At 38.6% G+C, this 57,671-nt stretch carries 52 protein-coding genes (2 of these 52 running past the window's edge); 26 read left to right on the forward strand and 26 right to left on the reverse strand.

Features of this window, described 5'->3' with window-relative positions:
- Nucleotides 1-167 carry the 3' portion of a helix-turn-helix domain-containing protein gene (locus RBH95_RS02030; RefSeq protein WP_307901072.1) on the forward strand. It extends 46 nt beyond the left edge of the window, so the window shows 167 of its 213 coding nt (coding positions 47-213); its start codon lies beyond the left edge, outside the window; its stop codon occupies nucleotides 165-167.
- A 169-nt stretch (nucleotides 168-336) separates the two neighbouring features.
- On the opposite strand, the gene RBH95_RS02035 is transcribed toward RBH95_RS02030, so the two are convergent.
- Nucleotides 337-1,005: a DUF6266 family protein gene (locus tag RBH95_RS02035; RefSeq protein WP_307901073.1), complete on the reverse strand. Its 669-nt coding sequence runs from the start codon at nucleotides 1,003-1,005 to the stop codon at nucleotides 337-339.
- A gap of 688 nt (nucleotides 1,006-1,693) precedes the next feature.
- On the opposite strand from RBH95_RS02035, the gene RBH95_RS02040 reads away from it, so the two are divergent.
- The 17 genes from RBH95_RS02040 (at nucleotide 1,694) to RBH95_RS02120 (ending at nucleotide 13,958) form a co-directional block, all read left to right on the forward strand.
- On the forward strand, nucleotides 1,694-2,368 hold the full coding sequence (locus RBH95_RS02040; protein ID WP_307901074.1) for a hypothetical protein: 675 nt from the start codon (nucleotides 1,694-1,696) through the stop codon (nucleotides 2,366-2,368).
- 112 nt (nucleotides 2,369-2,480) lie between these two features.
- Complete coding sequence (locus RBH95_RS02045; protein WP_307901075.1) at nucleotides 2,481-3,122, forward strand: hypothetical protein; 642 nt, start codon at nucleotides 2,481-2,483, stop codon at nucleotides 3,120-3,122.
- Entirely contained in the window at nucleotides 3,119-3,691 is a 573-nt protein-coding gene (locus RBH95_RS02050; protein WP_307901076.1) for a hypothetical protein, read from the forward strand. Before RBH95_RS02045 ends, RBH95_RS02050 begins: the two co-directional genes overlap by 4 nt.
- Nucleotides 3,692-3,887: 196 nt before the next feature.
- On the forward strand, nucleotides 3,888-4,751 hold the full coding sequence (locus RBH95_RS02055; protein ID WP_307901077.1) for a hypothetical protein: 864 nt from the start codon (nucleotides 3,888-3,890) through the stop codon (nucleotides 4,749-4,751).
- A gap of 152 nt (nucleotides 4,752-4,903) precedes the next feature.
- Nucleotides 4,904-5,752 (forward strand): hypothetical protein, encoded by an 849-nt coding sequence (locus tag RBH95_RS02060; protein WP_307901078.1) that lies wholly within the window; start codon nucleotides 4,904-4,906, stop codon nucleotides 5,750-5,752.
- A gap of 87 nt (nucleotides 5,753-5,839) precedes the next feature.
- Nucleotides 5,840-6,424, forward strand: coding sequence for a hypothetical protein (locus RBH95_RS02065; protein ID WP_307901079.1), 585 nt, complete (start codon nucleotides 5,840-5,842; stop codon nucleotides 6,422-6,424).
- A gap of 82 nt (nucleotides 6,425-6,506) precedes the next feature.
- Nucleotides 6,507-6,734: a PLDc N-terminal domain-containing protein gene (locus RBH95_RS02070; protein ID WP_307901080.1), complete on the forward strand. Its 228-nt coding sequence runs from the start codon at nucleotides 6,507-6,509 to the stop codon at nucleotides 6,732-6,734.
- 63 nt (nucleotides 6,735-6,797) lie between these two features.
- Entirely contained in the window at nucleotides 6,798-7,676 is an 879-nt protein-coding gene (locus RBH95_RS02075) for a hypothetical protein (protein WP_307901081.1), read from the forward strand.
- Nucleotides 7,677-7,915: 239 nt separating this feature from the next.
- A complete protein-coding gene (locus RBH95_RS02080) occupies nucleotides 7,916-8,542 on the forward strand; it encodes a hypothetical protein (protein ID WP_307901082.1) in 627 nt (208 codons plus the stop codon).
- Between the two features lie 138 nt (nucleotides 8,543-8,680).
- On the forward strand, nucleotides 8,681-9,226 hold the full coding sequence (locus RBH95_RS02085; protein ID WP_307901083.1) for an NUMOD4 domain-containing protein: 546 nt from the start codon (nucleotides 8,681-8,683) through the stop codon (nucleotides 9,224-9,226).
- Nucleotides 9,227-9,392: 166 nt separating this feature from the next.
- Nucleotides 9,393-9,908, forward strand: coding sequence for a hypothetical protein (locus tag RBH95_RS02090; protein ID WP_307901084.1), 516 nt, complete (start codon nucleotides 9,393-9,395; stop codon nucleotides 9,906-9,908).
- A 150-nt stretch (nucleotides 9,909-10,058) separates the two neighbouring features.
- Entirely contained in the window at nucleotides 10,059-10,505 is a 447-nt protein-coding gene (locus RBH95_RS02095) for a hypothetical protein (RefSeq protein ID WP_307901085.1), read from the forward strand.
- Between the two features lie 110 nt (nucleotides 10,506-10,615).
- Entirely contained in the window at nucleotides 10,616-11,167 is a 552-nt protein-coding gene (locus tag RBH95_RS02100) for a peroxiredoxin (protein ID WP_307901086.1), read from the forward strand.
- Entirely contained in the window at nucleotides 11,145-11,621 is a 477-nt protein-coding gene (locus RBH95_RS02105) for a protein-disulfide reductase DsbD domain-containing protein (RefSeq protein WP_307901087.1), read from the forward strand. Before RBH95_RS02100 ends, RBH95_RS02105 begins: the two co-directional genes overlap by 23 nt.
- 271 nt (nucleotides 11,622-11,892) lie before the next feature.
- Nucleotides 11,893-12,849 carry a c-type cytochrome gene (locus RBH95_RS02110; RefSeq protein ID WP_307901088.1) on the forward strand — a complete coding sequence of 319 codons (957 nt, stop codon included), beginning with the start codon at nucleotides 11,893-11,895 and terminating at the stop codon, nucleotides 12,847-12,849.
- A gap of 2 nt (nucleotides 12,850-12,851) precedes the next feature.
- Nucleotides 12,852-13,529 (forward strand): Tat (twin-arginine translocation) pathway signal sequence containing protein, encoded by a 678-nt coding sequence (locus RBH95_RS02115; RefSeq protein ID WP_307901089.1) that lies wholly within the window; start codon nucleotides 12,852-12,854, stop codon nucleotides 13,527-13,529.
- A gap of 12 nt (nucleotides 13,530-13,541) precedes the next feature.
- Nucleotides 13,542-13,958 carry a DsrE family protein gene (locus tag RBH95_RS02120; RefSeq protein WP_307901090.1) on the forward strand — a complete coding sequence of 139 codons (417 nt, stop codon included), beginning with the start codon at nucleotides 13,542-13,544 and terminating at the stop codon, nucleotides 13,956-13,958.
- A gap of 150 nt (nucleotides 13,959-14,108) precedes the next feature.
- Here RBH95_RS02120 and RBH95_RS02125 read toward each other — a convergent pair whose 3' ends face one another.
- A complete protein-coding gene (locus RBH95_RS02125) occupies nucleotides 14,109-15,074 on the reverse strand; it encodes an NAD-dependent epimerase/dehydratase family protein (protein ID WP_307901091.1) in 966 nt (321 codons plus the stop codon).
- Between the two features lie 155 nt (nucleotides 15,075-15,229).
- Here RBH95_RS02125 and RBH95_RS02130 point away from each other — a divergent pair, with 155 nt between their 5' ends.
- Together RBH95_RS02130 and RBH95_RS02135 are read left to right on the forward strand one after the other, a co-directional pair.
- Complete coding sequence (locus RBH95_RS02130; protein ID WP_307901092.1) at nucleotides 15,230-15,757, forward strand: hypothetical protein; 528 nt, start codon at nucleotides 15,230-15,232, stop codon at nucleotides 15,755-15,757.
- 113 nt (nucleotides 15,758-15,870) lie between these two features.
- On the forward strand, nucleotides 15,871-17,940 hold the full coding sequence (locus tag RBH95_RS02135; RefSeq protein ID WP_307901093.1) for a M13 family metallopeptidase: 2,070 nt from the start codon (nucleotides 15,871-15,873) through the stop codon (nucleotides 17,938-17,940).
- A gap of 338 nt (nucleotides 17,941-18,278) precedes the next feature.
- Here the strand turns inward: RBH95_RS02135 and RBH95_RS02140 are convergent, their stop codons facing one another.
- The 9 genes from RBH95_RS02140 to RBH95_RS02180 all read right to left on the reverse strand — a co-directional run bounded on the left by RBH95_RS02140 (nucleotide 18,279) and on the right by RBH95_RS02180 (nucleotide 36,375).
- Nucleotides 18,279-18,965 (reverse strand): M48 family metallopeptidase, encoded by a 687-nt coding sequence (locus RBH95_RS02140; protein WP_307901094.1) that lies wholly within the window; start codon nucleotides 18,963-18,965, stop codon nucleotides 18,279-18,281.
- 676 nt (nucleotides 18,966-19,641) lie between these two features.
- The gene (locus RBH95_RS02145) at nucleotides 19,642-22,212 is read right to left on the reverse strand and encodes a T9SS type A sorting domain-containing protein (RefSeq protein WP_307901095.1); all 2,571 of its coding nucleotides are present in this window, start codon (nucleotides 22,210-22,212) and stop codon (nucleotides 19,642-19,644) included.
- 368 nt (nucleotides 22,213-22,580) lie between these two features.
- A complete protein-coding gene (locus RBH95_RS02150; protein WP_307901096.1) occupies nucleotides 22,581-23,408 on the reverse strand; it encodes a T9SS type A sorting domain-containing protein in 828 nt (275 codons plus the stop codon).
- Between the two features lie 368 nt (nucleotides 23,409-23,776).
- Nucleotides 23,777-24,604 (reverse strand): T9SS type A sorting domain-containing protein, encoded by an 828-nt coding sequence (locus RBH95_RS02155; RefSeq protein ID WP_307901096.1) that lies wholly within the window; start codon nucleotides 24,602-24,604, stop codon nucleotides 23,777-23,779.
- Between the two features lie 368 nt (nucleotides 24,605-24,972).
- Nucleotides 24,973-27,543: a T9SS type A sorting domain-containing protein gene (locus RBH95_RS02160; protein WP_307901097.1), complete on the reverse strand. Its 2,571-nt coding sequence runs from the start codon at nucleotides 27,541-27,543 to the stop codon at nucleotides 24,973-24,975.
- Nucleotides 27,544-27,870: 327 nt separating this feature from the next.
- Nucleotides 27,871-30,759: a T9SS type A sorting domain-containing protein gene (locus RBH95_RS02165; protein ID WP_307901098.1), complete on the reverse strand. Its 2,889-nt coding sequence runs from the start codon at nucleotides 30,757-30,759 to the stop codon at nucleotides 27,871-27,873.
- A gap of 1,053 nt (nucleotides 30,760-31,812) precedes the next feature.
- Nucleotides 31,813-32,517 carry a response regulator transcription factor gene (locus RBH95_RS02170; protein ID WP_307901099.1) on the reverse strand — a complete coding sequence of 235 codons (705 nt, stop codon included), beginning with the start codon at nucleotides 32,515-32,517 and terminating at the stop codon, nucleotides 31,813-31,815.
- Nucleotides 32,514-33,911, reverse strand: coding sequence for a sensor histidine kinase KdpD (locus tag RBH95_RS02175; RefSeq protein WP_307901100.1), 1,398 nt, complete (start codon nucleotides 33,909-33,911; stop codon nucleotides 32,514-32,516). Before RBH95_RS02175 ends, RBH95_RS02170 begins: the two co-directional genes overlap by 4 nt.
- Before the next feature lie 160 nt (nucleotides 33,912-34,071).
- Entirely contained in the window at nucleotides 34,072-36,375 is a 2,304-nt protein-coding gene (locus RBH95_RS02180; RefSeq protein ID WP_307901101.1) for a M28 family peptidase, read from the reverse strand.
- A 112-nt stretch (nucleotides 36,376-36,487) separates the two neighbouring features.
- Here RBH95_RS02180 and RBH95_RS02185 point away from each other — a divergent pair, with 112 nt between their 5' ends.
- Complete coding sequence (locus RBH95_RS02185; protein ID WP_307901102.1) at nucleotides 36,488-36,955, forward strand: CBS domain-containing protein; 468 nt, start codon at nucleotides 36,488-36,490, stop codon at nucleotides 36,953-36,955.
- A 150-nt stretch (nucleotides 36,956-37,105) separates the two neighbouring features.
- Here the strand turns inward: RBH95_RS02185 and RBH95_RS02190 are convergent, their stop codons facing one another.
- From RBH95_RS02190 to RBH95_RS02205, 4 genes are read right to left on the reverse strand one after another with little or no spacing between them, the layout of a single operon-like run.
- A complete protein-coding gene (locus tag RBH95_RS02190; protein ID WP_307901103.1) occupies nucleotides 37,106-37,414 on the reverse strand; it encodes a hypothetical protein in 309 nt (102 codons plus the stop codon).
- A 46-nt stretch (nucleotides 37,415-37,460) separates the two neighbouring features.
- Nucleotides 37,461-38,156: a hypothetical protein gene (locus tag RBH95_RS02195; protein WP_307901104.1), complete on the reverse strand. Its 696-nt coding sequence runs from the start codon at nucleotides 38,154-38,156 to the stop codon at nucleotides 37,461-37,463.
- 49 nt (nucleotides 38,157-38,205) lie between these two features.
- On the reverse strand, nucleotides 38,206-38,556 hold the full coding sequence (locus RBH95_RS02200) for a hypothetical protein (RefSeq protein WP_307901105.1): 351 nt from the start codon (nucleotides 38,554-38,556) through the stop codon (nucleotides 38,206-38,208).
- Between the two features lie 53 nt (nucleotides 38,557-38,609).
- Entirely contained in the window at nucleotides 38,610-39,254 is a 645-nt protein-coding gene (locus tag RBH95_RS02205) for a spermidine synthase (protein ID WP_307901106.1), read from the reverse strand.
- 194 nt (nucleotides 39,255-39,448) lie between these two features.
- On the opposite strand from RBH95_RS02205, the gene RBH95_RS02210 reads away from it, so the two are divergent.
- Nucleotides 39,449-39,781: a single-stranded DNA-binding protein gene (locus RBH95_RS02210; RefSeq protein ID WP_307901107.1), complete on the forward strand. Its 333-nt coding sequence runs from the start codon at nucleotides 39,449-39,451 to the stop codon at nucleotides 39,779-39,781.
- Nucleotides 39,782-39,813: 32 nt separating this feature from the next.
- Here RBH95_RS02210 and RBH95_RS02215 read toward each other — a convergent pair whose 3' ends face one another.
- From RBH95_RS02215 to RBH95_RS02230, 4 genes are all read right to left on the reverse strand, one after another.
- Entirely contained in the window at nucleotides 39,814-42,207 is a 2,394-nt protein-coding gene (locus RBH95_RS02215) for a hypothetical protein (protein ID WP_307901108.1), read from the reverse strand.
- A 375-nt stretch (nucleotides 42,208-42,582) separates the two neighbouring features.
- Nucleotides 42,583-43,101, reverse strand: a complete 519-nt coding sequence (locus tag RBH95_RS02220) for a ferritin (protein ID WP_307901109.1) — start codon at nucleotides 43,099-43,101, stop codon at nucleotides 42,583-42,585.
- A 57-nt stretch (nucleotides 43,102-43,158) separates the two neighbouring features.
- The gene (locus tag RBH95_RS02225; RefSeq protein WP_307901110.1) at nucleotides 43,159-44,046 is read right to left on the reverse strand and encodes a DMT family transporter; all 888 of its coding nucleotides are present in this window, start codon (nucleotides 44,044-44,046) and stop codon (nucleotides 43,159-43,161) included.
- 85 nt (nucleotides 44,047-44,131) lie between these two features.
- Nucleotides 44,132-46,261, reverse strand: a complete 2,130-nt coding sequence (locus tag RBH95_RS02230) for a Tex family protein (protein ID WP_307901111.1) — start codon at nucleotides 46,259-46,261, stop codon at nucleotides 44,132-44,134.
- Nucleotides 46,262-46,453: 192 nt separating this feature from the next.
- Between RBH95_RS02230 and RBH95_RS02235 the strand changes: the two genes are divergently transcribed.
- Nucleotides 46,454-46,588 (forward strand): hypothetical protein, encoded by a 135-nt coding sequence (locus RBH95_RS02235; protein ID WP_307901112.1) that lies wholly within the window; start codon nucleotides 46,454-46,456, stop codon nucleotides 46,586-46,588.
- The gene (locus RBH95_RS02240) at nucleotides 46,575-49,106 is read left to right on the forward strand and encodes an alkaline phosphatase family protein (protein WP_307901113.1); all 2,532 of its coding nucleotides are present in this window, start codon (nucleotides 46,575-46,577) and stop codon (nucleotides 49,104-49,106) included. Before RBH95_RS02235 ends, RBH95_RS02240 begins: the two co-directional genes overlap by 14 nt.
- 51 nt (nucleotides 49,107-49,157) lie before the next feature.
- On the opposite strand, the gene RBH95_RS02245 is transcribed toward RBH95_RS02240, so the two are convergent.
- The 7 genes from RBH95_RS02245 to metG form a co-directional block, all read right to left on the reverse strand.
- A complete protein-coding gene (locus RBH95_RS02245) occupies nucleotides 49,158-49,958 on the reverse strand; it encodes a T9SS type A sorting domain-containing protein (protein WP_307901114.1) in 801 nt (266 codons plus the stop codon).
- 291 nt (nucleotides 49,959-50,249) lie between these two features.
- On the reverse strand, nucleotides 50,250-50,387 hold the full coding sequence (locus RBH95_RS02250; protein ID WP_307901115.1) for a Tex-like N-terminal domain-containing protein: 138 nt from the start codon (nucleotides 50,385-50,387) through the stop codon (nucleotides 50,250-50,252).
- A gap of 5 nt (nucleotides 50,388-50,392) precedes the next feature.
- Entirely contained in the window at nucleotides 50,393-51,307 is a 915-nt protein-coding gene (locus RBH95_RS02255; protein ID WP_307901116.1) for a DUF6268 family outer membrane beta-barrel protein, read from the reverse strand.
- A gap of 42 nt (nucleotides 51,308-51,349) precedes the next feature.
- Entirely contained in the window at nucleotides 51,350-51,799 is a 450-nt protein-coding gene (locus tag RBH95_RS02260; protein WP_307901117.1) for an META domain-containing protein, read from the reverse strand.
- A gap of 104 nt (nucleotides 51,800-51,903) precedes the next feature.
- Entirely contained in the window at nucleotides 51,904-52,530 is a 627-nt protein-coding gene (locus RBH95_RS02265) for a class I SAM-dependent methyltransferase (RefSeq protein WP_307901118.1), read from the reverse strand.
- 6 nt (nucleotides 52,531-52,536) lie between these two features.
- Nucleotides 52,537-53,997: a hypothetical protein gene (locus RBH95_RS02270; RefSeq protein ID WP_307901119.1), complete on the reverse strand. Its 1,461-nt coding sequence runs from the start codon at nucleotides 53,995-53,997 to the stop codon at nucleotides 52,537-52,539.
- Between the two features lie 42 nt (nucleotides 53,998-54,039).
- Nucleotides 54,040-56,109, reverse strand: coding sequence for a methionine--tRNA ligase (gene metG / locus RBH95_RS02275; protein WP_307901120.1), 2,070 nt, complete (start codon nucleotides 56,107-56,109; stop codon nucleotides 54,040-54,042).
- A 206-nt stretch (nucleotides 56,110-56,315) separates the two neighbouring features.
- Between metG and RBH95_RS02280 the strand changes: the two genes are divergently transcribed.
- A complete protein-coding gene (locus RBH95_RS02280; RefSeq protein ID WP_307901121.1) occupies nucleotides 56,316-56,939 on the forward strand; it encodes a hypothetical protein in 624 nt (207 codons plus the stop codon).
- Between the two features lie 93 nt (nucleotides 56,940-57,032).
- A protein-coding gene (locus RBH95_RS02285) for an LD-carboxypeptidase (RefSeq protein ID WP_307901122.1) crosses the window boundary here: on the forward strand, nucleotides 57,033-57,671 show its 5' portion. It continues 378 nt past the right edge of the window; only the first 639 of its 1,017 coding nucleotides appear in the window; its start codon is at nucleotides 57,033-57,035; its stop codon lies off the right edge, out of view.

A 57,671-nucleotide genomic window follows, 5' to 3' on the forward strand; every position in this document is an offset into this window, starting at 1 on the left:
TGATATTTAACCTGAAACTGGCCCAAAAGGAAGATTGGCTTACCTCTGAAGACGTGATGGCTTTGTTGAACATTAGTTCCAGTACGCTGTACCGCTACCGTAAGGATGGGCGAATCCCTTACATTAAACTGGGGGCGGGTAATATGTTATCCAAAAAGCCTCATTAATAAATACCTGTTACAAAACAGTGTGTTGGCCCTTAAAAAGGGGCCAGCGGCATAGAGCCCTTTGAAATATCTTTTCCCTGAGATATAGTGATGAAAGCCTAAGCCAGCAGCCAAAAACTCAAGTAATTTTGTGCTGCTGGACTTGGCATGTCCATAGGTAACCTGTCGCCTATAAAATGGTAAGGTTGCCCAAGTAACTACTGGTGGCCGCTTCCTGTTGGTTGTCCGTAACAAAACTAGCCCAAATATACACTTCAAAACCTGCAAAGTAGGGCGGCAGGTTAAGGGTAACCCCGGCATCTTGGCGTTGTGCTATCTGCTCAAAAGTTTGGAAAAACTGGGCATCTGGGGCATAGATGACCACCAGGCACTGGTCGGTGCCGCTGGCATTGCCCTGTCCGCTGTTGTCTTCCCAACTAAGGGTGAGTTCTTGGTTGGCCAAGGCCTGTACTTGTGGGCTGTCCATGCCGCGCAGGTCGCCTTTGCTAATGAGTACCTTTAGGTAATCCATTTGGTAGGCCTCGCCCACCAGTTCTACCGCTTCCCTTAGGTGGTAGGACACGGCCAGGTTAAACGGACTTTTGTCGCCCTGGCGCTTCCCAAAATAATTGGATAGAAACCCTTGAATGGGTGAGAGGAACCTCATGACCAGTCCAAACTTTTCGCGCTGTTCCAATTGTGCGTTGCTGGGTACATAATTGCCCCGAGACGGCAGACTGCGCATAATGTCCTGCCCTCTCCAGCGGACACCTACTACGTTGCCCACTTTTCCTGAAAAGCCTCCTAGGATGCCTTTGTCGAATTTTGCCATAATACTATTGTTTATTTGGTTTAACATACTGCCAATGTAGAAGCTAATTGCTTGTAAAACAAACAGCTGATGGCTTATGACCGTTCGTGACTGTTTATGACGGGTTATGATGGTTTATGACGTCTTGTGACTACTTATGACCGCTTATGACTGTTTATGACTACTTATGACGCTTTATGATGCCTTATGACCGCTCAATCCAAAATTTAGGGGGTTTTGTTCGAGGATGGTTCGAGGTTTCTTCGAGAATGGCTCGGGGCTATTTGGGCAGGAGGTACCCCGGCACGAACAACGGTGGGACGATGGTGGGGTTTGGGTGGTTGCTGGGCCGTACTGCGGTAGTGGGAGAGGACTGTTGTTTGGGAGCTATGGGTACATCCCCCTTTATCCCCCTTCGAAGGGGGAATTAAATGAGTTCTTTGAGTACTGTCCCCTTGAGGTTATCGAGGGGAAAACACTGTTTTGCCCGAAGATACCGCACGCAGTGCTACAGGATATTTTAGTGTCCCCTTGAGGGGACTACAGGGGTATTATATAGTTTCTTTTGCCTATAAAGAGCGTTTGTAGTGCTTTTATAAGGTTTTAACAAAAAGCTTATGATTTCTGTATTTTGTAGGGGGAATCTGTTATATTTGAGAAAATGTATTGAGTTGAAGGATCCCTTTCGGTGATTATTTGAATATGCATACGGTTTTATTAAAAGTTTAGCAACAATATGAAAGACAAGCTTCCTTTACTAAAGATTTTTCTTTTAACCATAGTTCTTCTTCTGTTATCCTTTGTCTGTGTTTATCTTTTTACAGAGCCAGTGTTTTGGGATAGGCTCAATTTAACAAGTACTTCTAGTATTGGAGATACAATAGGAGGTATAACAGCTCCTTTATTAGGGATAATCAGTGTAATATTTCTTTATTTAACTCTGAATCGACAAATTGATAGTATTAATGATCAAAAACTAAAGAATGAAAGTGATATAATTTTCATGTTGTTAAATCAGTTAGAAGTAGAATATAATCAAATTTACATGAATAATACCTCTAAGGATATTACTACAAAGCTTTATGGCCATGAAGCTCTGACCAAATATGCTAATTCAATTTTTAAGTATTATAATACAGCGGAGGAAAGGAAATTCAGTACATATTATATAGCTGATAGTATCTTACTCGTTATTCGTTCTTTTAAATTGATTGAAGAAAGGATTAAAATGTCAAATTTAAATGACGAACTAAAATCAATGTTTACTTTAAAATTGGAGACTTTTTATCAATGTAAATTACAGGATTCATTATATAAACTTTGTAATTTATTCGAGAGAGTTGAGCTTTTAAATGATAGTTATACTGAAGAAATAAAGGAGTTTGAAAAAAGGTTTAATAGCGGTAAATAGAAGTTATAATCAACAAACGTAATAAGCTATTGTTTATTAAATAGTGATTTATGGGCGGGATGAGTTTTATAGTGGGCATAAGTAGTCAAAAAGCCATATAAATAATTGGTTAATGAAACGTATTTTAAATATTGTCCTTATAATTTTCATAAGTGGTTATACCAACTTTTTGATGGCACAGAGAAGCGGTGAGCATTTGGTGCCGGCTACAAGCATATTTGATTATGTTGATTATAATGCGGGGGAGCTGCAAATATGCAATTATCTTTTAAAGGGAATGCACGATTTACCACATGTTCGATTCTTAAAAATCCCTTCAAGAGATCCTGAGGAAGTAATTGAATTAAACTATAATCATACTGATGAAATTTGGACATTGACCTATCGTACAAGAGGTATCATCATACATAGGCTTGAAGAGGTTGATGTTGATAGGTTTCCTATGATAGAATACACTAGAGAGTTGCCAAAAGAAATTGCTGATAAGGTTTTTGAAGTCTATGCTTTAATGATTAACAATACAAAATACTATAAGAACCCAAGAACAGGTAAGGATGGTGTTAGCTATTATTTTAGTGTTTTTGATAAGGGTTTGAAAGGGGGTAAAATATGGTCTCCTGACCCGAAATCTCCTGTAGGAAGGTTAATCGAAATCTCCGAAGACCTAGTTGCATACGTTAAAAAAGAAATGACTTATGTAGATGAGTTAAGGAGCAATATTGATGCATTAATCATGGATTTGAATAAAAAATGAAATTTTTTGTAATTATTTTGACTTTGGGTCTTGCATCTTTTCTACAGATGAATCAAGAGCAAACAATTTTGGGTTTTTCTGAAGCCAAGCTTCCTGATTATACTGTTGATAAGGCATTCAAAGGAGGGAAGTGGTATAACTGGGTTGAAAAATACAACCTACATGAACAAAAAATAGAAATAGGGTTGAAGGCTAAGCAACCTCATTCCAACGCTAATAGTTATAACCTTACTGTTTATTCAAGAATTCAAATATCTCAATTTGACTTTGCAACAAAAGATAGGTGTGGTCAAGTAATTGATGCTCTCTTAAATTGTTTTCCATATAACTGTGCAAAACTTACAAAAAATAAGGACCAAGGCATTAAGATTACGCAGTCTATATGGATTCTTACTGAAAAGCACATTTATATTGCACAGACTGCGTGTGAACAAGTTGATGAAAAATGGATAAGATTTAGAAAAGATTTTGTAGAGGCCTTTGCAGATGTTGAAACGGAAATAATCGTAACGGAGTGTGGTAATCTCACATGGATGACAAAAGAAAAAATATTAAGTGGGTCTCAATAATGAGTAACAGGGAGTAAGAAAATTTAGAGGTTTATGGTTTGCTGCCTTAGTTTTGTTAAGACAGAATCCACCCAAACCCTATTATAATTATGTCGCAGATTGTAGAGCGGAGCAGGCCAAGGTATGAGGAGGTTTGTTGGGTTGTTACGGGCTATATAACACAAAATTGAAATACTAACTTAAAACCAACCATACTATGATTTTAAAAAAAATGCTTTTTGTTGCCTTATTAACGGTTTCCGTAACGGGCTTTGGCCAGATTGTCAATACCAATATTGATAACTATAAAACGTTTAAAGAGGGGACAACCTATTTTGTGAAAAGTGAAGACGAATCGCTAAACACTTACATGATTGAGTTTTTAGCAGATTATTGGACAGTTAATCCTTATAAAATAATCGATGCTTCTGAATTGGATGCCACGGTAGGGGAGCATGCTTATTTTGTGAATTTCCTAGAACATCATTATGAGAATAGATCTAGGACCAGTGCTCAGGAGTATACCCTATTACAGCTTACGATGTTTAGGGAATTGACAGAGGCCAAAAAGAAAGGTAAGAAAAGGTACCCTAGGGATGTGCTGGGTACTGTAGAATTAAAGTATGTAGAGCCTAAAGAAAAGTGGGATATAACGCCTGCAGAGTTACGCTATGCCATCCGTTTATTGAATAACCAAATTGACTTTGTGTTTGAAATGAACATTAGTAAGGATTTAAATTTTAAAGATTTCTTGGATGTGGTGAACGAAAAAAAGAAAGCTATTGTAAAAGAGAAAACGTGGTATTTGAATGACGAAGCCCTAAAATCTAAAGTTAATTCGGCTGAAAAAATTAAAAAGCTTTATAGTTATCCATTTGAATTAAAGAGTGAAGAGGAGATAGATGCTGCTGTTTTTAACCAAGAGGCCAATGTTGTTTATGGTAAAATGATTAGGTTGAGGACGTTGTATTTTTACCTGCTTATTGATGCAGAAACCAGTGAACTTTTGTATGGTCGTGTTACCTCGGGGATGTTTCTGGATTTGGTAGGGCCTAAATTCCTTAGAGATGTGAATGAGTAATACTGTAGCCATACGGAATTGCTAATCATTTATGCGTGACGTTAGTTAATAGCTAACATAGCAATAGCCCTATTTGGGAAATAACAGTAACAAACAACCTAAAAAATATACCAATCCATACATAAAGCAATAAAATAGTACACCAATTATTTATGAAACAAACAAAAAGTATTCTTGCCCTAATTTTGCTTAACCTAGGCCTTTTTTCCTGTACAACAGAGGATAGTACAAACACTCTAGACCCTAATCCATCAACGGTTAAATTGGTGAAAACCGAAGAAATTTCGGAAACCAAAAAAATAGACTATCTCTATCAAGATGATGGCCTCCTTGCAGGCATTACGGGTATTTATAACAGTTATGGCTATTCTCAGGGCTTGACCTATGATACAGCAGATAGACTCACACAATGGACTCATCAAGAAACAGGAGCTTCTTCTTATAGTGATACCGCAAACTTTACCTATAATGCCAATGGCCAACTGGTAGGTTATGTTTCCAACAACGAAGATGTTACCTTAAGCTATGAAGGGACTACCGTAACCATGGAGGGGACTATAGAAGGCGATGCCAATGCGCTGCTTGTGCTGGAATTGGACAGCAACGGACGTGTGGTGACACTCACCGAAAGCTACCAGTACACCAACTTTAGCTATGATGCCAATGGGAATATGGTTTCGGCGCAGTCTTTTGATACTTCCAACAACCCTTTAATGGAGTTTACCATTGGGTATGACGATAAAATCAATCCGTTTTACGGGCAATTGGAATCTATTTATCTGGAGCGTTTTGTTGAATTCTTCTGGGAGTTTGAGGGGATTTTTATAAGTGGCTTTGGAGGTTATAACTTTCCGTTTCTGCAAAACAATATTACTTCAGTTACCCAAGTAGGGGGTAACACGGAAACCCGCACCTATACGTATGATGCTTCGGGATATCCTATTCAAGTAAATGAGGGTAATTTGGAGGACAGTTTGCCGTATTCTATTACGTATTATTAAGAGCCGACAAGGTATTTAATTTTAGATTGTATGTTGCTCACTTTGTTTGGCTTAGTTTGAGAGCCATTATTTAAACCTACTGAAAGCATGAAACATATTATTTGGCTATTGTGTTTTGCATTCCTGTTTAACTGTGCAGGGGAAAAGATAATGGTAAGGGAGGCTGCAAAAGGTAATGGTTACATTATTGGAACTTTAACCATTGCTAGTGCTAAACCTAGATTTGATAGCTTTTGGCTAAGTATTAAAAGCGAAGAAAGACAAAAGGGCGTGTTAGGAAGACGCAATAGTATATTAATACATAGAAGTTCTAGGCACTACAAAATGGCAGATAAAAGGGTGTACCTTTTTATAAAAGAACTCCAGGCAGGGCATTATGAATTTTTCAACTTTGGTTTTTCTAATGGCTACGTAAGTTATGATTTAAAGGAGGAGTTTTCCATTCCGTTTACAGTAGAGGAAGGTGCTGTGCAATATATTGGAGATTTTACGTTCTACCCATTTTTTAATGACAAAGGGAATGCATTGGTTATAAGCAATCAGTGGGAAAGAGATCTTGACGCATTTAAAGAGAAGTACCCTAGATTGAATTGGCCTAATGTTAAGGAAGTGACCTTAGAAAAAGGTGAGGTAAATGAAATTATCATTGACTTTATAGAGGATATGAAATAAGGGCTGTTTGTGTGGGATGGCTTTGCTAAGGGTTTGGGTATCTACTTTGGACTATGTGGATGAATGAATTAAATTTAGATATATGATGACTACAATGAATCCTTTTTTGGTAACCGTATTATTGGTGGTCACCTTATTGACCTTTGTTATTACCGTAGTGGCTTTGATAGATGTACTAAAGAGTAAGTTTCATGGCAACGACAAGCTGGTGTGGGTATTGGTGCTCTTGTTTTTGAATGTTGTTGGTGCCATCCTTTATGTTGCCATTGGCAGAAAGCAAAAGGTGAAAGACAACAATGTAAGGCAGTAAGGGAAGTTTGACGACCTAAGAGTATCCAGTAAGTTTTTTATAAGTATCGTAGATGTGTGTGATTTGAAACAAATAAAGTTAGTATTGATGATGTATGTTGGCTTGAGTTCCTTTTTGGGCTTTGGTCAAGAACTGGATTTAAGCGTTTGGAAGAGAGATTCTGTTCCATTGGGGGACTTGTTGCCGTTTCATAAAGGGCAATCGGATAGATTGTTGGAGGCAAACCAATCTAAAGACCACTGGTATTTTGAAATTACACCCGATACGGTACTTGTTAAAAACCATCCGTGTTTTAAAATAAAGGGAGATAGTTTGCCTTTCGTTATCAATGATATAGGGGGCTTGGGAGGCTATAAGTATGTAAAAAAAGTGTCCAACGGGTATCTTATTGGTAGTAATGGAGGAGAGTTTGGTGGTGGCCTTAAGTTTGTAGCTTTAAACAAAGGCTACAGTTACAATATTAAAACTTTAGGTAGTGAAAATGGAGATCGGCCAGTAGGGGCTGTAAACCAAATAGAGAGTGGAGCCCTTTATGGCTATAGGTCCAGAAACATTTACAGCATATTTGAATTCAACGGCAAGTTATATGCCACAGAAGGGATGAGTCACCTTGCTTATGACAAAGGAGCTATCATTGAAATTTTTAATGATAATGACAAGTGGTGCTACAGGCATGTAAGTGAGTTTATTGAAGCGCCTAGGGTAACGTTTAAGTACAAGGACTCACTCTATGTTATTACTGGGCAATACATTTTGAAATTAGACAAGGCCATAAACACGACACAGGTGTTGAGGGCTCCCTTTTATTGGGGGCTTTTATATCCTTCTAGTGCATTTGTAAACAATACAGATATGTATATAGCCATGCGAAAAGGCATTATGGTGATACGGGATTTTGAAACCCATCCAAATTATGAATGGTATGTAGAACCAATGCTTTAGAAGGAAAATAATTATACTGTATATTCCAAGTGTAGAATCCAGATTGCCTTTCATTGTTATAAATATAGTTTTCAGTCAAGCGCTTATTTTGATATTCTATCACTATAAAATCAGAGATATCAAAAAATAATTTGCCCTATTGTTATTTATAAAAGCACTTTAACAATAGCAGGTTTTCGTAGTAAAGTTGCTTAATATTGGTTATCTTTAAATAAGGCATTTAACGCCGCACCCTAACTATGGCAGCTTTAAACACTCTTAAACGGCTGTTGTATCCTGTTACCTTGCTCACCTTGGTAGCCCTTTTAAGTATTGGCTTGAGTATATTGGCCATTTATAAAGGGCTTACCCTAGAGAGTCCCGCTATTATCTATCCTATTGTGGTAGTGCCCATAACGCTGTTCATCCTTTGTTTGTATGTTGTAGACCGTTTTCTTGTACACCAAATGAACTATTTTCTACTCATGTTGGCTGAACTGCTGCTGCTTGGGGGAGGGTACCTATTGTACAGCTATTCTAGCAGTAGTGCCGACATTCATATAGCAACCGATGAGGATTATATTTTTGTGCTGTATGATACCGATGAAAATTCTTTGGACAATTTTAGCAAAAAGGGACTTTTTGGTAAAGAGTGGCTTGTAAGCGGCAATATTGTACATTTAAATCCTTCGCTTATTTCCAGAAACGATATCCGTATTTTACCGCCTGATACTTGGATGAGTATTCATGAAGAGGGTGGAAAATATTTTTATAAAGGCGATTCCATTCCATATATCTATAAGTTAAGAAACAGGCAAGCCAATGAGTATGAGCGTACCCAACAAGTTTACATAGACAGTCTACTTGCTTTGGCATTGCTTAGATAAAGCATTGAAAGGAACCTCAAAACAAACTAGGTGAGGTTGTTTAAAAATGAGCTTGTTTTGTTAAGTGCTTGAAATCTTTTGTGTTAGGTTCGGTAAATTGTTTATATTTAGCGTTCTACATGCTAAGATTAAAAATATATGATAAGTGACTTTTGGAAGGAAGAATGGAAACCTATTGTATTTGATGAAAAAATTGACGACAACGAAAAGTTTAAAATTTCTAATTACGGACGCGTTATAAACTGTAAAGGAGATGAGGAATTTTTAGTTAGGAAGTCTTACATCAATGGGTACCAAAACTTACCGGTTAAACAAAAAAAGAATGGAAAATCTACCAGTCGATATGTGCATAAGTTGGTGGCACAGCACTTCTTGGAACAAAATGACGGTATTTATGTCATTCACCTTAATTATGATAAAACCGATAATAGGGTCTTGAATTTGAAATGGGCTACCAAAAAGGAAAAGGAACAGCACCAGTTTAAAAACCCTATTTATCAAGGGCCTCGCAAACGGACCTATTCAAAACTTAGTGAAGCTAAAGTGAAGCTTCTCAAGCGGAAAATACACGATCCAAATCGCCGAACCCGATTGAAAATGATTGCTAAGCAATTTGGGATTTCGGAAATGCAGTTATACCGTATTAAAAATGGGGAGAACTGGGGTTCTGTGACCGATTATTAAACACTTATTGTTTTGGAATTTGGGCTCTTGTGGCATTTTGCTCCTATAAACCGTTTAAACAGAATGGTTCAAAATTAATGTTGCTGATAGATATTTAACTACCAGTTAATCAGTTGGTTATGTAATTATTTTATCTTTAGGGTTTTAATTATTAAAGTTAATAACCATGGGGAAATTAGATAATTACACAGAAGAGGAGTGGCATGTTGTAGCATCCATTCCGCAGTTGGTTGGGGCTACAATGGCCAGTGCAGGATATAGTGGGCTGGTAGGGTCTGGTAAGGAGTTGTTTGCTACAGTGCGAAGTATGATGGGGGCCAAAGAAACCTATGCCAACAATGCTTTGATTACAGCTATCATTCCAGATCCAGAAGCTGCCAAAGAGGCCATGTCTGAAGCTAGTGACCAACGCAAACAGTTTATCAATAAAATTAAGGAGGCACAAGTTAACTCGAAGGAAGGATTGGCAAAGTTGGTGTTGGACGACTGCCGGAAAGCGGTGTCTATTGTGGAGTCTAAAGAAACGGAGGCTGTTGTAAATGACTATAAAACATGGGTGCTCAATATTGCAGAAACTGTTGCCAATACGGCAAAAGAGGGCGGCTTTTTAGGGTTTGGTGGAGAGCAGTTTAGCGACAATGAACAAAAGTTGTTTGGGGAGTTGAAACAAGTTTTTCAATAAATTAAACTAGTGGCCCTGATTGTTTTTTGAAATGCTGGAGGGATAGGTTGTAAGGAGCGCTTTCTTTTGTAAGAAATTTGGTTTATATTGTTCACGCTTTGTAGTGCCCCAACACTACAAAGCTAAATGTATAACTAATAAAACCTACTTATGAAACAGTTATGTATGTGGATGCTTGCGTTCACTGTCTTTACGAGCGCTGCCCAAGTTTCTTTTAATACGGGAAGTATCCAACTGGATACCGATTTGAATACCATTAATGCACGTGCTAGTGCCGATTTTGGAGCCTTCAAAACAGATATGAAATTGTCTTACAATGTGTCTGAAAAGAGCATTGAGTATATGACGGGCAATTTACAGATGGCCTTTGGAGAAGTATACCTTGCTCTCGAAATAGCAAGAATTACCCGAAAACCTTTAAATGATGTGTTGACCTGTTACCAAACCAATAAAAATAAAGGTTGGGGGTACATTGCAAAGCAAATGGGCATTAAGCCAGGTTCGGCGGAGTTTCATCAACTAAAAAATAGTGCCAATTCCAAAAAGGGGAAAGGGGCTTCTAAAAAGAAATCCAAAGGGAAGAGTAAAAAGCACTGAAATCTTATTGAACGATGGAAGAAAGCCTCTATTGTAGAAGGCTAGATGTTGATTTACAGAGAGTTGTGTAAAATCACTAACTTTGTGTAGCTCCTGTAAATCAAAAGCTTATGAAACCATTGATGATTTGTTTGGGGTTGTTCTTCTTTAGTTTAGGAACGCTCCAAGCCCAACAAGAGGAAGCTTCTTTTGTGGGTACAGTAGCCCCTGATTTTAGTCTTTTGGATTTAAATGGTAACACCGTTAAGTCCAATTCCTTTAGAGGAAGTTTCTTGGTACTCCATATTGCAACAACATGGTGTCCATTTTGTAATGCCGAGGCACCTTATTTGGTAGACTTGGCTAATGATTACGCCAAGAAAAATGTGAAGGTGCTAATAATTGATGTGAAGGAGCCGAGGGCTTTGGTTAAGGAAAAGTTACAGGATCGTTTTGCATTTCCTTTTCCCGTTTTGCTGGATGAGGATGGAGCGGTTGCAGCCAGCTTTGCTCCGGAGGGGGTCCTGCCAGATTTGGCTAGAGATGAGGTCATGTTGGCATCCAACTTGCTCATAGATCCAGAAGGTAACATTCAATTCTTGTCACTTTTGGATTCCAAAAATTTTGACGCCAAATTATTGGCTCTTAAGGCAAGACTTGATGAGCTTCTTTCGAAACAATAATAGCATATTTATCATCTTAATTGGCGTTGTTGGTTTAATGAGGGCTCAGAACCCACCAACCCATTGGGTACAACTACAGGACACCGTATATCAAGTCCAAAAAGGGCGCAACAACATTACGCTCAAGTTTGTGATAGCCCATGGGTACCATATTCAAGCCAATGAAGAAGTTATGGATTGGGTGCTTCCTTCGAAATTACAAATGGATTCTATTAATGGGGTATCAGCTGTGTCCATGTATTTTCCAAAGGCTCATGACTTTTATCTCTTAGGGATTGATGCCCCTTTAAAAGTCTTTTCTAATACTTTAGTGGTAGAACTGGAATTTGAAATTACAGAAACTTACGATTCTTCAATCCTTTGGAATGGGGGACTTAGCTATCAGGCTTGCGACGGCAAACAATGCTTTTATCCAAGGATTTTACCGTTTACATTGCAGCTAGCTTTTTATTAAAATGTAAGAGAAATTGTAAAACAAAGCGCTTTTTTCGTAAATTAGAAGAACATATACCCTCCCTAACGTCTTTTGCCTACTCAAAAAGGTGAAAAAATAGCATCCTCAACTACACGTATTCCTACTTAAGGCCTCATCTGTACCTTTAATTTAACCCATTGTAGTTTTAAGCGTATTCATGGGTAGGTCCTCAGAACATAATCTAGGAAAGTCAAGGAGTAAAAGTCTCCTGGTTTGTAGTCTTGTTATCGCATTAACAATTGCTATTACATTGTTTTTTATTAGGAGTTGTGGGGGGCGTGAAATAGAGCCTTTGGTGTCACCTTCAGGAACCAGTGTTGATGTCTATGCTCAAAACTACGATGCTACTACTTTGGGGAATTCTAATGAGGACAGTATCATCAAGTATGGGTATCAATTGTTCAGTCAAACCCCAAAGTACATTGGTCCTGACAATGGAAATGCCGATATGGTATATCAAGGAAATAGGTTGGCCTGTAAAAATTGTCATCTTAATGCGGGGACCAAGCCCTATTCGGCACCATTAATAGGAATCATTCAGCGTTTTCCTCAGTTTCGTGGGCGTGAAAATAAAATAGGTACCATTCAAGAACGGATCAACGGTTGTTTTGAACGTAGTATGAATGGCCAAATGTTGCCAGAGGACAGTAGGGAAATGTTGGCCTTGGTAAAGTACTTGGAGTGGCTAAGTAGGTTTGCTCCGGAGGATGGTGACATAAAAGGTCAGGGCTTTGTTAAAATTTTCATACCTAATCGTGCAGTCAATTTGGAGCATGGCAAGGAAGTGTTCTCAAAAAACTGTGCTGTTTGTCATACACCAAGTGGCAAAGGGGTAAAAGATCCTAATAGGTATACCTATCTATACCCTCCTTTGTGGGGAGATGACTCCTTTAATCATGGGGCAGGCATGGCACGTGTAATTACGGCGGCCCAATTTATTAAAGCCAATATGCCCTTCGGAACTACTTATGACGCCCCGCTATTAAGCGATGAGGAGGCCTATGATGTGGCTGGTTATATCAACCAACAATTAAGGCCTCAAAAGGCCAATCCAGAAAGAGATTTTCCGGATTTGCTAAAGAAACCAGTATCTACCCCGTATCCTCCTTATGCCGATGAATTTTCTTTGGAACAGCACCAAATGGGCCCTTTTCAGCCCATTATGGAATATTATAAAAACACGTATAACATAACCAAAAACAAATAATTATGAAGACAGCCAACACCAATTCAAGACGGCAATTTTTAGGGGCCTTGGCCCTTGGTGCCACAGCAAGTACCCTTTCGGTACTGACCAATCCTATTTATGCCAACATTCCTATGGACGATACCAAGAAACTTTCAGAGGCCGAGGAGTGGTTTAAAAAGATTAAAGGAACCCATCGTATTGTATATGATGGCTCAAAACCGCATCACGGATTTCCTATTATTTGGAACTGGGCGTTTTATTTGAGTAACAACAGCATGGGCGTATTGGATAAAGAAATGACGGCCGTAACGGTATTGCGTCATGATGCCATTCCTTTGGCAATGGGGGATAGTCTATGGAAGAAGTATCCTTTAGGTGAGATGTTTAAGGTGAATATGAGCGACGGTAAAGCTTACACGCGTAATCCTTATTACGAACCAAAAGAAGGAGATTTTCCAATGGCGCAAATAGAAGGAATCAAACGGATGCAGGAGCGTGGCGCTTTATTTTGTGTTTGCGATCTAGCGATTCAGGTGTATAGTGGAGGAGCCGCCTTAAAGATGGGGATAGATCCCAAGGAAGCCTACCAAGAGTGGGTTAATGCAATTCTTCCGGGAATTCAATTGGTGCCATCTGGTGTATGGGCCTTGGGCCGTGCACAGGAACATGGGTGCGGGTATATTTTTGCTGGAGAATAAAACTAAAAAGTTATGAAAACAGTTATGCAAGTTGTTTGTGTCTTTCTATTATCTACAATGGTAATGCTGGCACAACAGGTCCCTGTAAAAATTGTGTTTGATGTTACTAGTCCAGATACCAAAGTCCATCAGTCTACAGTAAGGCACGTAAAAGCGATGTCACAGGCTTATCCAAACTCTAAGTTTGAGGTGGTCATGTACAGCGGCGCTATGGAAATGGTGTTAAAAGATAAATCGGTTGTGGCTAGTGAATTGGAAACCTTGGTTAAAAAAGACAATGTGGATTTTGTAATTTGCCAAGGAACCATGAAACGTTATAAAGCCAAGGCTTCCGATTTAATTCCTGGGGTGCGTAGTGTGCCAGATGGGATTCTGGAAATTGTAGAGAAACAACAACAGGGTTGGAGCTATATTAAAGAAGGACAATAATTGTCCGTTTAAGGTATTTGTATTGATTAATGAAGAAAACCGCAACAGTGCGGTTTTCTTTTGAGTGCTTAAAATATAGCGCCAATCACATTAAAGTGCGCTCCAATTTTAGGAGGACTTTGATGAAAAGATCATGCAAATAAGAGCAATTTAGTCGGCGCTTTTAGTGCTTAAGGACTTCGCCAAATTGTCCAACATTTCTTTGGTCATTTTTGACATATCGAAAGAATGGGACCAATTCCAGTCCTTTCTAGCAGTTGAATCGTCAATGCTTTTTGGCCAGCTATCGGCAATATCCTGTCTAAAGTCAGGACTGTAGGTAATCTTGAAATCTGGTATGTGTTTTTTGATTTCCTCAGCCAATTGTGCCGGTGTAAAACTTATAGCGGCCACGTTATAGGATGAACGGATGGAAAGCTTTTCGGCATCGGCTTGCATAAGGTCTACCGTAGCGTTAATGGCATCGTCCATAAACATCATTGGTAATTCCGTTTCTTCCGACAGGAAGCATTCATAAGCACTTTCCGATAAGGCTTTATGGTAAATTTCTACGGCGTAGTCTGTAGTACCACCTCCAGGAAGGGTTTTCCAGCTAATAATACCAGGGTAGCGGATGCTTCTCACATCCACACCGTATTTGTTGTGATAGTATTCGCACCAACGTTCTCCAACTTGTTTGGTGATTCCATAAACAGTGGTTGGCTCCATAACCGTATGCTGTGGTGTATTTACTTTTGGTGTAGTAGGTCCAAAAACAGCAATACTAGAAGGCCAAAATACATGCTTGATAAAACCGTCTTTAGCCAAATTTAAAACATGGAATAAAGAGTCCATGTTCAAATCCCAGGCTTTCATTGGGTATTTTTCACCAGTGGCACTAAGCATAGCGGCCATAAGGTAAATAGTGTCGATTTGATATTTTTCTACACAAACTTTAATAGAGCCATAGTCTTGAGCATCTACTATTTCAAATATCCCAGAGTTTACAACATCAAGGTTGTTATAATTGATGTCGCTGGCAATCACATTGTCGTTTCCATAAATGTTTCGAAGTCTCGTGGTTAATTCAGATCCTATTTGCCCACAAGCGCCAATAATTAATATTTTTGATGACATAAACTGTAGATATTTGATTTTTTTGCAAAAGTAATAAGAATATAGGGTACGAAAAACAGAATAATGAAATATATGTGCGGTTTAACATAAGCCATCAGAAGTTTAGATTCGCTATATTTGTGACTTGATTTTAATTACGTTAATAGCAACCATATATGCAAATTGTTAAAATGGTATTGTGGAGCTTTAGTGCTTTAATGGTAGTTTCCTGCGGAGGCGATTCTGAAACGCAAACCGTTATTGTAAACGAGACTAAGGTAGACCCCAACCAAATTACTTCAAAAGATATTGAGGCTCTTGATTTTACCGATTATATGCTGAATCCTGGTTTACGCGACAAAGTAGGGGATTGGGAGAAATTACATGAGTTAAATACCCAAGCCGAATTTTTGAGAAAGGGAGATTTGTCGTTTTTCTCTGGATCAGATTCCATCGTTAAAGCCTTTGTAATGGACTTTAAATCGGAAATTCCTAGTTCGGTAAAAACCAATGTTATCAAGGCAAGGGTAACGGCTTTGGAAACCAAATTACTGAAGTTGAACGGAGCTACCGAGCTGGATAATATCTCGAAGAAAGAATTGCTTCAGGATATTGAGGAGTTTTTGGAGGCTTTGGCCAATCTTAATTTACAAATCAACAAAAAGTTTGAAAAGGATGCTAACAATGTTAGTAGACCAGAGTAAATTTTTTGGAAGACGTAAATTTTAACATATAAAGTTCTGTTAATATGTAACAAATTGAGCATAGTAACTTCTTATATAACTAATTTTAACCCTATTTTTTTAACTATTTATTTATGAATACCAATATGAAACATGCTTTAGCGGTATCTGTATTAAGCTTGGCGGCGTTTACTTCTTGTAAGGAAGAGGCCAAGGTTGCAGAGACTGCAATGGCAGAAGAAAAGGTGCCGGGAATTATCCTTGAAAATATGGATACTTCTGTAAGCCCAAAGAATGACTTTTACAATTATGTAAATGGTAGCTGGATGAAAAACACCCAAATACCAGATGATGAAACACGATGGGGAGGTTTTACACAATTGAGAAAAGATACAAGACAAGATGTACTTGAAATAGTGAATACTTCTAAAGAGTTGGGAACTTATGCTGAAGGAACTGACCAGAAGAAGGCACTTTTAATTTATGAAACTGAATTGGATACTGTAGCGCGTAATGCTGCAGGGATTGCACCAATTCAACCCTTATTGGAGGCTATCAACGGTATCCAATCATTGGAAGACATGCAAACGGTGTATGCTAAAACGACTGGTGTAGCAGCACCTTTCGCAGGCATTGGTGCGGAAGCCGATTTGAACAACAGTTCCATGAACATTGCTTGGGTTGGTCCTGGAGGTTTAGGATTGCAACGTGATTATTATTTAGATCAAGATGCCAAGTCTCAAGAAATCCGTCAAAAATATGTAGCGCACATTGCTAGAATGTTGCAGTTCATCAATTATGATGAGGCATCGGCTAAAACGGCTGCTGACAAGATTTTGGCTATGGAAACGCAATTGGCAGAACCAAGATTGGATAAAGTAGCGAGTAGAGATGTAAGAAACTTTAATAACCCTACAAGCCTTGCTGAGTTGCAAGCCATGACACCTGCTATTGATTGGGCAAAATTCATCAAGGATATGGGAATTGAAAAATCTCTTGATACGCTTAATGTTATGCAGCCAAAATATATGGCGGCATTGCAAAACTTTTTGACGACTACGTCAATTGAAGATATCAAAACCTTAATGACTTGGGAGACTTTAGATGGTTTGGCTGGATATTTAACTACCGAAATTGAAAGAGCTAACTGGGAGTTTTACCAAAAAACATTAAATGGAGCTAAGAAAATGCAACCGGCTGATGAGCGCGCTTTAGGTACTGTAGGTCGTGCTGCTGGTGAAGCTGTTGGGAAATTGTATGTAGATGCCAAATTCCCGCCTGAAGCTAAGGCGAAAGCAGAAGAAATGATCCGTAACGTGATTACGGCATTCCAAAACAGAATTACTGCTTTGGATTGGATGTCTGATGAAACCAAAGAGAAAGCAGTTGAGAAATTAAGCAAAATGACCATTAAGATTGCTTACCCAGATGAGTGGGAAGATTATTCTAAGTTGGCTGTAAAAGAAGGGAACGGCTATTTCCAAAATATGATGGCTGCTTCAGAGTGGTCTAACCAAAAGAATCTTTCTAAAATAGGGGAGCCTGTGGATAAGAAAGAATGGGGGATGTCTCCGCAAACCGTGAATGCTTACTTCAATCCTTTGAACAACGAAATCGTATTTCCAGCAGCTATTTTGCAACCACCTTTCTACAACTTCGATGCTGATGATGCTGTAAACTATGGTGGTATTGGAGCTGTAATTGGTCACGAGATCTCTCACTCTTTTGATGATTCTGGAGCGCGTTTTGATGGTGACGGAAACCTTAAAAATTGGTGGACAGAGCAAGATTTGGAAGAGTTTACGAAGCGTGGTAACCAATTGGCAGAGCAATACAGTGCTATTGAAGTATTGGATAGCGTATACATTAACGGTGCCTTTACTCTTGGTGAGAACATTGGAGATTTAGGTGGTGTATTGGGAGCTTATGATGCCCTTCAATTGGATTTCCAAAAAAATGGTAGACCAGAAAACATTGACGGATTTACGCCAGAGCAGCGTTTCTTTATGTCATGGGCTACTGTTTGGAGAACATTAATGAGAGACGATGCCTTGAGAACTCGTATCAAGACAGATACACACTCTCCAGGTCAAGTGAGAGCTACACAGCCATTGAAAAACATCGATGCGTTTTACGAGGCTTTCGATATTCAAGAAGGAGACCCAATGTATTTGGCTCCAGAAGATCGTGTAAGAATTTGGTAAAACCATTGTCTAACCATATTGCATAAAAAAAGGCGTTGGAATATTCCAGCGCCTTTTTGCTTTGCTAAGCTTTTATTGTAAATGTCCAACATGTCAGTTCTAGTGAAATTCTTGTAAAGGATTTTGTATCCAGAATTAAGGAATGAATCTCCAAGACTTTTCGATACCGTTGTTCTTCATTCCATTTCGAACACTTACTCGAGGTGACTATGGGTTATTTGTCATTCCGACGAAGGAGGGATCTAATAGATTTTTCATTTCGTTTCACTTCCTTCTGAAATCGAAGTTTCGACGCAGTCAATCATAAAATTCAATTCAGCTTATTCTTGTTTTAATACTCAAGGTTTAGCAGGTCTTGACAATAGAGCATCCTTGGCCAATTGAGCCATCTTAAAATTTGGATCTACAGCTAAAGCTCGATTCAATATCGCAAGTGCACTTTCTACATTTTCATCTTTATTTTCGTTGAACACCAAGATGCCCTTGAGGTACAAAAAGCCAGCTTTTAATGACGCTTGGTATGGAGGCTGCGATTCATAATAAGTGCGTTTCATGTCGTCTGTTACATTGGCCAGTCCATATTCTATACTAGTTTTGGCACCTGCAAGATCCTGAATCTGCATTTTTAAATCGGCAATTTCATAGGCCAAATAAGGATTGGGTTCTTTGGCGAATAATACTTCGTAATGTTCCAAGGCGCGTTTTGACTGATTAAGGGCTTTTAGGGCTATGGCTTTCACCTCCGTATTGAGGTTGGAGTCTGTTGCATTTTTATCAATTCCAATCGTATTTAAGGCCTCCCTATAGCGCCCTTCCGATACATAAATATAGGCCAGAGTGTCTTTGCGTGCTTGGGTGGGATTAAGGACGTCTAAGTGTGTAAGCGCGTTAATTACACCTTGCACATCGCCGTGTGTTTTCATTTGGTTATAATAGGCTTCAAAGTGTTTGGTAAGCTCGGCGTTGGTTTGGGCATTAAGGCCAAAACTGGCCAATGCCAACACCATAAGGAATCGTTTTTTCATGGTTAAAAAATTTAGTTTTTAAAACTATGAAAATTCAAAGGATATTCTCTTAAAGAGATGCTAATAATTTAAGGTTGGTATGAGGGGTATATATGAGTTTAAAGGACTGCTCGATACGATTGTTCAGCTTTATCATACCGACCAATCACTCGATGTGGTGGTATGCTATTCGTGTGTGAGTTGCCATTGAAAGTTCTCAACGTCAGTTCGAGTGGGCTGCTTGAAAAGCAGGTTGTATCCAGAATTATTGTGAGTGGTACAATTTCTCTCGATACAATTGACCTGCATTATCATGCAAACAATCACTCGAGGTGACGAACAGGTCGATACAATTGTTCTGCATGTGTATACCGACCAATCATCCACCTGCGGCTGGCAGGCTTGGAGGGACGGTAGGCTATCATTGTTTGGGTTTTAATGGTTGGTAGAAACGTCAGTTCGAGTGAAATTCTTGAAAATAATTTTATATCGAGAACTATTACTAAGTACATAATCTACCGTACTATTGAATACTGACCACAAAAAAAAGGGCAACCTAATAGGCTGCCCTTTTTAAAAAGAGTTTTGTGGGAGTTAATCTACACACCATAAAAATATGGACAGGCTTAAGACTAGATATAATAGAATTAAAAATAGCTGTAACCTGTATTTATAAATGTGTTTGCCCATAGAAGAATTACTCTTTAATGATTTTGATAGTTTTCTCAGCACCGTCAATGTTCACCTTCGCAAAGTAGATACCATTTGGTAAGGCACTCATGTTTACGGTAGACATGGTGTTGTTACTAGCAGTGGCTAATACGTTTTGGCCTACTACATTATAGATAGCAACAGATGAAATCATGTTTGGAGATTCAAACGTCAAAGTGTTTTTAACTGGGTTTGGATAGTATCTAAAGCCTTCAAAATTCACCTCTGCATTACCTAAAGTGGCATCTGGGTAAAGGTAGAATGCGTAGGTGGCTGTTTGTTGCGAATGCACATTTATTAAATACGTGGATCCAGCTTCAAGCTCTATTGCTTTTTCGCCTGTTCCGTTATTGCAATTGGTTAAACCAGATACGTAGTTTGCATCTACAGAAGCACAATCACCAGTGTTATAGATGGTGTAGAACGTATTGTTGCCTACTAAAATGTCAAAGTTAAAGTAGTAAGTTCCGCTGTTTTGAGCAGTGAAGGAATACCATACATCTTCATAATAGCTAGCTGCACAGGTTAATTCTGCAGAGTGGTAAGCATTTGCAGTAGTTGCAGAAACCACATTAAAACTACCCGAGGCATCTGAAGCTTCAATGGCAATCGCGTTGCTACATTCGTCATTGGCAATCGCTTCAGGAAGTTTGTAAGCGCAAAGCTCGAAGGTTTTTCCAACGGTAATGTCGTTGTCCTCACCTTGGGATTGTACCGGAATGTAATAGGTGTTCCCTTCGGTTAAATAGATAGAGAAGTTAGAATTAAAGTCACACTCGTCTGTAAGTTCTGTAAGTTCACCACAGGTACCACCGTAAATATTGATTCTTTGGTTTATGTCCTCATTAGTGTTGGTAAGGGAGATGTAATGGTATCCTGAGGTAGCAGGCGTAAAACTGTACCAAACATCTTTGTAATCGGCATTACATGCATTATTTGTGGAGTGCGTAGCCCCGTAGGTAGCTCCAGAAACAGCGTTGTCACACGTATTGTTTGTGGAAAGGGTTAATGGCAGCGCCGAGGCACATTCGTCATTAACCGGAGCGCAGTAATAGATGGTGGATGGTGAGATAGAACACCCTAAATCACTTGTAATTTCTATAGTTACGGGGGTTCCTGAAGCATAAGGACCAAAAGTTACTTGTCCTAAAGCGTCAAGGTCTTCGTCTTGGTAAGTTCCGCCATCACTTAAAGTTAAGGTAGTGGCGTTACCCATTGAAGTCACATCTACGGTTACCGAAAACTCTTGGTTGTCGCAATCTGCTTCAGTGGTTAAGGAAGCAGCAGGTGTAATACAATCATTGGTGGTAATGTTAAGATTAAATTGGCTATTGTCAGTTGAGGAGACTCCAAAAGAACCAAAAACGAAATAATAAGTGTTACCTCCAGGTAATACCACGTCATTTAGGTTGATATCATTAAATGTGCCATCAGTATTTTCTGAACCAGTAGTGCCAGATGCAATACAGGTATCTGCTACGCCAATACAAGCATCTAAAACAAGAAGGGTTAGTTTTTGGTTTTCCACATTGGTGATAGCAATGTCAAGGGAAGTGTCTTCTGCTACAGAAAGCGCATACACCATATCGGTGCCAGCAATACTGTAACCGGCTTCGTAGCAAGGAACGCTTTCGTAATCATCTGAAAAAGGATTTAAACTTACAGCCGTTTGGTTGAAATTTCCAGTGCCTAGGTCAATTTCAATAGGGTGGCTACAAACATCTCCCAGTAGAGGCGCTTCCTCTGTTGTAAAGGTTTGAATAGTACAGTCGGTAGCCTCACCTGCATTGTTGTATGGGGTAATGGTTACATAATAGGTAGTAGCGTAGTCTAGGGCCTCTTGGAAGGTAAATGACGTTGCGCTTTCTACATCGGTGGTTGCCACTACAGAGTCATCCTCAGCTGATAGACCAACCGCTAGAGTATAACCGCTAGGGCTTCCTGTAGCGTTGTTCCAAGTAAGGGTAGGCATATCAATAGATACATTGCTAGAATCAGAAGTTAAGCTAGCATCACAGTTTGGGACTGTGTTGGATGCCTGAGTAATGTTGAGATTGTCAATTATGTAAAAGAGCAAAAAGTTAGCAGTGACTTGTGTGAATTGCACTTTAAATTGAAAATCACTGCCGCCAGGCACCTCTGAGCTATTGATGGTAAATGACATGGCTTGGCAAGTACCATCGTAGGTATAGTTGGAATCATTTATAGTTTCCAAAATTGTCCAATCGGTTCCATTGCTAGTGTAAGAGTATACCACAGTTCCCCAATTGGCAAGAGGAGCTATTGGTTCAAAGTTTGCTGTATCCACAATTTTATGGTCAAAACTGATAGTGATATCTGTACCTATGGAAGTTTGCGTTGGGGTTGTTAAGGTTTTTGTGGCTAGGCTAGATAAGGACTGAGTTTCACAGGTAGTAAAAGGAAACATACCGCCATTATATTCCCATCCAGAACCGGCCCAAGAAGGTTTAGAGCCATTAAAATCTTCGCTAAGAAAAACTTGCGAGTAGGTTATCAAGCTACAAAATAGCATGAGGAAAAGGGTAACTTTTTTCATTGGTGTTACTTGTTAAAGGTTAAAAAATGTAAAAATGTGTAGTTAGTGGTTTGTGTTACTGTTGTGTTTGTTTAAGTCTTTTATTGATCAAAACTATACCCTCAAAATTATGGGATGTTTTTTAGGGCAGAAGGTTTTAAAAGCTAGGTTAACCTTTAATTAACGTGGTGTTTTTTTTTAGCATTTAGTGACAGTAAAGGGAATTTATACCAATAAAAAAGGGCAACCTAATAGGCTGCCCTTTTTATGAAAGAGTGATTTGGGACTAATTTACATACCATAAAAATATGGAGAGGCTTAAGGCTAGATATAGCATCACTAAAAATAGCTGTAACCTGTATTTATAGATGTGTTTGCCCATAGACTAACTACTCTTTAATGATTTTGATAGTTTTCTCAGTACCGTCAATAGTCACCTTCGCAAAGTAGATACCATTTGGTAAGGCACTCATATTTACGGTAGTCATGGTGTTGTTACCCGCAGTTGCTACTACTTTTTGACCTACTACATTGTAGATGGCTACAGATGAAACCATGTTTGGAGACTCAAACGTCAAGGTGTTTTTAACCGGGTTTGGATAGTATCTAAAGCCTTCAAAATTCACCTCCGCATTGCTTAAAGAATTTGATTGGGAAATGACAAGGTCATCAATAGAGGCATAAACAAAAGTTACAGGAGCTACATTCTCAAGGTTGAAGGAGCCTCTAAATTTGAAATCGGAGCCAATAGGTAAACTAGCAGCGTCAATAGTGTAGGAGGCCGAATGGCATTCCTCATTGTAGGTATAATTGTCATCATTTATGGAACCTATCTCAATCCAGTCGGTGCCATTGGTAGTATATTCAAATACAAAAGTACCCCAGTTTTCTGCTGGCGCTATTTTCACGCCAGTACTCAAGTTCATTGCAACTATTTTATAGTTGAACGTCACGGTAGCATCTGCGGCAGTAGTAGCCTCAGATAAATTTTCAGTGGTAAAGATTTTCGTTGATGCACTAGTACTACCGGTATAAAATGATCGACTACCACAACGGAAGAAACTTGAGTTGTTAAAGGTGCTTGTGGTTTCAAAATCTCCTGTCCATCCGGAAGGTTGAGTTCCTGATTCGTAAGATTCAAAATCTTCGTTAATATCAATTTGGGAGTAGGTAAGCATGCCTGTAAGTAGCATGCAGAAAAGGGTAACTTTTTTCATTGGTGTTACTGGTTAAAGATTAATACATGTGAACTGTGTAGTTAATTTTTGTGTTGCTGTTGTGTTTGTTTCAGTCTTTAATTGAGCAAAACTGTAACCTCAAAATTATGGGATGTTTTTTGTGATATGATTTTTAATGAGTGGGTTAACCTTTAATTAACCTGAGGTTTTTTCTGGCAAATAGGATAGGGGGATGAATAGATTTATTCTCAATAAAAAAGGGCAACCTAATAGGCTGCCCTTTTTATGAAAGAGTGATTTGGGACTAATTTACATACCATAAAAATATGGAGAGGCTTAAGGCTAGATATAGCATCACTAAAAATAGCTGTAACCTGTATTTATAGATGTGTTTGCCCATAGACTAACTACTCTTTAATGATTTTGATAGTTTTCTCAGTACCGTCAATAGTCACCTTCGCAAAGTAGATACCATTTGGTAAGGCACTCATATTTACGGTAGTCATGGTGTTGTTACCCGCAGTTGCTACTACTTTTTGACCTACTACATTGTAGATGGCTACAGATGAAACCATGTTTGGAGACTCAAACGTCAAGGTGTTTTTAACCGGGTTTGGATAGTATCTAAAGCCTTCAAAATTCACCTCCGCATTGCTTAAAGAATTTGATTGGGAAATGACAAGGTCATCAATAGAGGCATAAACAAAAGTTACAGGAGCTACATTCTCAAGGTTGAAGGAGCCTCTAAATTTGAAATCGGAGCCAATAGGTAAACTAGCAGCGTCAATAGTGTAGGAGGCCGAATGGCATTCCTCATTGTAGGTATAATTGTCATCATTTATGGAACCTATCTCAATCCAGTCGGTGCCATTGGTAGTATATTCAAATACAAAAGTACCCCAGTTTTCTGCTGGCGCTATTTTCACGCCAGTACTCAAGTTCATTGCAACTATTTTATAGTTGAACGTCACGGTAGCATCTGCGGCAGTAGTAGCCTCAGATAAATTTTCAGTGGTAAAGATTTTCGTTGATGCACTAGTACTACCGGTATAAAATGATCGACTACCACAACGGAAGAAACTTGAGTTGTTAAAGGTGCTTGTGGTTTCAAAATCTCCTGTCCATCCGGAAGGTTGAGTTCCTGATTCGTAAGATTCAAAATCTTCGTTAATATCAATTTGGGAGTAGGTAAGCATGCCTGTAAGTAGCATGCAGAAAAGGGTAACTTTTTTCATTGGTGTTACTGGTTAAAGATTAATACATGTGAACTGTGTAGTTAATTTTTGTGTTGCTGTTGTGTTTGTTTCAGTCTTTAATTGAGCAAAACTGTAACCTCAAAATTATGGGATGTTTTTTGTGATATGATTTTTAATGAGTGGGTTAACCTTTAATTAACCTGAGGTTTTTTCTGGCAAATAGGATAGGGGGATGAATAGATTTATTCTCAATAAAAAAGGGCAACCTAATAGGCTGCCCTTTTTATGAAAGAGTGATTTGGGACTAATTTACATACCATAAAAATATGGAGAGGCTTAAGGCTAGATATAGCATCACTAAAAATAGCTGTAACCTGTATTTGTAGATTTTTTGTCCCATAGACTAACTACTCTTTAATGATTTTAATGGTTTTCTCTGCGCCGTCAATAGTCACTTTAGCAAAGTAAATACCGTTTGGTAAGGCTCCCATGTTTACGGTAGACATTGTATCGTTATCAGCAGTAGCCAAAACTTTTTGACCAACTACATTGTAGATAGCTACAGATGAAATCATGTTTGGCGATTCAAACGTCAAGGTGTTTTTAACTGGGTTTGGATAGTATCTAAATCCTTCAAAGTTCACTTCTGCAGTGCTTAAGGATGCATCTGGGTAGATGTAGAAATCATAGGTGTATGCTCCTGCTCCATTTACTGCTGCCAAATAGGTAGTTCCAGCTTCTAGTGAAAAGGCCATTTCAGCTGTTCCTCCAAAAGTCCAACATGAACCTATTTCTGGAACAAAGTCATTATAGTCTATATCGGTACAGTCATCTGTATTAAACAGAACAAAATAAGTAGAACTTGTTGAGCCGTTGAAGTTAATGTGATATGTACCCGTGTTTTGTGGTGTAAAACTATACCAAGCAAATCTTTGGTCAGTACCTCCACATCCAATGGATGAATGGAATGCATTTTCCAAAGAACCACTGATTACATTTGTAGAACCATCTGCATCAGATTCTGATACGGCAATAGCGTCAACGCAATCATTGTTTTCGATAACTGGTACTTGGTAAGCGCAAAGATCAAATAGAACTCCTTCTCCTCCAGTTTCATCTGTACCATAAGATTGTACAGCTACAAGGTATTCGGTGTTTGCGGTAAGGGTAGTGGTTAATAGGTATTCATTATCACAACTAACCTCAGTTAAACTTTCACAACTTCCACTGTATAGCGAAAGTTTCATTCCTGTAGTTGAGGTTCCTGTATTGGTTAGAGTAAACTGATAATAGCCAGACTCTGCAGGAGTAAATGTGTACCAAACATCTTTATGGCTTGAAGAACAAGAATTGTTGGTTGAGTTTGTTGCATTGTAAGTGTAACCACTCACTTTATTATCGCATGTACTATCCGTGGATGCCGTTAAAGGAAGCGCTCCGGAGCACTCATTATTTTCTGGAATACAGAAATAGGTAACAGCGTCTGAAATAGCACAACCTAAATCGGAGGTAGTGGTAATGTTTACCTCGCTACCCGTAGCATATGGCCCAAACGTGAGTGTTCCAATTGCGTCAAGTTCTTGCTCATCTACCCCATCACTAACGATTAAGTTTGACGAATTACCAAAGTGAGTGATATCTACTTCTACTGAAAATTCATAATTTTCACAATCTGGAACAGTTGTTAAACTAACTGCTGGTACAATACATTCGTTGGTGGTGATAGATAGGTCAAATGTACTGTTTGGAGAAAGGGTGCTGTTGCTAGCTATCACGATGTAAGTAACAGTATTGGCGTACAATACAATATCCGTCATGTTGATATCAGCATAGTCATTGGAGGTAGAAGATTGTGCGGTTGCAATACAGTATTCAGCCACGTCAACACAGCTGTCCAATACATGTACCGTGGTAGTTCTATTAGCAATGTTTGTCAAACTAATATTAATAGAGGTGTCTTCAAAAGGTGCAATAGCATATACGATATCTCTACCACCAATAGAAGAGGAGCTAGAGTTGCAAGGAGATGTACTATAGTCATCTTGATATTCGTATAAATCAACTGAAGAGGTGTAAGGTGCGGCATCTGTATCCACAACAATAGGGTAGGTACAAACGTCACCCAATAATGGTAGCGGACCGGTTACAAAAGTTTGCTCTGGACAATCTACTGAAGACCCAATGGCATTGTAAGGAGTAATTTTTACATAGTAAGTAGTTTCTCCCTGTAAATTGTTTAAGGAAAGTGAGGTTCCGTTGGTTACATTGGCGTTGTTAGTAACATTATAATTTCCGGAATCATCTCCTACGCTTACATAGTACCCAGTTGGCAGGCCGGTTGCGGCATCCCATGAAATTGTAGCCGCAGGGGCATCAATATTAGTGGTTGAAGTTAAGGTGGCATCACAGTTAGGTACCGTTGTGGCAGGTTGTGTAATGGCAACATTATCAATACCAGCAAGCAGATAGGACGTCCATGGTCCACCGCTTGTGGTTATAGCATTTAAGGTAGCTCTAAATTGAAAGTCGTTACCGTCCGGTACGTTGGCTCCGGCAATTGTAGTGCTAAAATTGGTACATGCCTCTGTGTATGTATAGTTGGAATCATCTATAGTTTCGAGTATTGTCCAAGTGGTTCCGCCATCTGAAGTGTATTCAAATACTAATGAACCCCAATTGGCAACGGGTGCAAAAGGCGAATCATAGTTGGTAACTTTGTAGTCAAAAGTTACCGTAACATCGGTACCATTGGATACAGAAGTTGGAGAGGTGGTAGACCAACTTTGGTTAGCCTCAGTAAGGACTTGTAGTGAATTGTTGTCGCATCCAGCGTTATAGCCGACATTTTCGTTAAAAACGTTCCATCCGTAGGCGTCCGAAGTCCAGTTAGTGCCGGTTTCAAAATCAGTGATAATTTCAATTTGTGAATAAGTAATCAAGCTACAAAGTAGCATAAACAATAAGGTAACTTTTTTCATGTTTTAGGGTTAAAGGTTAAAAAATGTAAATTGTGTAGTTAAGGTTTGTGTTATGTGTGTTTAAAAGCTTTTAATTGTAAGAAACTTCGGCATTAAAATTATATCAGGATTGTTTGGTGTGGAATTTTGCAATGTGTTTTAACCTTAAATTAACCTCAGGTGTATTTTATGAAATAAAAAAGGGCAGCCAATTGGCTGCCCTTTTTTAAAGAGTTATTCGGGACTTATTCTACATACCATACAAATATAGAAAGGCTTAAGGCTAGATATAACACAATTAAAAATAGCTGTAACCTGTATTTATAGATATGCTTGCCCATAGACTAACTACTCTTTAATGATTTTAATGGTTTTCTCTGCGCCGTCAATAGTCACTTTAGCAAAGTAAATACCGTTTGGTAAAGCGCCCATGTTTACGGTAGACATCGTATCGTTATCAGCAGTAGCCAATACTTTTTGACCAACTACATTGTAGATAGCTACAGATGAAATCATGTTTGGCGATTCAAACGTCAAAGTGTTTTTAACTGGGTTTGGATAGTATCTAAAGCCTTCAAAGTTTACATCTGCAGTGCTTAAGGATGCATCTGGGTAGATGTAGAATTCGAAAGTAGCTATTTCGCTGTTACTGTTTGAATGAATATCCAGTAAATAGGTTGTTCCGGCAACAAGCTCTACACTTGAATTTCCATTTACGCTACAGCTTGAGGTTACTCTATTTTCTGTAGATATTGAAGCACAATCTGAAGTGCTGAACATGCTATAGAAAACGTTGCTTCCTGTAAGGATATCGAGATTGATGTGATAGGTGCCTGTATATTGAGGTGTAAAACTGTACCATACATCTTCATAGAATGATGATAAGCCGCTACCACAATTTTCCATTTCAGTTGAAAAATATGCATTTTCATGCGTGCCTGTTATGGTGTTGCTGCCATTTTCATCAGATTCAGTGATTACTTGGGCGTCGCTACACTCGTCATTTGCAACGGCATCTGGCATTTTATAGACACAAATGTTGAAATCGTATCCTAGAACGCCCGGCTGCATAAGAACATATACAGGAATATAGTATTGTGTTCCTGCGGTTAAAAAACGGATAATAGAGTCTGAAGCTGAACAGATTCCTACTGAGGTAAATGCCGTATCACAACTTCCGCTTAGCACTGAAATTTTAGGAGAACTATACTCTGTGTCAAGGGTGAAATTGTAGTAACCATCTTCAGTTGGGGTAAAGGTGTACCATACGTCTTGATAAGAAGTGTTGCAAACATCCTCAGAAGAAAGGGTGGCAGCGTAGGTGTAGCCTGCCACGCTATTATCGCAGGTTTCATCAGTAGAAAGGGTTAGATCAATGGCATCAATACAAGCATCATTGGTTGGGGCGCAGTAATAGGTTATAGTTTCGGTAATGTTACAACCTAAATCTGAAGTCATTGTGTAAGATTGCGTTGAGCCGTTGGTGTATGGTCCAAAAGTAACTGTTCCAATGGCGTCAAGTTCTTGGTCGTCGTTAACACCATCGCTAATAATTAAAGTTGATGCATCTCCAAAGTAAGTGACATCTACCTCGACAGAATATTCTCCATTGTCACAGTCTGGTACAGCTGTAAGAGTTGCTGAAGGGTTGATGCAATCGTTCGCAGTTACGTTAATATCAAACTGGGTATTGTTTTCTGTGGCATCACTAAAGGTGGAAATTACTATATAATATATGTTATTGGCCATTAATACTTGGTCTTCTAAAAGAAGGTCAACGTAAGGTGTAGCATATCCAGTAGCAGCCGAAGCTAAACAACCTTCAGCAACATCTACGCAACTATCTAAAAGATACACATTGGCTCTTTGATTGACAATGTTGGTGATGGCAATATCTACGGAAACATCAGATAATGGTGCGATAGCGTATACTATTTCATTTCCAGCCATTGTTGAACCAGTTCCTGCGTTACAAGGAGCGTCATCGTAGTTGTCCTCATAAGCATCCAAACTCACAGCAGTAGCAGAATAATCTCCTGAATCTATATCAACAACAATCGGATCTTCACAAATTGCTCCTTGTATAGGGGCGTCTCTTGTTACAAAGCTGTAAACAGTACAGTCGGTAGCATTACCAAACTCGTTATAAGGGGTTATTAATACGTAGTAAGTGGTAGAATATGCCAATGTAACAGGTACTTGGAACGAGGTAGTATCACCAGCATCGGTGCTAGCTACTACTGTATAGTCTCCTTCAGTTACGCCCATAGCAATATTGTAGCCAGTAGGGTATCCGGTTGCTGCACTCCACGTAATTGTCGTGTTAATTGGTACTTCCGTAGTGGCAGATGTCATTGCTGCATCACAATTTGGCGCCACAGCATCTACGGTTGTAAATGTTAATTCTGTACAAGATGCCGTACCGATACCATTATAAGGAGAAACTAAAACATAGTAAGTTGTTCCGTATTCCAATCCTGTTAAATCATAGGTTGTTGCGGTTTCTACATCAACATTGTCCACTATGTCATACACACCAGATTGGCTACCAACACTAAGGTTATAACCAGTAGGAAGGCCAGTAGCTTCACTCCAAGTAATGGTAGTGTCAATAAAGACATCTGTAGTTTCCGAGGTTAAGGAGACATCACAGTTTGGTACTTCAGTGGCGCTTTGTAAAATGGAAAGGTCATCAATTGAAGCGAAAAAGTTTCCTGATGAATTATTAACAACGTTAAGGGTTGCTCTAAATTGAAAATCACTGCCTTCTGGTAAGTTGGCACCATCAATAGTATAGGAGGCTGCATGACAGTTGCCATCGTAGGTGTAGTTGTCATCATCAATAGTGCCTATTTCGGTCCAATCGGTTCCGTTGGTAGAATATTCAAAGGTAAATGTTCCCCAATTTGCATCTGGCGCAGCAGGGCCTCCAAAAAAGCCTGTATGTCTAACAATTTTATAATTGAAATTTATGGCAAGATCTGTGCCATTGCCTGTGCCTACCTGATTGGGTGTAGTAAATGATTTGGTTGCAGGGCTGGTGACTAGTGCGTAGTAAGCCACAGAACCGCAGCGGAAATAAGAAGTGTTGAAATTTGATGGGGAGGTTACAAAATCTCCGGTCCAACCAGTAGGGTTTTGATTAGACGAATAGGAGTCAAAATCCTCTACTATTCCAATTTGAGAGTACGTAATCAAGCTACAAAGTAGCATAAACAATAGGGTAACTTTTTTCATGTGTTTAAAAGTTAAAGGTTAATAAACTATAATTGTGTAATTGGTTTCTGAAATTGTATTGCATAACTATTGGGGGTTGAATGATGGTATGTGGCTCTGGGCTATCAACAATGTTGTTGTGGCCGTTGTTCCTTTTGGTTGTTAACGGGAATAGCTGGAGCGGTTAATTGTTCGCCTTGTTTTAGGTGTAGTAACCTGTAGGAGCTAAGCCCTGCTAAAACTAGTAATGTAGGAAAATACAATAGCATTCGCTGTATTTTTGATTATACAATAAGGTATTTTTAAAAATATGGGATATTTTGTGAGATTAATTAAATTAACAAGACATTAACCTTAATTTAACCTTGGGGTATTTTTTGTAAGTATAAATTGACTTATGTAGGATTGTTTGTTTTCGGTATAGGCTTGTGGATTAAGCTTGCGTTGGTAGCTGGAATTCCAGTCCTAAGGCACAAAAAGTTTTAATATTGATGTCCTCATCTTTGTTAAATTATGTGCGTGCTTTACTTATGCGCACAGCCTTACTTTTTCGTGAGAAAAAGTTATTGGTATGCCATAATTTGGTAATGATATTTTTCTTTTTTTCCAATTAATCTTGTAACGAAAGTATATGAGTTGGGCTTCCTTTTTGGTAAGGGTATGCGTGGTAGTGCTACCTTTTTAATTGAAAAATTTTATGGTGAAGGTAGTCGCTGCAAATAAGGGATAGGCTCTGGTGGCTGCATTAATACAGTACAAATTATTGTTGTTGGATACGCTTGATGTCTTCCTTAACTGACAATACAAATTGGCAAGACTTACATGTTTTTCAAACGGGCTATCATTATTTTAGGTTAAATATTTAATGCTGCCTTCTTGATTCTTCGAGTCGTTACATATAAAAAAGGAGTTGCGAGGCCTAACTGAGCTATTTTGGGCTGAGGTAAACCGTTCTTGGGCATTACACGATCAATGCACAGATGTATGGAAATAGTTTTAGGGCCCTTCCTTATTGTACACTGTTCTATTTTAAGCTAAGTACTTTACTCGTAAGTTTTAAGGTTTCTTTGCGTTTTAAGCCTGTGTTGGCAGCTGAAATTCCAGTCCTAAGCCACGAATACTTTTAATATTGATGTCCTCGTCTTCGTTAAAGTATTTACGCACTTTACTTATGTATACATCCATGCTCCTTCCAGAGAAAAAGTCGTTGGTATTCCATATTTTGGTAAGGATGTCTTCGCGGCGTACCAATTTGTTTTTGTTCTTGTAGAGGAAGTAAATGAGTTGGGCTTCCTTTTTGGTTAGGGAATGGGTCGTGGTACTGCTTTTTAAAATGGAGTTTCTATAATCAAAACGGTAGCTACCAATGGAGATAATGTCTTGGTTGCCATATTCGCGCAGTACAAATTGTTGCTGCTCGGTGCGTTTGATGATGTTTTTAAGGCGCAATACAAACTCTTCGGGGTCAAAGGGCTTTACTATGTAATCGTCGGCCCCTAACTTTAAGCCTTTAATTTTGTCTTCTTTGGTTTTACGAGCCGTTAAGTACAAAAAGGGCATTTCGGGGTCTACCTGTGTTATTCTTTTGGCTAAGGTAAAACCATCCATTTTGGGCATCATCACATCCAATACACAGATGTGGAAGGAGTTGGCATTAAACAGCTCGAGAGCTTCTTCGCCATTCTTGGCCCATTCTACGTTAAATTTGTTACTTTGAAGGTACTGTGTTAACATACCTCCAAAATCGTGGTCGTCTTCTGCTAGTAGTATGTTTTTCATTGATTAAAAAGTATTATGGTGAATTCTGTTCCTGATCCTTTGGTACTGGTTACCGAGATGTTTCCGGCATGTGCCTGGATTATCTGGTGGGTGTAAAACAATCCCAATCCCAATCCTTTGTAATTATGGGTGTCTTGTTCGCTCACCCTATAAAATTTGTCGAAAATAAAGCGTAGGTGCTTTTTGCTAATGCCTATACCATTGTCCTTTATTTTGATAATGTGGGTGCGCTCCTTTGTGATATAATCATAGTGTAGGCTTACTTCGGTACCGCCATATTTTACGGCATTCCCCAATAGGTTATTAATAGCGGTACTGATGTAAAATTTATCAGCAGAAATTAGGATGGCGTCTTTTTGTATATCTGTAGTTATGTTGATTTCTTCCTTTAAGCTAAGTTTAAAATCGGCCAAAGTTTCTTCCAAAAACATGGGCATGTTGAAAATTTCCTTAGTGAGTTCGATGTCCTCATAACCCAAACTGGTATTGAGTACTTGATCTATGAGTTTTTGTAACCTTAAATTTTGACGATTGATAACTTCCAGAACACTATTGTTAAAAAGCCCACTGTATTTGGAGGCCTCGTTGTTCAAGTTTTTAATGGCAATGGCCAGGGTAGAGAGTGGTGTTTTAAGTTCGTGGGTGATATTGTTGATGAAATCAGTTTTTATGTCGGCCAGCTTTTTTTGTTTTAATAAGCTATGGATGGAATAATATAAAATACCTGTTACAAATAGAAACAGTAGGCAGGCCAACAACAATATACCAGACATTTGCTTAATTAAATACCCGCTCCACCCTGTTGATTCAGACATGAACAGCTTGGTTTTAAATTCAAGCATGTAGGTGTAGGACTTCCCATTGATATCTGCCACTAGACCTTTGGTAAAGGTGGCGTTGTTGATAAGCTTCTGTTCGCTGTTTTCTGTAGGTTTATAAGGGGTGCCCAGCAATAGCAGGGTACTGTCTTTTTCTTTATAAATCGTTTCGGCATTGCCCAAGGTGTCATGAAGCACAATGGCGATTAGTTTTTTTTGAACCGAAATATCTACAGGTATGGAATATTTTGAAAAGCCTTTATTGACTTCTTCTAGAAAATAGGGATTTAAAGTGGCTGCCTTGTCTTGAAGGTTGGTAATTACCTCTTCTTTAGAAATTTGTTTGGTTTTATAGGCTTGTGCTTGTTTTATAGCATCATTTCGTAATTCCCAAAGTAAATACTCAACAGACTCAGAATTATAAATGTTGGTAAAAATGCTCTGGCTTTCATATTGGGCCGTAGCTCTTTTCAACTGGTAGGTATTACGAATCAAATACCCTTGAATGGCTGTGAGTGCCAATAGGGTACATATCGATCCTGTAATAAGGAGTTTTGTTTTATTAACCAGTTTCATGGTCTTAAAAATATGTTAACAAAATATGAGAGGCATAAATTTGAATCGCGTTAACGTTCCGTTAACATAGGTTATTTCTACGAAAAGTCCGATTTTATTGCTTTTTATTCAGTGATATTTAAAATATCGTGTAAGATTATTTGTATAATTTTGAAAACATTTAATTTAAGATAATGGTCTTTTTGACCATCACGGCATCATTGTTAACAAAAGGTTTCGGAATCATGCCTGCGGGCCTTTTGGGCACTCTAAATAAAGGGTTGTTTAGCAGGTCATAAGATACTTCAACATAATCCAATAGCAATGGCATTTCCTTTGGAACACTTAGCTCAATATCCATAAAATTATTGTCTACAACAGAATAGGCAAATAGTTGTTGCCCTTTGCGCTGCTCCAAGACAAAGTCCTCCTTTAGGGTGTGGTTAAAATCATAACCATTCATTTTGAAGTTTGTAAAATGTTGTGTGGAATCTGCAAACAATACCATTTTTTGAACGCTTCGTTGTGGCGAAATAAATAGTCTTACTTGTCGTTGGTTGCCAATAATAGTGTCCTTTTTAATATCTATATAAGGGAGCGCCAAGGGTTTTATAATGGCATTGTGCGTATAACTTATTTTGGTGCCATATTTACTAGTGCTATTGTATTTGGAAAGCGAATCGTTAGCCGCTGGACTATCAGACAAGTAGGTTTTGGTCCATGGATCCAATAGGGTATCGTAAGTAGCCCAAACAGCCTTGTCCTGATCCATGTCATAAAAGTAAATCAAACTATTTGGTTTTGGCTGTTCTTCATTAAAATTGGAGTTCATATGTGCCGAAATAAAACAGCCTATGGCTACTATAAATAGCAGGTAGGCCCAGCGGTTTTTGTATCGGGAGAATCCAAACACCGACATGCACAATGAAAAGATCAAGGACACCAAAACAGTAGTGGCAACCAATACTTTTAGGCCTAGTCCCACAGGGAACATTTGCACAAATGGAACAAGGATCCATAAGGTTGGAAACAGTAGAAGGGCCATTAATAGGATGTTTGGACGTTTTTGACGCACCAATACGAATAGACTTATCAGGCCAAAAAACACGGGGATGATAAAAAAACTGGCGCCTTTAAGGTAAAAGGCCGCAAGAGTGCAAATTATGAGCCATAAAAAAAGAGGAGGCACTACCAAACTGGCCGTGTTTTCGGGTTTATAGACTTTATTATAAAGCCACATACATATGGCGGTTGCCAACAAGGCGAATGCCAAAATATAGGTGTGACCGTTATAAGGGAAGCCTTGAAGGATTTCATTATACTGAGGGTAGAGTGTTGTAAGCACTCTCCAACCAGCAATGCCTATAAGGCCATTCAATAATAAAGCGGCTATACCAGGAATAAACCCAATGGCCATGTGCTTAGAGTTAAGCATGCGTTTTTTAAGGCCGTAAAAAACCAAGGCCAAAAACAGAACAATGGCTACAATAAGCATGGGGATTATCCAGGCAAAGGGATAACTTACGGTTTTAAATAGTGGGATGTTGAAGTACACATTGTCCTTTTCGCTTTTTAAAGTACTCAAGTTGGCATCTGCAAAATAACGTAATAGGGGCATGAGATAGCTTCCTTGGTGCTCTAAGGATGAGCGATCCAAACGTTCGTAAGTGTCCAGAGCTGTATGATAGTCATAATGGTCGTCGATAAAAGCAAAGTTGAATCCATCGATATTGCCATCTTCCCTAAAGCTGGTTAAATCGGTATCGTTAGGGAGTTTTTTATAGACGCTGTAGGCAAGAGAGTTGGCAACGGGGTATTGTGGGTTGGCTGCTATAAAGCCTTTCAATAATTTTTGGTTGCCTCCGTTGGTTTCTACAAGCATATAACTGGGGCCGCCACTTCCACGCGACTCAAAATTCAATACCAAGCCTACGTCCTTGGCCCAAGGATGTTCGTTTACAAAAAGTTCGGCACCATTGAGTCCTAATTCCTCGGCATCGGATAGCATGATGATAATGTCATTTTTTGGTTTTGTGCCATCATGTAGATAGGCTCTAAGTCCTTCCAAAATGGTTACAACACCAGAGCCGGCGTCACTTGCCCCTAAAGAGGAGTGTGGGTTACTGTCGTAATGGGAGAGTAGCAAGAGGGCTTTGGAATTGTTGGTCCCGGGAATGCGAGCTATAATATTTTTGGGTTTGGTGATGCTTCCCCATTTTTCGTTGTAACTGAAGCCTTCCTGTATTTGAGTTTGCAGACCTAGGTTTTCTAAGGCGCCAACAATGTAGTTTCGGACTTTTGTATGCTCGGGAATGCCAACATAATGGGGGTGTTTCGAAATTTCTTTGAGGTGTCCCAAAGCCCTGTCTGTAGAGAATTCGGTATCGGTAGTTTCCAGACCGGAAATTGTGGTGGGCTTTAGGGCTAGAAAGCTCCAATAAATGGCCACAAGGATAAGTGCTAAGGAGATAATTTTTTTTAGCATGGGAAGAAATGTTAGTTAGTTCATCTTAAATGTAATGAATATTTTGCGAATATTGGCTCTAGGTTAAATGACTTAAATTCAGTAAATTTAGAAGGAATTAAAATTTTAGGTTATGGGCATTAAAAGTTTTCAGGGATCCAGAAAGCAACAAAGCAATACGGTAGAAGAGATCCCATTTAGGGTAAGAGATTACATGAGTACTACATTAATTACGTTTAAACCAGAGCAGTCTGTGGAGGAGGTTATCAAGTCTTTAATTGCCAATCGGATTTCTGGTGGCCCTGTGGTAAATGATAATTATGAATTGGTGGGGATCATTTCGGAAGGGGACTGTTTAAAGCAGATTAGTGATAGTAGATATTATAATATGCCAATGGAGCAAGACAATGTTGAAAAACGAATGATAAAGGAGGTGGAGACCATTGATGGCAATATGAATGTGTTTGATGCCGCCAAGAAGTTTTTAGATTCCAAGATTCGTCGTTTTCCTATAGTACATGAGGGTAAATTGGTAGGTCAAATTAGTCAAAAAGATATTTTAAAAGCAGCTCTTGAGTTGAAAGGGCACAATTGGAAATAAGAAGTATTTAATAAGCACGATTTATTTGTGCGTTTATTAAGCATTCTGCAGCGATAGGTTTTTAAGTGTCGCTGCATTTTTTTTTTGTACTCTTTGGGGCAATCCATGAAGTTCCTTTAATACAGGATCAATTTTCGATTTCTATTTATTTTAGAACGCTAAGGATATAAAGGTTAGGATTAAAAAGAATGGATATCCGATTATCGAAATGTAGTATTGATAATTTTTTTTCTCATCGTTTTTAATACTGAGAATAGTTAGGATGATACCCGTTATAAGAAGTAAATTTCCAAAGATCGATACAATTGCAATATTTTGTTGGAATTTTTCCATATCGTGAAAGCCAACAGCAAAAGTCATTACCCTATAGACGATTACAAGATTTACTACAACTACGTAAAGAAATACTCTAAAAGCCCATTGTCTGTAATTAGTTTCTTTTCTAGGTTCTGGTTTCATTGCTATGTGTTGGTTATTTTTAAATATAAAAGATGATTCGTACAAATTAAGACCGACTTTCCAAAGCTTCAGGCAAATCTGTGATGATCAGTTTTTGCTTGCCTTCATTTTCAAGCGACAATATTTTGGAGTAGGGGAAGCCTTCAATGGGTTCGTTAAAACTTTTCCATTTAGCAACTCCTGATACGGTAATGTGTTCGCCTACTTCTATAATCCCTTCACTGTAGCGTAACTGTTTGTTGAACCCAAAAAAGTTTGTACTATCAATATTATAGCGTTTCAATAAGGCTTCAAATTCAGGAGTTGGGTCGTTAAAGGTTCCGGAATTTGTCTTTTTGTCGGAAACTAAATAGGTGACATAGTTTTTCGAGGTATGGGAAGGTTTGATCATCACCATTTCACCGCGATGATCTACAAAAAACTCATGAAATTGTTCCTCTTTAATCAGGGTTTTCCAATGCGAATGTTTCCCGCTGCTCTTCTCCTGTTCAATAGTAATGCTATAGAACACGCAATCACGTTTACTTAAAGGTGCTTTTAGAGGTTCTTTGGCATGCAAGGCTTTGCCTGAAATTTTTACCAGCTCGTTGTTCCTAATACTGCCCAAGGTTTTGTGCGGTATTTTGGCAAGGGTACGAAGCATGACCTTTTTCGGACTGAAATAGTAAAAGGCCAAGCCAATGATCAAGCCAATGGAAACAACTAAAAGAACAGGAACAAATGATAAGGCTAATGCGGTCATAAAAAAGGGCTTTTAAGTATAGGTAGGAACATCCCGTAAAATGTTACAATTACTGTAGGCGCTTTACCAAGGCATAATAGTCGCCTTCTAGAGGCAGGTAGCCCTGATCGTACACAAAGTAATAAACCTTACCGGTTTTGGTGGTGTAAATACTGGTAATGTAATTGAAGTCGAAGCCTTTTTCAACTAACCGTCCTTTTGAGGCTTTTGATTTTTGTTCAGGGTTGAGAGCTTCTAAAATCCGATAGTTTTTGCGCAGCTTGTTGTTGGTATTTCTAATAATGTTTCTAAGGTCTTTGTTTGCCTTATTGTTGTAACTGTTTCGGCAGGCATCGCTACAGAACTTTTTGTCCACCCTACCACGGATGGTTTCTCCACATTCTGGACACGCTTTTTGCATAATTCAATGGGTTGGTTGCGTATACAATATAGGAAATATTCATTTATAATGAATTATGAGGTTTGGGCAATTAGTAGGGTGTTGGTGCCATTTACCTTTTGATGGATGCTAACGCTAAAGCCAGCAGTTTCCAAAAGTGCTTTAATAGCTTGTAAGCTTTTTGAGGAGGGAACATTCAATGCTGCATTAAAAATAATGGCGCCTTGGTTGGAATGCGATTGTAGGATAGCCTTCCAAAAGGCGGATTCCATAAATTGGGAGGGCATGTGGGCATCGATGTAAAGGTCTACAATAATGAGGTCGAAGCTAGCTGTAGTTTCAAATATAAACTGTTGGGCATCGGCACAAACCATGGTCAGCGTTGGCGAATTGTAATGCTGAAATTCACGTTGGGCAATAGCAATGACCACAGGATCAATATCCACAGCCGTGATGTGCTGTTGAAAATTAAAGTCGTTCCGAAGGGTGTCAATCACACTGCCGCCACCAAGACCCAACAACAAGCAATTGGAAATGGAATCCAGGTTGATATGCTCCAAACCGAACTTTAAAATTTCCTGTAACGAGCCGTACGAATAGTTGGCGTTTTTGGTGTTGAGGTATTTTTTGCCATCATACCAAGTCACTTCCAACTTCCCGCTGTATTGCGAAGGTACTTTTTTGCTTACAGGATAGAGATAACTTAGAAAGCGTTTCATAGAGCTGAAAAAAAGCTGCAAATATAAGAGGTTACGTCAAATAATTATCCGTGTACAAACGACTACAAACGTTTACAAACGACTATAAATGCGTAACTACCGACTAATTTTTGGTAGGTATGTCATCTTTGTCTTGTTGAATGGAACAAATGAAATTCAATGGTATTAACTGTTTAACCTTAAAATTTAAAATTATGAATGCACTTAGAAACAAAGTACAGTTGATTGGAAGATTAGGACAAGATCCTGAAATTGTGAATTTTGAAGATGGCAATAAAATGGCCAAATTCTCCTTGGCTACCGATGATAGCTATAAGGACAAAAGAGGCCAAAAGATAGAGCGCACCTATTGGCACAATGTTATTGTAAGGGGAGGCCTTGTAAAGGTGGTGGAAAACTATATTACAAAAGGGCAGGAAATTGCTCTAGAAGGCAAACTTACCAACCGTATGTGGGAAGACAAGGACGGCAAGCGCCACTATGCTACTGAAATTCTCTGCAGTGAATTATTGATGTTGGGGAAGTAAGCTAATGAAAAAGGCTCCATATGGAGCCTTTTTCATTTTATTGCTATGTCCCTCACTTCCGAAATCAAGCTGCCGTCATTGCAAGTCCCTTCCATAAAAATCTTGAGATCTCCTGCTTGTATATTATCAATTTTAAAGGAAATGTTGCCTTGAGCGTCCACTTTACAATTGGGGAGCCAATTCACCACGCCGTATTCTTGGTAAAATTGGGTTTTATAAAAAGAGTATTTGGGTGTATAGAATTGTGTAGGGCTACTGAAGGTAAGAGGGATGTTGAACGTTTGAAAAGGGCTGCTTTCATTAAAGGAAAACGAAATTTTAGGATCGGTGTAAATTTTAATGACACCCGCTCCAGCGTTAATTCCTTGTCCAAACCCTGATTTGTCAATAAGGATGTAATCAACGATATCCAATCGGTATTGGTATAAGGTATTTAAGTCAAATAGTCTCATGTCGTCCAGATATACCGCTGGGCTGTTATTATTGCTTGAGGCGGCAGAAGGATTAATGATGTTGAGTTGTCCGTTATTTTGATAAACCCTAAACCCTTTGGTCTGTATGTAGGAGGCAAAATCCATGTAGGACTTGCGTAGATTGTCATCAAAAATGTCAATTTTTCCATGTTGTTTTTGGTTTAATTGCTCTTTGCGACTATCCTTTTTTCTGACCGATAGGACAATTTCATTTAATTGTTCCAGACCGCTCCATGAATTGATCATAAATGGCTGTGAGTTGATGGCGTTAAAGGCAACCGTTTTTTTCAAAGGTTCAACTTTTAGGTATTTGTCCAAATTGGGGATTTTGGACGGGGTAAACTGTAAGGAAAGATGGGGTTTGATTCCAGATTTTTTGCGATTGAGTTCCACAAAGCGCAATTGTTCTTTGTCTAGAGGGTACAGTGCGTTTTTTTCAAAAAAAGCATGACTACTGTTAAGTTCAAAGGTTTCAAAACTATTATTGGTAATAGGAAACATAGCAAAGGTATTGGACTTGGATTGGTTGATATGGGCCTTGATGGCAATACCTTGTTCAAAAGGGAAATTAACGGTGGGTGGATTTTGGAAAATGTTTTGCCAGCTGTAACTGCTCCAGCCCTGGGTAAGCAATAGATTGTCCAGTTCAAATTCCTTTTGACGATCGATATCCTGAAAATAATACAGAGCGTTTTCAACAAACCCTTTCACGTAGGGCTGTAAATAGAGGGATGAAACGATATTTTGATGATGTTGGTAGGAGACGGTTTCTTGGGGCAAGACAGAAATACTGAAATTATTAAAGACTTTTGGGTTGACCCCTTCAAAAGGTATTGTTACCAGGGTGGAATCTTCTCCTTTTTCAAAATATGGTGTCTGAGATTCTAAAAATTCAATACCGTTATATTTGAAATAGAGACGTTCCAAAATAGGCGTTCCCGTATTGTCGAAAAGTGTGAGAACATTCATGCCTTTAAAGAGGTCGCTGTGCGGAATAAGACTTAGCAACTCTAAACTATCTTTAAATTGAATGTTGATGGTTTTTATGTCGTGGCCATTATGTATGGCAAGAGTGTAGGGGTTATTTTTAATGGATTTAAAAGTGTTATCGTTGGTATTAAACCGAATAATAATTCTGTCGTTTAATTTGTTTAAGCTCATAGCAATTCCGAGAGCTTCGGCTTTGGGTAGAGGATGCCTTTGAGTGGTCTCTTTAGTGTGCACTTCTACGTTATAAGAGTTTCCCTTTTTAGGTGTAAATGAAAACTTACCAATGCCAAATTGATTGGTTTTAAAGGTGCCCATACTGTAACGGTTACTGTTTAAAAGTTTGACAGTGGCATTGGGAACCCCAAAGCCTAAAGTATCCTTGATGGCTATGCCTACGGTATTGGGAGTGTCTGCAACAAGATGTCCTCCTTCAGGCAATAATTGGATATCTAAGTTTGAGGAAATAGGAGTGGATACGATGGTTTTATTGGCATCGATGATCGATATACCTTGAACATAAAAATTCTGTTCATTAAAATTTTTCATCCAATTGGTATACGCTTGAAAGTTGTAATTGCCAGACGAGAATTGTTCATCCACAAAGAAGCTTCCGTAGCAAACCCCATTTTGCGCCAACAACATTTTGTTTTTTATGATGTTCCCTTGATTGTCAACAATGGCGCAGTATACATTGGTGGTAGCTGTAGCTAGTTGCTTGTTGTTTTTGTTAAATACGTATATGGTAAAGGCTAAGGTTTCTCCTTTAATGAATGTGGACTTATTGAGGTGCCCATACGCAAGCTCTCTAGGTAATTGGGTATAACTAGAAAATGGTTCTGCAATATGTTTTATTTGGGGAGATTCTTGTGAAAATGAAAAAATGAATGCAAGGAGACAAAATAACCGAAGTTGAATGGTAATGAGGTTGGCGATTCTAGCTCTTAATTGCAGATTTTGATGCATTGATACTTTGTTGTGATGATGGTTTCAAGTTATAAATTTTATTAGTGCTAAGACATAAAAAAAGAGATTAGCCTTACACTAATCTCTTTTTGTTTGATTTAAAAGGATTTAAAAAGTGAGCTTATGCCACCTTTTTAAGCAAATCAAAACAAGGGCACTTTTTACAGCGCTTGTTTTCACCTTTCTTATATTTTTTACAACAACTGCTTTTTACCTTATCGGCATTGATAATCCCCGAGTCGTGCAGCTGTTTGATTGCCTCTTTCTTTTTTTGCTTTTTGTCTTTCTTTTTGCCCAAAACCAAATAATAACTATTTCAAAACGAGGGCGAAAATAGTTATTTTAAATAAATCTAAATAAGATTTAATGTTAAAATTACTCAGGTGCTTCCGAAGCAGCAGTACTTACGTTTAGTTGTTGAATGTCGCGATCAAACAAATACAAGCCTCCTTTATCGTTGCCAATCATGTTGATTTTGTCCAAAATAGTTCTTGCTACCGCTTCTTCTTCTATTTGTTCAGAAACATACCATTGCAGGAAGTTGTGTGTGGCATAGTCCTTTTCTTGAAGGGTAATATGCACCAGTTCGTTGATGCTTTCCGATACAAATACTTCATGTTCAAAAAGCTTTTCAAACATTTCCTTGAACGAATTGAACGTCACGTTAGGAGCTTTAAGAGCCGATACTTGCGCATGTCCGCCACGTTCGTTTACAAAACGAACCAATTTTAGCATGTGCATGCGTTCCTCATCGGATTGGTCGTACATAAAATTGGCGACTCCTTCCAGTCCTTTTACCTCTGCCCAGCAGGCCATGGCCAAATAAATTTGCGAGGATTCAGCCTCAATTCTAATTTGATCATTGAGAGCCTTTTCTATAGATTTTGATAACATAATCTTCGTTTTTTACCAAAGTTAGCTATAAAACAGGACAGATTTAAATAATAGGGCTTAGGATTTTTCTTTTTTACGCAATCTAAATAAGCCCAGGGGTTTTGTGTAAAATGTAATTCTAATTCCCAAAAGTAAAACCAAACCGCCTATTATCATTTGTAAGGTGATGGTTTCATTTAGGAAGATCCAAGCTAGGATTGATGCTAAAATGGCCTGTCCCAACAAGCTCACGGAAACCCTGGTGGCACGCATATGTTTGGTGGCATAACTTATGAGCAACCATGCCAATAATTGGCATATCAAGCCCTGTATGACCAAAACAATCCAGCCAAGGTTGGAAAATCCTGTAAAAGGTTCTTTGGCTAGTATGTTTATGAGGCCTAGTGCCACTGTGGAGGCAACCAAACTTATGGTCGTAAAAGTAACTACTTCGGTTTCTCCCAAAACATATTTGCTTACTAGCATGTAGACCGCATACAGCATTCCCGATAGTACGGCGAATAAAAAGGGAATGTCGAATTCTAGATTTCGGAAAAACTGATAACCAACTAAGAGTACCATTCCTATTAAAGCAATCACGGTGCCATACCAAAAGTTCTTTAAAGGTTTGTCTTTTAAGAACAAGAAAGCTCCAATACCTACCCAAACAGGAGATAAATTGGTGAGTAGGGTGGCCTGAGTAGCCGAAGACCCTTGTATGGCAATGTTCCATACACCAACATCCAAACCAAAGATGACTCCACAAAGCCCCGATAACAATACCATTTTCCTTGAGGGGACTTTGATTTGCTTGTTGATAATTACATAGGGAACGATAACTGCCGAGGCAAAGGCCATTCTATAAAACGCAGAGATGAGCCCAGGAGTCAAACTGAGTCGCACCAAAACGGGAAAAATCGAGATGCAAACTATGCCAATAACAAGCGCAATTCTAGGTTTTGTCATCAGTTTCAAAATAAAAGAACGTAAAAGTACTTAATTCTTTGTTATGAAACTGTATTATAGTTATTTACAGGTGAAAAAAACATATTTATTTGTGTAGTTTTAGTTGTATGCGTTTACGTTTAATATCTACCTCCAATACTTTAACAATGACTTGTTGGTGTAGGCTGATGTGCTCGTTGACATCACTTACAAAACCATCGGAAAGATTGGAAATATGAATTAGTCCACTTTCTTTGATGCCTATATCCACAAAAGCACCAAAGTTTGTCACATTGTTGACTATTCCCGGTAGTAACTGACCTTCCTGTAAATCGTTAATGGTTTTGATGTTTTGGTTAAAGGTAAATACTTTGGCCTGTTCCCTAATATCCAATCCCGGTTTTTCTAATTCCTTGACGATGTCCTTTAGGGTTGGAAGTCCTACTGTATCCGTGCAATATTTGTTGAGGTCAATTTTTTTAAGGAGTTCTGAATTTCCTATCAATTCGGAAACAGTTTTGCCTTCATCTTTGGCAATTTGTTTGACAATGCTGTAACTTTCAGGGTGCACTGCGGAATCATCCATTGGGTTTTTGGCACCTTTAATTCGTAAAAAGGCAGCACTTTGTTCAAAAGCTTTACCGCCTAATCTAGGCACTTTTTTAATGTCGGTTCTGGATAGGAATTTGCCGTTTTCCTCTCTATAGGTCACAATGTTTTCTGCCAATTTTGGGCCAATTCCAGACACATAACTCAACAGGGATTTACTGGCGGTGTTGATGTTCACCCCAACAGCATTTACACAACTTTCCACAACCGTGTCCAATTCGTTTTTCAATTTAGTTTGGTCCACATCATGTTGGTATTGCCCAACCCCAATAGATTTTGGGTCAATCTTTACCAATTCGGCCAAAGGATCCTGCAATCGTCTCCCAATGGAAACAGAGCCTCTCACGGTCACATCGTAATTTGGGAATTCCTCTCGGGCAATTTTTGATGCTGAATAAATACTGGCGCCAGCTTCATTCACCACAAATACCTGAATTTCATTTTTAAAATGAATGCGTCTGATAAGGGCTTCGGTTTCTCTTGAAGCAGTTCCGTTTCCAATGGCGATGGCCTCTATCTGATACGCCTCTGCCAAGGAACTAATTTTTTTTATGGCTCCCGTAGTATCATTTTTAGGGGCATGCGGGTAAATGGTTTCGTTGTGCTTTAGAGTTCCTTGCGCATCCAAGCAAACCACTTTACAGCCGGTTCTAAACCCTGGGTCAATGGCCAAGATTCTTTTTTCTCCTAAAGGTGATCCAAGAAGCAATTGTTTAAGGTTCTTGGCAAATACAGAGATGGCCGATGCATCGGCTTTTTCCTTGGCATTTTGAAGGGCTTCGTTGGACAACGATGGCAGTAATAAGCGTTTGTAAGCATCTTTTATGGCCAATTCAATTTGTTCGGAGCAAGCATTGTTGGAGCGAATGATGCGACTTTCAATTTTAGAAAGGGCGCGCTCTTCGTCAATATCAATTTTAAGGCGAATAAAACCTTCGTGTTCTGCACGTAAAATGGCTAAAAGTCTGTGGGAGGGAATTCGGCTCAGCGATTCTTCCCATTCAAAGTAGTCCCTGAATTTTTGAGCGTCATCTTCTTCGGCCTTTGCCTTTACCACCTTAGAGGAAATAAGCGCAAAACGTTCCAATTGGTGACGTATCTGATTTCTGATGTCGACACGTTCATTGATCCATTCGGCAATGATATGGCGTGCCCCTTCCAAAGCGTCTTCGGCTGAGCTAATGTCTCCTTTGGTATATTTAAAAGCGATGGTTTCCAAATCAGAGGCATTTTGGCTCATGATGATTTTTGCCAACGGTTCCAAACCAGCTTTTCTTGCTGCTTCGGCTTTGGTTTTACGTTTTTTCTTATAGGGCAGATACAAATCTTCCAAAGTGGTTAGATCTGCCGCCTTTTCAATGCTGTTTTGCAATTCTGGAGTTAAAACGTCCTGTTCTTCCAAGGCTTTTAAAATGGTTGCCTTTCGTTTTTCCAAAGCCTCAAATTGCTCTTTGTATTTCACAATATCTCCAATTTGCACTTCATCCAAGTTTCCAGTACGCTCTTTTCGGTATCTGGAAATGAAGGGTACGGTGCAGTCTTCTTCCAAAAGTTGGAGTGTATTTTTAACACCAGACTCCGGTAAATTGGTAAATGAAATGATATATGAAATGATGCTTTGGGACATGATATTTAGTTTTGCTGCGAATTTAAGTTAAAACCTAATGTTGCCAAAATAGACAGCTTTTTTAAGTGGTAATTTTAAGGATCATAAACTTCTGTAAAATATAAGTCGATTCTTGTTAAAATTTCGAGGTCTTTGTAATAGGAATGCCTAATTTTATGCGCTCTAATACAATCTTGAGATTAACATAATGCTATGGAAAAAAAGGAAACTATACCGGTAAAGATTACCAAAGGAGGTTCTCTAGGGCTCTTAGCTTTAGGGGATGTAGGTTTGAGAGCTTGGAGAACGGTTAAAAATTCAAAAGAGAATAGTGATGAAAAAAAATAATAAGGTACTGTTAATTGGTTGGGATGCTGCTGATTGGAAGATTATTGGGCCTTTATTGGCAAAAGGACAAATGCCTGCTTTGCAAAAACTAATAAATAGAGGTGTTTATGGCAATATGAGTACTATGAACCCTCCTTATTCTCCTATGCTTTGGTCTACTGTGGCAACAGGGAAAACTCCAGATAAGCATGGTGTCTTGGGGTTTATTGAACTCATGCCAGACTTAAAAGGGGTAAGACCTGTAACTATGGCTTCAAGGAAAACGAGAGCCTTGTGGAATATTTTTCATCATGAGGGGTATAAAAGTAATTTGGTTGGTTGGTGGCCAAGTTATCCTCCAGAACCTATAAATGGTGTAGTCATTTCCGATAAGTTCCAAAAGGCAAATAAAGATATTAGAAAACGGTCGCATGTTCCGGAAGATGCGGTGCATCCAAAATCTTTTTTAAACGAGATAAGAGACTTGAAAATGTTTCCGGATGAGATTACTGAGGAACTCATTTTGCCTTTTGTTCCTAAGGCGCACAAGATTGATTTGGATAAGAGTAAACACTTGATTGGCCTATCTAAAATTCTTTCTGAAAATGTTTCTGTTCATAGTGCAGCAACTTATACCATGGCGAATACCGAATGGGATTTTATGGCCGTGTATTATGACCTCATAGATCATTTTTGCCATGCCTTTATGAAGTTTTATCCACCTAAATTGAAGGCGGTACCTAAGGATTTGTTTGAAATCTATAATGAAGCAATCATTGGAGCCTATAGGTTTCAAGACATGATGTTGGAACGGATGATAAGTTTGGCGGGTGAGGATACAACAATAATTGTAATGTCCGATCATGGATATGAGTCGGGTAACAAACGTATTTTGAAGATGCCCAAATATCAGGCAGCTCCAGCGTTAGAACACAGGCAGTTTGGAATTTTTGTGGCGGCGGGCCCAAATATTAAACGAAACGAAAAAGTGTTTGGTCTGGGATTGATTGATGTAGCCCCAACCATTTTACATATGTATGGTTTGCCTATTGGTAAGGATATGGACGGTAAAGTGGCCATGGATATTTTCAAAGAGCCAACTGAACCTACATACATTGAAAGTTGGGATAAGGTGGAAGGGGACTTTGGCGAAGGTCAGGATAAAACGGATGCTGTTGGATTGTCCGATCAGGATGCTATGGAACAGCTTATTGAGCTTGGGTATATAGAACGTCCCGATGAAACCATGGAAAAGGCGGTACATAAAACGAAATGTGATTTAAAACATAACCTAGCAAGAGTATTTCTAGGGAAAAAGGATTATGCCCAGTCAAAGGCTATTTTATTGGAATTGATTACTGAAAAAGAGCCCGTAGACGTTATTCCTTTTTACATGGATTTGTTAACGATAAGTTTGGCTGAGAAAGACTTTGAAAACGCCGAAATCTATTTGAACAAACTACGGACTTTGGATAAACAGTTTGAAATAAACACTTATTTTTCCGAAGCAAGGATATTGCTGAACAAAGGAAAGGTAGACCAAGCTCTAAAATTGTTAACCGAAGCCAAAAATAGAAAGCCAAATGGCGAGGTATGGTTTCAAATAGGGAAAATCTATCTACAGCTTAACAAGTTTAAAGAGGCCAAGGATGCCTTTGAGCAGGCTTTGGAATTTGAAATTGATAATGCTAAATACCACCAAGCCTTAGCAGTCGTTTTGGTACGTCTTAAAAATTATGAAGAAGCTGCAGAACATGCATTAACCAGTATTGAGTTGGTGAAATATTTTCCAGAAGCCCATTATATTTTGGGAGAAGCTCTAGAGAAAATGGGCGATTTGGAAAATGCCAAAATGGCCTATGGCATGGCTAAAATGTTGAAGCCAAAAACACACCATCGTGCGGAATTTGCCATACAAAATATTGAAGAAGCACTTGAAACGTCACCGGAATTTAAGGATAAAGCTGAGTTTAAGTATAGGGACAACCAAATTGTTGTGGTGTCTGGTTTGCCAAGGTCTGGGACGTCCTTAATGATGCAAATGCTTTCTAATGGAGGTTTGGAAGCTCTTACTGATAATGAACGCAAAGCTGATAATTCAAATCCCAAAGGCTATTTTGAGTACCAGCCTGTCATGTCTTTGCATAAAGATAATTCATGGTTGGATAAAGCGCAGAATAAAGCGGTTAAGGTGGTGGCACCTTTGTTGAAGTATTTAAAACCAAGCTATCGCTATAAAGTGGTGTTTATGGTGCGCGACTTGGGAGAGGTAATTCAGTCTCAACAAAAGATGGTGGGTAAAAATCCAGAGGTGCTTCCAGTGCGTTTATTGGAATCTTATCAAAAACAGTTGGACAATGTGGAAGTATGGAAGGACAAAGAACCTGAAGTGGAAATGGTATATATTAATTACACAGATTTAATACAGGATCCAAATGCCTCTATCGATAAATTGCAGTCCTTTTTAGGGATAGAACTGGACAAGCAGCGTATGCAGGAAGCTATAGATACTTCTTTGTATAGAAATAAGGTAGTTTAAAAAAAAGAGCCTGTTTTTAACAGGCTCTTTTTTTTGTGTTATAGCAATTTGTTATAAGATAACTTTTTTTCTAAGAACACTTTTAGAATCCACATCTTCTAGTTCTAGGATATAAGCTCCAGATGCCATAGTATTGGCATTTATTGAGTAAGATGTTTGATTGGCTATCGTTCCATTAAGCAATGATTGCCCAGTCATTGAAAACAATCTGTAATTGGTGTTTTCTGGTAAGTTGTGTAACGCAATATGCTTGTTTAAGGCTTTTATCTCAATGTTTTGACTTGATAAGTCTCCAACACTTAAGGTTTGTTGCCCTGCCGTAATGGCTTCGTCAGCTATGGAGTTGTAAGCATAATCCTTAACAACAAATGAGCTAGGTATTTGTCCTACATCTAATCTTATCCAACCATAATGAGTAGCGCCATCAATATTAAAACGTACTCCTAGGTAACCATCTGTAATATCACACCAGTTGCCAATAACACAAGATGCAAAATTTAGAGATTGGAAGCTATTATCATTCCAAGACCCTGCATTTGAGATTGCATCGCCCGAATTTAAAGCAAAAGGATAGGCATATCCAAAATATCCTTGACTTCCCATTACTCCGTTACTGGAGTTCATAGGATCAATATAAAGATTGTTGTAAATTCCTGCTAAATCGGCATTTCGTAATTTAAAGTCATTGGTACCATCGTTGTCTATATCCAACATATACTCAGAGTTGGCACTGCCCTCATGGTCAGGCGTGATGTCGGTGTAAATAATTTGGCCGCTAGCGTCGGCAATACCTCCTGCAGCAGCTACCATGGCCGCATACTTAGAAAGGTTCAAAGTAGTTGATTTTTTCATATGAAACATTTTAGATTAGTGAAATAGATATTTCAAGTTTTAGGGAAATTACTACAAAAAAGAATAGGTTGTATACGGCTTAATGTTTTTTTTGGATAAAATCTATTAAATATTATTCAAAAAAAACCTGTTACAATTAAATTATTTATTGTTATTCGGTGATTTAAGTGTGGGTTATGTAAATAAAGCGAATGTATTTTTGTTGTTTATGGAATTTTTTGCTAGGGTGTTTTTTTAGAAGCAAATGCTCATTTTTAATTTAAACAGAGATGAAAAAATTAAAAAGGAGTACTAATTGGCAGGTTTATATTGGTATCTGGAAATGAAGGGTACGGTGCAGTCTTCTTCCAAAAGTTGAAGTGTATTTTTAACTCCAGACTCCGGTAAATTAGTAAATGAAATGATATATGAAATGATGCTTTGGGACATGATATTTAGTTTTGCTGCGAATTTAAGTTAAAACGATAAATAGCCTCAATTTTGAAGAACAAACTTCCTTTCATTTTTGGATTTAATTGGGTGCGTTTGTCATCAATTCTGAAGTCAATCACCTTTAAGCCAATGGTGTCGTCATCGTCAAAAACCGCATGTCTATTACTGGCGTAACCCAATTTGCTTCGTAAAAGTACTTGTTTGTTAAAGGTGTTAAATTCTATATAGCCGGCAAACTCTAGTCGGTTTTGTTCTACGTATCTTCCCATTTGTTCTGGACTATGTAAGTGGTAGCTGCGTTCGATTCCTAAATAATCAACTCCTACTTTAAAATGTGGCAGCGTATAGTTGATATTGGCAGAGAGTGGAATTGCTAAATCAGCTTCAAAAAGCTGGTTGTTGCTGAGGTAGTAAAGCCCCAAAATTGGTGTGGTCGTAACGCCAAAGGCCTCTTGCGAGAGGTAAATTCCGTATCTAAAAAACAGGTTGCTCTTACGTTGGTTATTGAATAGCGCAAGGCCTCCTAGATAAAAATCGTCTGAGGAAATGTTTTGGTAATCCGAAGCAATTTTTGGTAGGGCAATAAAAGTCCCCTGCCATGTTTCGGAAAGTTTGGTGTTAATGCCTAACCTTAATGTGGTGTTATAAAGGAGGGAGTAATCGCTGTTAGGGAATAACTGTAGGTTGTTATAGGTGAAGTTGGCTCCGGCAATGATGGCTGTGGACTGATTGAGTGGAAAAGGAACCGTAGCAACTGTTTCAAGGGAATTGACATTGGTATGACTAGAGGTGTTTTCAAAATTAGAATGAGGCATGTAGGCGTACCTAATTTGGAGGACATCAATATAATTTTGAGCCCAAAGGAGAGAGGGGAACCAAACTAAAAGAAGCCATAGATTTTTCAAAATATATTGCAATGATGCCTAGTTGTTTAAAGATAGGCATAATCGGTGAATGGTTTAATCCATCACCGATTGGTCTACTTCAAATTTTGCCAAGGTGGCCATTTTAGCTTTGTTTAAGCTCAAGACTCCGTTAACTATGGTGTAGTTGTCTACAGATTCCAAAACTTTTAAAAAGGCTTTTTCCGTGCTCATGTCTGGGCAGGCTTTCATGGTAGAAATGAGTCCAGACAACTTGATTTTGTATTCATTTTCCAGCGTATAACTACCACCAAATCCATTGCACCCAGAATTACCTCCAGCACGATTGGTTTTGGAATCCAAGTATAGATAGGGTTGTGGGGTCATGTCGGTAATTTTTTGTCCCTGTAATTCTACCAGTTTCCAAGGGGTGTCCGTTAGGGAAATGGAGGTTGTATTATTGTTGGAACTAGTGGTTTGTTTTGAGCTTTTACATGCCGTTAGCATTAGTATGCATGTTAATAAGAAAAGTGCTTTTATTTTCATAATCAAGGGTTTTAGAGGAACAGTTTTTATACAGAAAACAGTTCCTCTAAGTTAACCAATTACCGTACCAAAATCAATTGAGCCGTAATAAAGAATGTGGTGCTTTAGACTCTTTTAAAAAGGGTATATACATACGGACGTTCGCCACCAAATGGATTGATGAACGTATAGTCCATACTTTCCAAAAGTTGAAATTCGTCGCCCAGTTTGTCCTGTAGCATGTCTGTGTTGTAACGTTGCAAGGGAAGTCCGCAGCATTTTTCGGCACCGTTCAAAGCAAATACGGCAATTAATGCATAACCATCTTTGGCAACCACTTTTTTGATCAGGTCAAAGTAGGCAGTTTGTTCTTCTTCTTTTAAAAAGAAATGCAATACGGCACGGTCTACCCAAAGGTCAATAGGAGCTAGTTCCTGCAATACTTTAGGTTGGGTGAGATCATCCACAACACAATTTAGGTCGTGGTTGAATACTTCTTTGATACGCGCCTTTAATTTGTCAAGGGCCACCCGGCTTAAATCATTTGCAATAAGGTTTTGGAACCCTTTCGCGACCAAAGTATCAATTAAATTGCTAGTACCAGCACCAACTGCTAAAATAGAAGCGTTAGGTTGAAGGTTGCATTTATCTATAAGCTGCAATGTAGTTTCTGGATGGGGTTCATACCATCCTAATTCGGGGTCTGTTTTGGTATCGTAAACGTTGTCCCAATGAGATTTGAGGTGATTCATTGCTTTTTAGAATGTAATAAGATTATAATTTCCTTCCTTTAAATCGAAATACCCATAATAAAGTGTGTTATCATGAAAGAAAACATAATCTGCAGTGCTATATTTTTTGACTTTTTTTAGAGCATCAATTTTATCAAATATATTTTCTTCCACTTCCCCTTTTAGGTGATTAAATTCTAAATCGAATATGGAGTGGAAATAGGTTGATTTTGTTTTGGTGTATGTATTATAAGCTGAATATGTCGGGTTGTAAGAAACAAAAGTTCCCGTAGGAGTACTAAAAGGATTGAATGGATCAGATGAGTTAGAAGGGATTGGTGTGGGGTTTTTGGTGATTTTATAACCTCCCATAGATGTATGATAGTTGTTTTTTGTTTTAATAACGGTTATACCTAGATTTCCTGAAGATATTTTTCGAAGATACTTTTGAGTTTCTTCCAATTCTCTTGTGCTTATAAAGGGAGTTGCCACTCCCTCTTGGATGATGGGAGAATTTTTAAAAGTGATAGGATGCTCTTTGTCGATATAAAAACTTTTAACTAATTCCCCTGAAAGGGTATTGATTAAGAGTTTCATTTCTTGTTTTGAACTGGCTATTTGGTAAATTTTGTCTTCGTAGATATAAGAATTGAATTTTTTAAAAGGCTCAATAGTGCCTTCTGGATAATCAAAAATTTTAAGGTCAATTTCATAATTCTCTATATCGATGTCATAGAAATAAGTTTTGTCCTCCTCATTTTCTAAGGTTAAGTATACCTTGTTTTTGGTTTGATAAAGTTTGCCTAGGCTTGAGGTTACTTCTATGGCGTTTGGGATACGTTGATCTATTTTTGAGATGCCAGAAACCTTTGTTCCGAGCCAAAAAGGTTTCCCAATATTATTGGAAAACGCAACGTGTACACCGTAATTTTTCTTTAAAAGTGATTTGTCCTTCAAGTCATCTAAAGTGAAGGTCTTTGCTTTATTAAAACTTAGATTGTTGAATGTCCAGATACTCAGCTCTAAATTGTCTTCTGCTGTAAAAAGAAAAATTTGGTTGTTATAATTGACGGTGCTTAAATAAATTTCTCCATCAAAATCCATTTTAAACTCAGAAATATCCATAGAACCTAAACCAAAATCGATATTTAAAACAGCAAACTTGTCTTTTTTGTCGTTTGCATATAAAACACGATAGTTTAAATTATCTACAGCATAGCCAACCACCTCATTGTACTTGTTTTTTAGACCCTTTGTTTCTAATTTGGATTTCTGGTTGAAATCTTTATCAAAAAGGTAGGCAAAAGCCTTTTTGTCTTCAATGAGAAGAATGGCTAAATCATTGTTTTCAGTATTAGAAAACGTATACGACTCTTTCGTTAAACGTTTTGATACTTCATCGTTTTCAAACGTAAGTACCGTTTTTTGGCAAAAGGCATTTAGGCTTACAAATAAAATTAGAAAGCTTAAAGATTTAATAAATGTCATATGTGGTTGGTTTATGGTTTGGGATTCTAAACTAAAAAAATGTTAGCTTATTTGCAATCCGTTGGTAACGTTTTGCCCTTCGTCTGGGTTCACAAATACCAATTTTCCATCTGCTGTTTCGGTCATTAAAATCATGCCTTCACTTTCTACACCGCGCAAAGCTCTTGGTGCTAAGTTTACCAAAACGGTCACACGTTTGCCTATAATTTCTTCTGGTTTAAAGCTTTCGGCAATACCAGACACAATGGTTCTTACATCAATACCAGTATCCACTTTTAGTACCAATAATTTTTTGGCCTTTGCCATTTTTTCGGCTTCTAAAATGGTTCCTACACGAAGGTCCAATTTGGTGAAGTCATCAAAGGTGATAATATCCTTTTGAGGCTCTACCGTTTTATTGGCTGCTTCATTGGCCTTTTTACTTGCTTCCAATTTGTCCAATTGGGCTTGGATGTCTTGATCTTCTATTTTTGAGAACAACAATTCAGCCTTGCCAATTTGATGTCCAGCAGTAAGCAAGACCTCTTTGGAAATGATGTCATTCCAAGAAATGGTTTCTGCTGCGGAGGCTAGATTAAGGATGTTCTTCAATTTTTCTGACGTAAATGGCAAGAACGGCTCACTTAAAGTTGCCAAAGCCGAAGCTATTTGAAGCGCCACATACATGATAGTTTTTGTACGGGCCTCATCTTCCTTGATCACTTTCCATGGCTCCTCATCAGCCAAATATTTGTTCCCCAAACGGGCCAAGTTCATCAACTCCTGACTTCCCTCACGGAAACGGTAGCGTTCAATAGAACTAGCTATTACCGATGGATATGCTTTTACAGCAGCCAAGGTTTCTTCGTCAATCTCTGTCAACTCTGAAGGCGTTGGTACAATGCCATTATAGTATTTATTGGTCAAGACTACCACTCGGTTGATAAAGTTTCCGAAAATGGCTACCAATTCGTTATTGTTTCTCGCCTGAAAGTCCTTCCAGGTAAAATCATTGTCTTTAGTTTCAGGGGCATTGGCCGTCAATGCGTAACGCAATACGTCCTGCTTTTCTGGGAAATCTTGTAAGTATTCAGGAAGCCAAACCGCCCAGTTTTTGGAGGTGGACAATTTGTTACCTTCCAAATTCAAGAATTCATTGGCAGGTACATTATCAGGAAGGATATAGCTGCCTTCTGCCTTTAACATGGCAGGGAAAATGATACAGTGGAATACAATATTGTCTTTTCCAATAAAGTGTACCAACTTGGTGTCTTGGTCTTTCCAATAGGGCTCCCAATCTTTGCCTTCACGCTCTGCCCATTCCTTGGTAGCGGAGATATACCCAATAGGTGCATCAAACCAAACATACAATACTTTGCCTTCAGCATCTGGAAGAGGTACTGGAATTCCCCAATCCAAATCTCTTGTTACTGCACGCGGACGTAATCCGTCATCGATCCATGATTTTACCTGCCCATAAACATTAGGTTTCCAGTCTTTTTTGTGCCCTTCCAAAATCCATTCCTTAAGGAAGTCTTCATGCTTGTCCAATGGCAAAAACCAGTGCTTGGTTTGCTTCAAGGTTGGCACATTTCCGGTAATGGCCGATTTAGGATTGATAAGATCCGTGGCGTTTAGACTGGTGCCACACTTTTCACATTGGTCGCCATAGGCTTCTTCATTGCCACATTTTGGACAGGTACCTGTTACAAAACGGTCGGCCAAAAACTGATTGGCCTGCTCATCGTATAACTGCTCGGTGACTTCTTCAATAAATTCTCCTTTGTTGTATAACTCTTTAAAGAATTCCGAAGCCGTTTCATGATGTACTTGTGCCGAGGTACGGCTGTAGTTATCAAACGAAATACCAAAGTCCTCAAACGATTGTTTGATAATGGCATGGTATTTATCCACCACATCCTGAGGCGTTACCCCTTCTTTTTTTGCCTTGATGGTAATGGGCACCCCATGTTCGTCACTTCCGCATACAAAGGCAACATCCTTGCCGTTAAGTCTTAAAAATCTAGCGTAAATATCGGCAGGTACGTATACACCAGCCAAGTGGCCAATATGGATAGGGCCGTTGGTGTAAGGTAATGCTGCGGTAATGGTATAGCGTTTAGGATCTGTCATGGATTTGTATGTTTACTACTTGCTGCAAGAGCAACAAGACTCTAATGTTTTAGTGTTTCAAATAGGTGGCAAAAATACGGATTTTAATGAGGTTTAGGAAAAAAATATAGGGTAGGAAACTTTCTAAATAAAGGTTAAAACTTATGCTGGTTTTTATTTTTTGTATATGTTTAGCTACAAATTGTAAAACTTTAAAAAATCAACCTATGAAAACACGTGTATCTTTTTTGCTAGCCATGGTGCTAGGACTTTCTTTATTTAACTGTGGACCCGACAGTGATGACAATGACAATAACAATGAACCTGAAACTACCGCAAATGCATTGGTATATGATGGAGAAGAATACCAATTGAAAAATGGCTACATTTTAAATTATGGAGAAATGGATGTAGAAGGTGTCTATACTTTTGAAATTTACTTGTTGGATACTAATTATGAAATTATGTGGGGAGAACTTATCCCCGAAAACAATGTTTTTTCCGGTTTAAGTTTTGAACTGTTTACCGAGAATCCTGCGGGACTTGAACCAGGAACCTATAATTACACGAGTATTGAATCTGTGCCAAATACGTTTGACTATGGCGATATGATTATCAATCTTAATTATGAAATGGACGAAGAGGAATCGTTTCTTGAAATCACTTCGGGGACAGTTACCATTTTGGAAAATGGAACTACTTATAAATTGGAGTTTGAAGGAACCACTGATGAAGGTCTTGAGTTTTCGGGGAATTATGAAGGAGAGTTAGAGGAGTTTGTATATTCTGATGAGTTTGGAAGAATAGCCGCAGGTGCAACAAAAACTAAAGGATTTTCTAGAAGAAAATAATCTTTGAATAGATATTTAAAAAGAGGCTTTTGCCTCTTTTTTTATTCCCTAAAGTGATTTATGATTTTGAAATGAAAACTGTACATTTACCCTATGTCGAAAAACATCCAATTAGTTTATCTGTGTTGTGCCGTATGGTTCTTTGCTATGACCACTGGTAATGCACAGCATTCCAAATCACAAATTCCAAACAAATTGATACAGCCAGAGTACTTAAAAGCAGGGGATACCGTGGCCATAGTGGCGCCTTCGGGAATATTGAAACATAGGGAAGATGAGGTGCAGGATGCCATTGCCTTGTTGAAAAGTTGGGGGCTGCATGCCAAAGTGGGAGGCCATGTGTTCAGTCAGGATAACCATTTTGCGGGAACCGATGTCCAGCGTGCCGCAGATTTCCAAAAGGCTCTGGACGATCCTACTATTAGTGCTATTTGGTGTGCTAGAGGGGGCTATGGTAGTGTACGTATCTTGGATAAATTGGATTACACCCAATTTAAACAACACCCTAAATGGTTGATAGGCTATAGCGACATCACCGCCTTGCATAACCAATTCCATAATCTGGGATTTGAATCTATCCATGCTCTCATGTGTGTAAGCTTGACTAAAGATGTAAGCGAAATTCAGGAAACCGTAGACACCTTTAAGAAAGCACTGTTTGGGGAATCATTATCGTATACATTAAAAGGTTCTTCATACAATAGGACTGGTAAGGCTGTTGGCCCGTTGGTA

This window comes from Mangrovimonas sp. YM274 (assembly GCF_030908385.1).
In the GTDB taxonomy this organism is placed as follows: domain Bacteria; phylum Bacteroidota; class Bacteroidia; order Flavobacteriales; family Flavobacteriaceae; genus Mangrovimonas_A.

What these genes read in the sequence shown, in the direction of transcription:
- RBH95_RS02035 (WP_307901073.1), bottom strand. Translation starts at nt 1,005, where the DNA reads ATGTTAAACCAAATAAACAATAGTATTATGGCAAAATTCGACAAAGGC.
- RBH95_RS02040 (WP_307901074.1), top strand. Translation starts at nt 1,694, where the DNA reads ATGAAAGACAAGCTTCCTTTACTAAAGATTTTTCTTTTAACCATAGTT.
- RBH95_RS02045 (WP_307901075.1), top strand. Translation starts at nt 2,481, where the DNA reads ATGAAACGTATTTTAAATATTGTCCTTATAATTTTCATAAGTGGTTAT.
- RBH95_RS02050 (WP_307901076.1), top strand. Translation starts at nt 3,119, where the DNA reads ATGAAATTTTTTGTAATTATTTTGACTTTGGGTCTTGCATCTTTTCTA.
- RBH95_RS02055 (WP_307901077.1), top strand. Translation starts at nt 3,888, where the DNA reads ATGATTTTAAAAAAAATGCTTTTTGTTGCCTTATTAACGGTTTCCGTA.
- RBH95_RS02060 (WP_307901078.1), top strand. Translation starts at nt 4,904, where the DNA reads ATGAAACAAACAAAAAGTATTCTTGCCCTAATTTTGCTTAACCTAGGC.
- RBH95_RS02065 (WP_307901079.1), top strand. Translation starts at nt 5,840, where the DNA reads ATGAAACATATTATTTGGCTATTGTGTTTTGCATTCCTGTTTAACTGT.
- RBH95_RS02070 (WP_307901080.1), top strand. Translation starts at nt 6,507, where the DNA reads ATGATGACTACAATGAATCCTTTTTTGGTAACCGTATTATTGGTGGTC.
- RBH95_RS02080 (WP_307901082.1), top strand. Translation starts at nt 7,916, where the DNA reads ATGGCAGCTTTAAACACTCTTAAACGGCTGTTGTATCCTGTTACCTTG.
- RBH95_RS02085 (WP_307901083.1), top strand. Translation starts at nt 8,681, where the DNA reads ATGATAAGTGACTTTTGGAAGGAAGAATGGAAACCTATTGTATTTGAT.
- RBH95_RS02090 (WP_307901084.1), top strand. Translation starts at nt 9,393, where the DNA reads ATGGGGAAATTAGATAATTACACAGAAGAGGAGTGGCATGTTGTAGCA.
- RBH95_RS02095 (WP_307901085.1), top strand. Translation starts at nt 10,059, where the DNA reads ATGAAACAGTTATGTATGTGGATGCTTGCGTTCACTGTCTTTACGAGC.
- RBH95_RS02100 (WP_307901086.1), top strand. Translation starts at nt 10,616, where the DNA reads ATGAAACCATTGATGATTTGTTTGGGGTTGTTCTTCTTTAGTTTAGGA.
- RBH95_RS02105 (WP_307901087.1), top strand. Translation starts at nt 11,145, where the DNA reads ATGAGCTTCTTTCGAAACAATAATAGCATATTTATCATCTTAATTGGC.
- RBH95_RS02115 (WP_307901089.1), top strand. Translation starts at nt 12,852, where the DNA reads ATGAAGACAGCCAACACCAATTCAAGACGGCAATTTTTAGGGGCCTTG.
- RBH95_RS02120 (WP_307901090.1), top strand. Translation starts at nt 13,542, where the DNA reads ATGAAAACAGTTATGCAAGTTGTTTGTGTCTTTCTATTATCTACAATG.
- RBH95_RS02125 (WP_307901091.1), bottom strand. Translation starts at nt 15,074, where the DNA reads ATGTCATCAAAAATATTAATTATTGGCGCTTGTGGGCAAATAGGATCT.
- RBH95_RS02130 (WP_307901092.1), top strand. Translation starts at nt 15,230, where the DNA reads ATGCAAATTGTTAAAATGGTATTGTGGAGCTTTAGTGCTTTAATGGTA.
- RBH95_RS02135 (WP_307901093.1), top strand. Translation starts at nt 15,871, where the DNA reads ATGAATACCAATATGAAACATGCTTTAGCGGTATCTGTATTAAGCTTG.
- RBH95_RS02140 (WP_307901094.1), bottom strand. Translation starts at nt 18,965, where the DNA reads ATGAAAAAACGATTCCTTATGGTGTTGGCATTGGCCAGTTTTGGCCTT.
- RBH95_RS02145 (WP_307901095.1), bottom strand. Translation starts at nt 22,212, where the DNA reads ATGAAAAAAGTTACCCTTTTCCTCATGCTATTTTGTAGCTTGATAACC.
- RBH95_RS02150 (WP_307901096.1), bottom strand. Translation starts at nt 23,408, where the DNA reads ATGAAAAAAGTTACCCTTTTCTGCATGCTACTTACAGGCATGCTTACC.
- RBH95_RS02155 (WP_307901096.1), bottom strand. Translation starts at nt 24,604, where the DNA reads ATGAAAAAAGTTACCCTTTTCTGCATGCTACTTACAGGCATGCTTACC.
- RBH95_RS02160 (WP_307901097.1), bottom strand. Translation starts at nt 27,543, where the DNA reads ATGAAAAAAGTTACCTTATTGTTTATGCTACTTTGTAGCTTGATTACT.
- RBH95_RS02165 (WP_307901098.1), bottom strand. Translation starts at nt 30,759, where the DNA reads ATGAAAAAAGTTACCCTATTGTTTATGCTACTTTGTAGCTTGATTACG.
- RBH95_RS02170 (WP_307901099.1), bottom strand. Translation starts at nt 32,517, where the DNA reads ATGAAAAACATACTACTAGCAGAAGACGACCACGATTTTGGAGGTATG.
- RBH95_RS02175 (WP_307901100.1), bottom strand. Translation starts at nt 33,911, where the DNA reads ATGAAACTGGTTAATAAAACAAAACTCCTTATTACAGGATCGATATGT.
- RBH95_RS02180 (WP_307901101.1), bottom strand. Translation starts at nt 36,375, where the DNA reads ATGCTAAAAAAAATTATCTCCTTAGCACTTATCCTTGTGGCCATTTAT.
- RBH95_RS02185 (WP_307901102.1), top strand. Translation starts at nt 36,488, where the DNA reads ATGGGCATTAAAAGTTTTCAGGGATCCAGAAAGCAACAAAGCAATACG.
- RBH95_RS02190 (WP_307901103.1), bottom strand. Translation starts at nt 37,414, where the DNA reads ATGAAACCAGAACCTAGAAAAGAAACTAATTACAGACAATGGGCTTTT.
- RBH95_RS02195 (WP_307901104.1), bottom strand. Translation starts at nt 38,156, where the DNA reads ATGACCGCATTAGCCTTATCATTTGTTCCTGTTCTTTTAGTTGTTTCC.
- RBH95_RS02200 (WP_307901105.1), bottom strand. Translation starts at nt 38,556, where the DNA reads ATGCAAAAAGCGTGTCCAGAATGTGGAGAAACCATCCGTGGTAGGGTG.
- RBH95_RS02205 (WP_307901106.1), bottom strand. Translation starts at nt 39,254, where the DNA reads ATGAAACGCTTTCTAAGTTATCTCTATCCTGTAAGCAAAAAAGTACCT.
- RBH95_RS02210 (WP_307901107.1), top strand. Translation starts at nt 39,449, where the DNA reads ATGAATGCACTTAGAAACAAAGTACAGTTGATTGGAAGATTAGGACAA.
- RBH95_RS02215 (WP_307901108.1), bottom strand. Translation starts at nt 42,207, where the DNA reads ATGCATCAAAATCTGCAATTAAGAGCTAGAATCGCCAACCTCATTACC.
- RBH95_RS02220 (WP_307901109.1), bottom strand. Translation starts at nt 43,101, where the DNA reads ATGTTATCAAAATCTATAGAAAAGGCTCTCAATGATCAAATTAGAATT.
- RBH95_RS02225 (WP_307901110.1), bottom strand. Translation starts at nt 44,046, where the DNA reads ATGACAAAACCTAGAATTGCGCTTGTTATTGGCATAGTTTGCATCTCG.
- RBH95_RS02230 (WP_307901111.1), bottom strand. Translation starts at nt 46,261, where the DNA reads ATGTCCCAAAGCATCATTTCATATATCATTTCATTTACCAATTTACCG.
- RBH95_RS02235 (WP_307901112.1), top strand. Translation starts at nt 46,454, where the DNA reads ATGGAAAAAAAGGAAACTATACCGGTAAAGATTACCAAAGGAGGTTCT.
- RBH95_RS02240 (WP_307901113.1), top strand. Translation starts at nt 46,575, where the DNA reads ATGAAAAAAAATAATAAGGTACTGTTAATTGGTTGGGATGCTGCTGAT.
- RBH95_RS02245 (WP_307901114.1), bottom strand. Translation starts at nt 49,958, where the DNA reads ATGAAAAAATCAACTACTTTGAACCTTTCTAAGTATGCGGCCATGGTA.
- RBH95_RS02250 (WP_307901115.1), bottom strand. Translation starts at nt 50,387, where the DNA reads ATGTCCCAAAGCATCATTTCATATATCATTTCATTTACTAATTTACCG.
- RBH95_RS02260 (WP_307901117.1), bottom strand. Translation starts at nt 51,799, where the DNA reads ATGAAAATAAAAGCACTTTTCTTATTAACATGCATACTAATGCTAACG.
- RBH95_RS02265 (WP_307901118.1), bottom strand. Translation starts at nt 52,530, where the DNA reads ATGAATCACCTCAAATCTCATTGGGACAACGTTTACGATACCAAAACA.
- RBH95_RS02270 (WP_307901119.1), bottom strand. Translation starts at nt 53,997, where the DNA reads ATGACATTTATTAAATCTTTAAGCTTTCTAATTTTATTTGTAAGCCTA.
- metG (WP_307901120.1), bottom strand. Translation starts at nt 56,109, where the DNA reads ATGACAGATCCTAAACGCTATACCATTACCGCAGCATTACCTTACACC.
- RBH95_RS02280 (WP_307901121.1), top strand. Translation starts at nt 56,316, where the DNA reads ATGAAAACACGTGTATCTTTTTTGCTAGCCATGGTGCTAGGACTTTCT.